Genomic DNA, 57,671 nt, shown 5'->3' with positions numbered 1-57,671 from the left:
TTCCTCATTTTCGGAAAAACAATATTTGGATTGCTTGATTTTGCTTCGGCCAACATCATGTTAACTTTTGGAGCCTTGTTAATTGTAATATTTGTCGGCTGGAAATTGGGCAAAATCAACTTCATGGACGAGATAAGCAACCAGGGCGAGTTGAAATCATCGCTTTATAAAGTTGTCTTTTTTATCATCCGGTACATTGCTCCGGTGGCCATAGGGATAATAGCCGTTGCTGCACTTTTTATAAAGGGAATAACCTAGAAACGATATTTGAATTTATGAAAGCCGGTAAACCCGGCTTTGTTTATGCGTTGCTTTACTCGTTCATTTTTAATAACTTGTAACGTGCTAATCTTCATCTCTATTTCCGAACACAATGAAGAAGTTTCTACAACGCATAAAACGTCAATACCTTGCCTATTTAAGGTCGGATCGAAATAGTATACTTATATTGGCGGGTCTTCTTTTGGTTTCTGTGCTCATAAACGGCCTGGTAGATTACTTGCCGCCAAAAGAGGGAACCGATTTTTCTGAGATAAAGAAACTAATGGAAGAGTGGGAAGCTGAAATGGAGATCCCGGACAATGAATCAAGGAGGCTTTTCTCATTTAATCCCAATAGTATTTCAGGCCCTCAACTTGATTCACTGGACATTCCGGAACCGGTAAAAAGAAATATAATATCGTATCGGAGAGCAGGAGGGAGGTTTAAAACGGCCAGTGATTTCCGTAAAATATATGGAATGACAGATTCTATTTATGAGGTGGTGGTGAAGTACCTGGTAATTCCTTTAGAGAAGCCAAGATCTTCAACTTCGAGAATAGATAAGCCCAAAGTAGAAGCTCTGGATTACTTCGATCCGAATACAGTTGCAGAAGAAGAGTTGAAGGCGATGGGCTTTACTAATTATCAGGCAAGCAACCTGGTAAATTACCGTTTAAGCGGTGGCGTATTTCGAAAAGCAGATGACATTCTCAAAATTTACGGAGTGGACTCTGTTCTGTTCGTCAAAGTAAAACCATATATAAAGCTTGATTCGATAAAGGAAGTGATGGTTCCATCTTTTGATGAGATTCCAATGGTTGAATTAAATAGTGCTGACTCTGCTTTGCTGACAAAATTGCCTGGAATTGGACCTGCCTATGCAAAAAGAATCATTCGTTACCGTGAATTGCTGGGAGGTTACTATTCCCCAAAACAACTGCTGGAGGTTTATAACTTCCCGGAGGATACTTTTTACGGGCTGGAAGACTATGTTTACGTGGACACTCTTGAGATCCGGAAAATGAGGATCAATTTCTTGGAGTTTGCCGAGTTGTTGCATCATCCGTATTTGTCGAAGGAGCAGGTAGCTCAGATCTTGGATAGAAAAAAAAAGCTGGGGGCGTTCAAAAGTATTGCAGAAGTTGCAGCATTACAGAGCTTTGATGACGTTACATTTGAGCGCGTCAGACCGTATCTTACCTGTCGTTAAAAATCCTAAAACTGAATTTAGCAGATAGGAATTATTATTTTTTTACTTTAAATTTGATATAGTATGAATAATTTCTAAATTTGCGCCTCAATTTAAAAAAGTAAAAACCGATAGATATGATTATTATTCCGGTAAAAGAGGGCGAAAATATTGAAAGAGCCTTAAAAAGGTTCAAAAGAAAATTCGAAAAGACAGGTGTAATCAAGGAATTACGCGAACGTCAGAAATTTACCAAACCTTCAGTAAAAAGAAGGGAAGAGTTGAAGAAAGCAGCTTACGTACAAGGTTTGCAGCAACAGGAAGACTAACTAGTTTAGTGGTTCCTGGTTTTTTGTAGAGATGGCCGATGAGTTATCAGGAATCGTTTATCAACTATTTGAAGTATGAGAAGAGGTACTCTCCTCATACGGTAGTGGCATATAAAAATGACCTCGATCAGTTTGTGGATTTTTACACAAAAGTGATCGGGGAATTTCATGTTAAAGAGGTTGTTTCCGGTTCGGTGAGAAGTTGGCTGCTCGAGCTTATGGAGCAAGGATTGACTCCAAGAAGTATTCATCGAAAAGTAACTTCGGTGAAGTCTTTTTATAATTATTTAATGTGCGAAGAGATTGTTGCTTCCAATCCGGCGGTAAATCTTACTTTACCAAAAGTGAGGAAGAAACTCCCCGCATTTGTAGATGAAAACAGTTTGAATCATCTACTGGATGACGGGTTGGTTTTTGACAGTACTTTTTCTGGCGTTAGGGATAAATTGATACTCTCGTTGTTTTACGGAACAGGAATGAGGTTGTCAGAACTGATCGGATTGCGTGACCGGGACATCGACTCAAAGGAATATTTGATCCGGGTTTTGGGAAAAAGGCAAAAAGAAAGAGTGATTCCTTATCCGCGAGAGATAAACGAGCTATTAAATGATTATATTGGAGCACGAGACAAAGAGTTTGGGCATAAGACCGAGTATTTACTGGTGACAGATAAGGGGGGGCAGGTTTACGAAAAACTTGTTTACCGATTGGTAAAGAGTAGTTTGGGAAAGGTAACCTCGCTGGAAAAGAGAAGTCCCCATGTTTTGCGCCATACTTATGCCTCACATTTATTGAACAGAGGTGCCGATTTAAATGCGGTAAAAGAGTTGTTAGGACATTCAAATTTAGCAGCGACCCAGGTATATACACATACAACCTTCGAGAAGCTGCGCGATAGTTATAAACAAGCCCACCCTCGTGGTGATAAAAACGATTAATTATGGAAGTAAAAATTAATTCAGTACATTTTAATGCCGATCAGAAATTGGTGGATTTCGTAAATAAAAAGGTAGGGAAACTGGATACTTTTTTTGATGGCATTATCAAGGCTGAGGTAACTTTAAAAGTTATTAAGCCTGAAACAGCAAATAATAAGGTTGCTGAGTTAGAGCTTTCAATTCCTGCACAAGACAATTTATTCGCGAAGAAACAGGCTGACTCTTTTGAGGAAGCTATTGATCTGGCGGCAGATGCACTCAAAAAGCAAATCGATAAATACAAAGAGAAGCTTAAAAACAAATAAAATTTAAAATTTGACGATCAAGTTTTAGGTTTTTAAAATATAATTTTTACATTTGCAAACCCTTTTAAGGGGCGTTCTTACAACAGCTGAATATATTGGGCTTTCGAGGAAATTAAGGCAAGATTTAGTTTGATGGTTTTGCTTGATTTTGACCGAAGTACAAGAAAAATTCATTGATTTTATCACATAGTGAATTTTTTGTTCGGTAGTTTGGAAAAAAGTTGTAATTTTGCACCGCATTTTTTGCGTGGAAAGTATAAGCGGGAATAGCTCAGTTGATAGAGCATTAGCCTTCCAAGCTAAGGGTCGCGGGTTTGAGTCCCGTTTCCCGCTCAATTTAGGGATCGGAATTTAGAGTAAAAAAAACTGCTCTTGATTCCCATCTCTTCTTGTGTATAAGGCCGGAGTAGCTCAGGGGTAGAGCGCATCCTTGGTAAGGATGAGGTCACGAGTTCAATTCTCGTCTTCGGCTCAGATGAATTAAAGATAAATAAATTAAAATTTTGCAATTATGGCTAAACAAACGTTTGTAAGGGATAAGGACCATGTTAACATTGGTACTATTGGCCACGTTGACCATGGTAAGACTACCCTGACTGCAGCTATTACTATGGTATTAGCTAAAAAAGGATGGTCAGAAGTTAAGGCATTTGACCAAATTGACAATGCTCCGGAAGAAAAAGAAAGGGGTATTACTATCAACACCGCACACGTAGAGTATCAAACAGCTACTCGTCACTATGCACACGTTGACTGTCCTGGTCACGCCGACTACGTTAAGAACATGGTAACTGGTGCTGCTCAGATGGACGGTGCTATTATTGTAGTTGCTGCAACTGACGGTCCGATGCCACAAACTCGTGAGCACATTCTTCTTGCTCGTCAGGTAAACGTACCTAAATTGGTCGTATTCATGAATAAAGTGGATATGGTTGATGACGAAGAATTATTGGAGCTTGTTGAAATGGAAATCCGTGAATTGCTCGATTTCTATGAATTCGACGGCGATAATACTCCAGTAATCAAAGGTTCTGCACTTGGTGCATTGAATGGTGAACCAGAATGGGAAGAAAAAGTATTGGAATTGATGGAAGCTTGTGATACTTGGATTCCGCTGCCTCCACGTGATATTGACAAACCATTCTTGATGCCGGTTGAAGACGTATTCTCGATCACTGGTCGTGGTACTGTAGCAACAGGTCGTATCGAAACTGGTGTTGTTCACACTGGGGATGAACTGCAGTTGATTGGTTTGGGTGCAGAAGGTCGTAAGACTGTATGTACAGGGGTGGAAATGTTCCGTAAGATTTTGGATGATGGACAAGCTGGTGACAACGTAGGTTTGTTGTTGCGTGGTGTTGACAAAAAAGAAATCAAACGTGGACAGATCTTGGCAAAACCAGGTTCAATCACTCCTCATAAAAGATTCAAAGCTGAGGTTTACGTATTGAAAAAAGAAGAAGGTGGACGTCACACTCCATTCCACAACAAATACCGTCCTCAGTTCTACCTGCGTACTTTAGACGTAACTGGTGAAATTCATCTGGAAGCTGGCCGCGAAATGGTTATGCCTGGTGATAACGTATCAATCGAAGTAGAATTGATCTACCCAGTGGCTCTGAACATTGGTCTTCGTTTCGCAATCCGCGAAGGTGGACGTACTGTAGGTGCTGGTCAGGTAACTGAAATTGTTGAATAATACATTTCAATAAGATATTAGTCCCGGGTTTCGGCCCGGGACTACTCACGAAAGAATCTCAGAAGGGAGTGGTTGTAAACAGTAAGTTCGAAGCTTACCTTTCGTACTAAAACAAAGAACCTTTAGAATGAAGCATGCATAAGTTTTTCTCTTAAGGAAAGAGAAGATTACGCAGGTTTCATTTGTTGCGTAGATAATAAAGTTATCACATGAAATTAAAAATTTACTTGCAAGAGGCGTACGACGAACTCGTACACAAAGTAACATGGCCTACTTGGAAAGAGCTACAAAGTAGCGCACTGGTAGTAATGATTGCTTCCTTTATTATATCATTAGTTATCTTCTTTATGGATCTGTCATTCAGAAACATAATGAGTTTTATTTATGGATTATTTTATTAATTCAAAACCTTTAAGTCGAGATGAGCGAAAATAGTAAAAAATGGTATGTTCTGCGTGCGATTGGAGGCAAGGAGAAGAAGGTAAAGGAATATATCGAAAACGAAATCGCAAACGGAGATCTAAAAGGTTTTGTTGATCAGGTTCTCATTCCTACGGAAAAAGTCTATCAAATCCGAAATGGTAAGAAAATCAGTAAGGAGCGAAACTTTTTTCCGGGATATGTTTTAATCGAAGCCGCTTTAGTGGGTGAAGTTGCACACACACTAAGGAATTTTCCAAACGTAATCGGATTTTTAGGCGACACCAAGGGTGGAGATCCGGTACCGATGCGGCAAAGCGAGGTAAACAGGATTTTAGGTCGTGTGGATGAATTAGCTGAAACCGACGAAGAAATCAATATCCCATATGTGGTAGGAGAAACTGTGAAAGTTATCGATGGACCATTCAACGGCTTTAACGGAACCATTGAGGAAATCAATGAAGAGAAGAAGAAGCTGCAAGTGATGGTGAAGATTTTTGGTCGTAAAACTCCTTTGGAACTTAGCTTTATGCAAGTCGAAAAGGAATAGTAACGCTTTAATTTATTGTTATGGCGAAAGAAGTTGCTGCATTAATTAAATTACAAATCAAAGGTGGTGCTGCTAACCCTTCACCACCGGTAGGACCAGCATTAGGAGCCAAGGGGGTAAACATTATGCAGTTCTGCAAGCAGTTCAACGGAAGAACACAGGACCAACCAGGGAAAGTGCTTCCGGTGATCATTACTGTTTATGCAGACAAGTCGTTTGACTTCATAATTAAACAACCTCCGGTAGCTATTCAGCTGTTGGAAGCTGCTAAAGTAAAAAGCGGTTCATCAGAACCTCACGTGAAAAAAGTGGGTTCAGTGAACTGGGATCAGGTAAAACAAATTGCCGAAGGCAAAATGTCGGACCTGAACTGCTTTACAGTGGAATCAGCAATGAGAATGGTAGCTGGAACTGCCAGAAGTATGGGAATTACCGTAAAAGGTACTTCACCATTCTAATAACTAAAAATATCTTTTACGATGGGCAGAATTACGAAAAATAAAAAAGCTTCTTTGGAAAAACTTGAGAAAGGAAAAGTTTACTCAATTGACGAAGCGGCACAACTGGTAAAAGAAGTTACTTTTACTAAGTTCGATGCTTCTGTTGACATTGATGTACGCTTGGGAGTTGATCCAAGAAAAGCTAACCAGATGGTTAGAGGCGTAGTTTCGTTACCCCATGGAACCGGAAAAGAGGTACGTGTTTTGGCATTGGTTACTCCTGACAAAGAACAGGAAGCTAAAGATGCCGGAGCTGACTATGTAGGTCTCGACGATTTCGTTGAGAAGATTAAAGGTGGCTGGACAGATATTGATGTAATCATCACTATGCCTCCGGTTATGGGAAAAGTAGGTGCGCTGGGGCGTATCCTTGGACCACGTGGTTTGATGCCAAACCCAAAAAGTGGAACCGTAACCATGGAAGTTGGTAAAGCAATATCGGAAGTTAAGCAAGGTAAGATTGATTTTAAAGTGGATAAATTTGGTATTGTTCACACATCTATCGGTAAAGTATCATTTACTCCCGAAAAGATCAAGGAAAATGCCGTTGAGTTTATCAACACGATCAACAAACTGAAGCCAACAGCTGCAAAAGGAACCTACATTAAGAGTATCTATTTATCCAGTACCATGAGCCCTGGTATTCAGGTAGAATCTAAGTCGTTTGCAGAATAAAAATAGGAATTATGAAGAGTTCAGAGAAACAAGTTATTATCAATAATTTACAAGAACAGATAGATTCATACGACCATTTTTATCTGACAGACACTAGTGGATTAAATGCTGCCGATACCAGTGATTTAAGGAGACTATGTTTTAAACAAGATGTAAAACTGGTTGTTGTTAAGAATACTCTTTTACGTAAAGCTCTTGAGAATTCGTCAAAGAATGCTGAAGAGATTTTCGATGCACTTAAAGGGAATACAACGGTAATGTTTACCTCAACAGGTAACGTTCCTGCAAAACTGATCAAAGAATTCAGCAAAACGAAAAAGAAGCCTGTTTTAAAGGCTGCATTTGTTGAAGAATCAGTTTACATGGGAGCAGAACAACTCGACGCGCTTGTTTCAGTTAAATCTAAAAACGAGCTTATCGCAGACGTTGTGGCCCTTTTACAATCACCGATCAAAACAGTTGTTGGTCAGCTGCAATCAGGTGGTACTATTATTCATGGTGTTCTTGAGACACTGAAAGAGAAAAAATAATTTTTTACGAAATAATTTAAAAAGTAATAAAAATGGCAGATTTAAAACAGCTTGCAGAAGAGTTGGTAAACTTGACTGTTAAAGAGGTTAACGAATTAGCTGGCATCCTTAAAGATGAATATGGTATTGAACCAGCTGCTGCTGCAGTTGCAGTTGCAGGCCCAGCCGCTGGCGGTGGCGAAGAAGCTGCTGCTGAACAGACTGAGTTTGACGTGATTCTGAAATCAGCAGGTGCCTCTAAACTTGCAGTTGTTAAACTCGTTAAAGAATTAACAGGTCTTGGCTTAAAAGAAGCAAAAGAAGTAGTTGACAGTGCTCCAAAAGCTTTGAAAGAAAAAGTTTCAAAGGAAGAAGCTGAAGCGCTGAAAGCTCAGTTGGAAGAAGCCGGAGCTGAAGTAGAATTGAAATAACGCATTGCTACCTATTTTCATAGGTAATATGGTTTAGAATCCTACGCAAGTTGGGTTCTAAACCTTTTTGTGTATTTATATTTTATATCATTAACCTGTATAAATACATGACAGTAAATACAACACAAGAGAGGATTAATTTTTCCTCAACACAAACCAGGTTTGATTACCCTGACTTCTTAGAAGTACAAGTTAAATCATTTAAAGATTTTTTTCAGTTAAGAACCACTCCCGATCACCGGAAGGATGAAGGTTTGTTCAAAGTTTTTGAAGAAAACTTCCCCATTTCAGATACCAGGAACAACTTTGTTCTTGAGTTTCTGGACTATCAGGTAGATCCTCCTCGATACAGCATCGAAGAATGTATCGAACGTGGTCTAACTTTTAGTGTACCATTAAAGGCAAAGTTAAAACTTTACTGTACCGATCCGGAACATGAAGATTTTGATACGGTAGTGCAGGACGTTTACCTTGGTACTGTCCCGTATATGACCGAAAAAGGTACTTTCATCATAAACGGAGCAGAAAGGGTTATCGTTTCTCAGCTACACCGTTCTCCCGGAGTATTCTTCGGACAGAGCATGCATGCCAACGGTACCAAACTTTATTCAGCACGTATTATTCCGTTTAAGGGCTCGTGGATCGAATTTGCCACCGACATCAACAGTGTGATGTTTGCCTACATTGACAGGAAAAAGAAATTACCTGTTACCACTCTTTTACGTGCCATCGGTTTTGAAAGCGATAAAGATATTCTTGAAATATTTGATCTGGCCGATGAGATTAAAGTTTCCAAAACAGGTTTAAAGAAATTAGTGGGTCGCAAACTGGCCGCCCGTGTGTTGAAATCGTGGGTTGAAGATTTCGTTGATGAAGATACAGGTGAAGTGGTATCAATTGAACGTAATGAGGTTATTATCGATCGTGAAACAGAGATCGAAGAAGACCACATTGAAGAAATCCTGGATTCTGGGGTGAAAACCATTCTTCTGCACAAAGAAGATCAGAATCAGCAGGATTTTGCCATTATTTACAATACCCTTCAGAAAGACCCGTGTAACTCTGAAAAAGAAGCAGTGTTGCACATTTACCGTCAGTTACGTAACGCAGAACCGCCGGATGAAGCGACTGCCCGCGACGTAATTGATAAGTTGTTCTTCTCTGACAAACGTTATGATTTGGGAGAAGTTGGTCGTTACCGGATCAATAAAAAGTTAGGTCTGGATGTTGACATGGAAAACAGAGTGTTAACCAAAGAGGATATCATTGAGATTATCAAGAACCTCATTCAGTTGGTGAACTCTAAGACCGATGTTGACGATATCGACCACCTTAGTAACCGTAGGGTACGTACCGTAGGCGAGCAAATGTTCAACCAGTTTGGTGTAGGTTTGGCTCGTATGGCCCGTACCATTCGCGAACGTATGAACGTACGCGATAATGAGGTGTTTACTCCGATCGACCTGATCAACTCAAAAACACTTTCGTCGGTTATCAACTCATTCTTTGGAACCAACGCACTGTCGCAGTTCATGGACCAAACGAACCCGCTGGCCGAGATGACGCACAAACGTCGTATGTCGGCACTGGGACCTGGTGGTCTTTCGCGTGAAAGAGCCGGTTTTGAGGTTCGTGACGTTCACTACACTCACTACGGACGTTTGTGTCCGATTGAAACACCGGAAGGTCCGAACATCGGTTTGATTTCTTCTTTGTGTGTGTTCGCCAAAATCAACGACCTTGGTTTTATTTCTACTCCGTACCGTAAAGTTGAAAACGGTAAAGTAGACCTTTCTCCTGAAGGTGCTGTTTATTTAACAGCCGAAGAAGAAGAAGGAAAAATCATTGCACAGGCAAACGCGCCGATCGACGAAGAAGGATACTTTGTTAATGAGCGTGTAAAAGCACGTTTGGATGGTGACTACCCGGTTGTTGAAAAGCAAGAGGTAGAATTGATGGACGTAGGTCCTAACCAGATTGCTTCTGTGGCAGCATCACTGATCTCTTTCCTTGAACACGACGATGCCAACCGTGCATTGATGGGATCGAACATGATGCGTCAGGCCGTACCGCTGCTTCGTCCAGAAGCGCCGATCGTTGGTACCGGTCTGGAAGGAAGAGCTGCCGCCGATTCAAACATAATGGTGAAAGCCGAAGCCGACGGTGTTATCGAATTTGTAGATGCTAAGCAAATTATAGTGCGTTACGACGTTTCAGAAGACGATCGCTTTGTAAGCTTCGATCCTGAAGTGGTAACCTATAATTTAATGAAATATACCAAAACCAACCAGGGAACCACAGTTGACCTGAAACCAATCGTTGAAAAAGGCCAGCGCATTAAGCAGGGTCAGATTCTGACGGAAGGTTACGCAACTGAAAACGGAGAACTGGCATTGGGAAGGAACCTGATGGTGGCATTTATGCCATGGCAGGGATATAACTACGAGGATGCGATCGTGATTTCGGAAAGAATCGTTCGTGAAGATGTTTTCACTTCGGTTCACGTAGACGAATACAGCCTCGAAGTTCGCGATACCAAGCGTGGTGTGGAAGAATTTACTTCCGATATTCCAAACGTTAGTGAGGAAGCAACACGCAACCTTGATGAGAATGGTTTGATCCGTATCGGTGCCAACGTAAAACCGGGAGATATCCTGATCGGAAAAATTACCCCAAAAGGTGAATCTGATCCTTCTCCGGAAGAAAAACTGTTACGGGCGATTTTTGGTGACAAAGCCGGTGATGTGAAAGATGCTTCATTGAAAGCTTCTCCTTCATTAACAGGTGTTGTGATCGATAAAAAATTGTTCTCGCGCGTTACCAAAGACAAAAAAGGTAAGGCTACCAAAACGCTGCTTGATCAGATCGATGAAAAACTGGATCGTGACATTGCAGCTTTAAGAGCAAAACTTGAAGACAAACTCTTCACTTTGGTAAGCGGAAAAACATCGCAAGGTGTTAAAGATTATTACGGAACTGAAGTAGTTGCCAAAGGAGTGAAATTCACTCTGAAACAACTTCAGGAGATCGATTATATGAACGTTAATCCTGCAAAATGGACAACGGACAAAGATAAAAACGATCTGATTTTCCGTGTGATCAACAACTTCATCATGAAGAGCAAAGAAGCCGAAGCGGTTTCTCGTCGCGAAAGATACAATGTTACTATTGGAGATGAACTACCCGCCGGTATCATTCAGTTGGCGAAGATTTACGTTGCTAAGAAACGTAAGCTTCAGATTGGGGATAAAATGGCAGGTCGCCACGGTAACAAAGGTATTGTATCGCGCGTTGTTCGTCGGGAAGATATGCCGTTCCTAAAAGACGGTACACCGGTTGACATTGTTTTGAACCCGCTGGGTGTACCTTCGAGGATGAACCTTGGACAGATTTACGAAACGGTTCTTGGATGGGCCGGAAAAGAGCTGGGGCTGAAATTTGCCACTCCTATTTTTGATGGTGCCAGTTTAGAGGAAGTTACAGAATATACTGACAAAGCTGGTATCCCAAGATTTGGCGAAACACGTTTGATCAACGGTGAAACCGGTGAACCTTTTGACCAGCCTGCAACCGTAGGGGTTATCTACATGTTGAAACTGGGCCACATGGTAGAAGACAAAATGCACGCACGTTCAATCGGTCCTTACTCACTTATTACACAGCAACCATTGGGTGGTAAAGCTCAGTTTGGTGGTCAACGTTTTGGTGAGATGGAGGTTTGGGCGCTTGAAGCTTTTGGTGCTTCTCATATCCTTCAGGAAATTCTGACCGTTAAGTCGGACGACGTAATGGGTAGGGCAAAAGCATACGAAACCATTGTAAAAGGTGAACCGATGCCGCAGCCTGGTATTCCGGAGTCGTTGAACGTACTGCTACACGAATTGCGTGGTCTTGGACTAAGCGTTCGCATGGAGTAGGATATTTTAAAGGTTCAGTTTAATTGAATTTAATTTGAATTATGGCATTCAGAAAAGATAATAAAGCAAAAACGAGTTTCTCAAAAGTTTCGATCAGTTTGGCTTCACCGGAAGAAATTCTGGAGAGATCATACGGCGAGGTTTTGAAACCGGAAACCATTAACTACAGAACCTACAAGCCTGAAAGAGACGGTTTATTCTGTGAGCGTATCTTCGGACCTGTTAAAGACTACGAATGCCATTGCGGAAAGTACAAGCGTATCCGTTACAAAGGGATCGTTTGCGACCGCTGTGGTGTGGAAGTAACAGAGAAAAAAGTTCGCCGCGAAAGAATGGGACACATCTCGCTGGTGGTGCCTGTAGCACATATTTGGTATTTCCGCTCGTTGCCAAACAAAATTGGTTACCTGCTGGGTTTGCCAACTAAAAAACTGGATTCGATCATTTACTACGAACGTTATGTTGTGATCAATTCAGGTATTAAGAGACAGGATGGCGTAAAGGATCTTGATTTTCTTACCGAGGAAGAGTACCTGGATATTCTGGATACGCTGCCAAAAGAAAACCAGTTCCTGGACGATGATGATCCAAACAAGTTTATTGCAAAAATGGGAGCAGAAGCTCTTTACGATATTTTGGCAAAGCTTGAACTGGATGAACTGTCGTACGACCTGAGACACAAAGCCAATACTGAAACATCTCAACAGCGTAAAAACGAAGCGCTGAAAAGATTGCAGGTAGTAGAAGCTTTCCGTGCCAGCAAAAACCTGAACCGTCCCGAATGGATGATCGTTCGCGTGGTTCCGGTAATTCCTCCGGATTTGCGTCCGTTGGTGCCGCTGGATGGTGGTCGTTTTGCTACATCCGACTTAAATGACTTGTATCGTCGTGTGATCATTCGTAACAACCGTTTGAAGCGATTGATCGAGATCAAAGCTCCTGAAGTAATCTTACGTAACGAAAAACGTATGTTGCAGGAAGCAGTTGACTCCTTGTTCGACAACTCAAGAAAAGTAAACGCTGTTAAAACTGAAAATAACCGTGCGCTTAAATCGCTTTCGGACAGTTTGAAAGGAAAACAGGGACGTTTCCGCCAAAACCTTTTAGGTAAACGTGTTGACTATTCAGCACGTTCGGTAATCGTTGTTGGTCCTAAACTACAGATCCACGAATGTGGTCTTCCGAAAGACATGGCTGCGGAACTTTACAAACCATTCGTAATTCGTAAGTTGATCGAAAGAGGTATTGTAAAAACAGTAAAATCAGCGAAAAAAATAGTTGACCGTAAAGACCCGGTTGTTTGGGAAATCCTTGAAAACGTATTGAAAGGACACCCGGTTATGCTGAACAGGGCGCCCACGCTGCACCGTTTGTCAATTCAGGCTTTCCAGCCGGTTTTGATCGAAGGTAAAGCGATTCAGTTGCACCCCTTGGTATGTACCGGTTTCAACGCCGACTTCGACGGCGACCAGATGGCTGTTCACCTTCCCCTGGGAAATGCTGCCATTCTGGAAGCTCAGTTGTTGATGCTTGCATCACACAACTTGTTGAACCCGGCGAACGGTGCGCCTATCCAGGTTCCTTCTCAGGACATGGTATTAGGTCTTTACTACATGACCAAACCGCGTAAAGGTGGAAGAGGTGAAGGTATGACATTCTATTCTCCGGAAGAAGTAATGATCGCCTACAACGAGAAATCCATCGACTTGCACGCAATCATCAAAGTAAAAGTAGAAGATGTGGATGAGAACGGTGAGTTCTTTAAACACATTCTCGAAACCACTGTTGGTCGTGTTATTTTCAACGAAGTTGTTCCTCGCGAGGCCGGTTACGTAAACCAGCTTCTGACCAAAAAATCGCTGAGAACCATTATTACCGATGTGTTCAACACAAGTGGTAATGCGGTTACCGTTAAATTCCTTGATGATATCAAACACCTTGGGTACACAATGGCTTACCGTGGCGGTTTGTCGTTCAACCTGGGCGACGTTATCATTCCTGAAGATAAGGAAGGAATTGTTAGCGAAGGTTACGAGGAAGTAGAAGAAGTGATCAGTAACTATAACATGGGTTTCATTACCAATAACGAACGTTACAACCAGGTTATTGATATTTGGACACATGCGAACGCCAAACTGACACAGTCGGTAATGAAAACTTTAAGTACCGACCGTCAGGGGTTCAACTCTATTTACATGATGCTTGACTCGGGGGCTCGTGGTTCGAAAGAACAGATTCGCCAGTTATGCGGAATGAGGGGATTGATGGCAAAACCACAAAAATCAGGTTCTACCGGTTCTCAGATTATCGAAAACCCGATTCTTGCGAACTTTAAAGAGGGACTTTCGGTACTTGAGTACTTTATCTCTACCCACGGTGCCCGTAAAGGTTTGGCGGATACCGCCCTTAAAACAGCGGACGCTGGTTACCTGACCCGTCGTTTGGTAGACGTTGCACAAGATGTTATCATCTCGGAAGACGACTGTGGAACACTGCGTGGTTTGGTAGCTGCCGATGTGAAGAGCAACGAAGAAGTAGTTGCTTCTCTTTTCGAAAGAATCATTGGTAGAACAACTGTTCACGATATTTATCACCCGTTAAATGGTAAACTGATCATTAAATCAGGTGATGAAATTACAGATGATATCGCAAAAGTAATTGAAGATTCTCCGATTGAAACCGTTGAGATTCGTTCGGTACTGACTTGTGAGTCCAAAGTAGGTGTTTGTGCCAAATGTTATGGCCGTAACCTTGCAACCGGGCTTAAAGTTCAGAAAGGGGAGGCTGTCGGCGTAATTGCTGCGCAGTCGATCGGTGAGCCTGGAACACAGCTTACACTGCGTACCTTCCACGTAGGGGGTATTGCTGGTAACATTTCGGCTCAGTCAACTATCGAATCGAAATACGATGGTTACTGTGAAATCGAAGAACTTCGTGCAGTACAACACAAGTCGGAAGATGGTAAGGAGATGGATATTGTGGTTAGTCGTTTGGCTGAACTCAAAATCATCGACAAGAATACCAACATTCCGTTGTCGACACACCCGATACCTTACGGTGCAAAACTTTACGTGAAAAACGGTCAGGAAATCCGCAAAGGTACCCTGATTTGTGAATGGGACCCGTTCAACGGTGTTATCATCACAGAGTTTGAAGGTAAAGTTGAATTTGATAACCTGATTGACGGTATTACATTCCGTGAAGAGTCGGATGAGCAGACTGGTTATAGCGAAAGAGTAATCATTGAAACGAAGGATAAAACGAAGAACCCGTCTCTGAAAATTATGGACGACGCGGGCGAAATGATTCGTTCTTATAACCTTCCGGTAGGTGGTCACATTTCAGTAACTCCAGGTCAGAAGGTAAAAGCAGGTACTATCTTGGTGAAAATTCCTCGTGCTGCTGGTAAAGCAGGCGATATCACCGGGGGTCTTCCGCGTGTTACCGAATTGTTCGAAGCACGTAACCCCTCTAACCCGGCAGTTGTTTCCGAGGTGGATGGTGAAGTTTCACTGGGTAAAATCAAAAGAGGTAACCGTGAGATTATTGTTACCGCTAAAAACGGTGATGTGAAGAAATACCTCGTACCACTGTCAAAACAGATTCTGGTACAGGAAAACGACTATATCCGCGCAGGTATCTCACTTTCTGACGGTGCTACCACTCCTTCAGATATTCTGGCTATCAAAGGCCCGACCGCTGTTCAGGAGTATATTCTGAACGAGGTACAGGACGTTTACCGCATGCAGGGTGTAAAAATTAACGATAAACACTTTGAGGTGATCATCCGTCAGATGATGCGTAAAGTAGAGATCGTTGACCCGGGAGATACCCGTTTCCTTGAAAAACAAGTGGTTGACAAGAACGAATTCTCTTCAGAAAACGACTGGATCTACAGCAAAAAAGTTGTAGTTGATCCGGGAGATGCAGAGGGAATGAAAGCTGGCCAGATTATTTCTGCCCGTCGTTTGAGAGACGAAAACTCTCAGCTTCGTAGGAAGGATAAGAAACTGGTGGAAGCCAGGGAAGCAATTCCTGCCACATCGAGTCAGGTTCTGCAAGGTATCACCAGGGCTGCACTTCAAACACGCAGCTGGTTGTCAGCAGCATCGTTCCAGGAAACTACCAAAGTACTGAACGAAGCAGCGATCAACGGTAAGGTAGACTACCTCGACGGATTGAAAGAGAACGTAATTTGCGGTCACCTGATTCCGGCCGGAACCGGTCTGAAAGAATACAAAAACCTGGTAGTAGGTTCGAAAGAAGAATACGACAGGTTGGTTGACGGAAGACATTCATAAAAGTTAAGCAGATATGGAAGACAACAAACAAAAGTCACAGCAGATCAATATTGAATTGAGTGAGGAAGTAGCTCAGGGGACTTATTCGAACCTGGCGGTTATTACGCACTCCAGTTCAGAGTTTGTGGTGGATTTTGTCCGGATTATGCCCGGTATTCCAAAAGCGAATGTCAAGTCGAGAGTAATTCTTACACCGGAACACGCAAAGCGTTTGTTATTGGCACTTCAGGATAATATTGCAAAATATGAAGCCATGCACGGGCCAATAAAGAACGTAAAACCGGGATCTGACCCCATGATGCCGCCAATGAATTTTGGTGGTCCTACTGCACAAGCGTAACAAAAAGCTTACACTAAATAGAAAGAGGAATCAGAAATGGTTCCTCTTTTATTTTGTACCTGTTGTAGAATGATCGCCTCCTGCAAACTAGCGCTACCACCTTGTTTTGTTCTCCGAATGTTAAATGTTGATTCATTATTTGTATTTTGGAAAATAAAATTGTGCGCAATATAATTGTGGGCTATATTTGTGCTCGCTTATGGAGGAAAAGTTACAGTTAAAGAGTCAGGTTTGTTTTCCGATATATTCATTATCAAGGGAAATCATTAACAGGTACCGTCCTTTTTTGGATGAGTTGGATATTACCTATCCGCAGTATCTGGTTTTAATGGTATTGTGGGAGAACGAAGTGCAAACCGTCAACCAGATAGGAGAGAAACTGAATCTGGATAGCGGAACACTTACACCACTGTTAAAAAGGCTGGAGGCGAAAGAATTAATTCACCGGTGCAGGAGACGTTCTGACGAGCGGGTAGTTGAAATTACACTCACCGAAAAAGCCAGCTCGTTGAAAAGCAAAGCTGTGCTGGTTCCGGAGAAAGTGGTGAACGATATCGGTTTAACAAGCGAAGACCTCGAAGATCTGAAACGAATTGTTACCAAGATCTTGAACAAGACTAAAAACCTGCCTTAACCGAAAAAGCAGATACCGCTTTTCTGAAACTTGCGAGGTAGCAAATCAATAAACTTATTTTCCTAATCTTATTTGACGATGTTTGGATATACTAATAATTGAGGAGACAGAAAATGTTATTGGAAAATTTAAATTGGCGTTACGCCACAAAAAAGTACGACCCTACCAAAAAAGTATCACAGGAAGATGTGGCAAAAATTGTGGAAGCTGCTCGTTTGGCACCAACTTCTTCGGGTTTGCAGCAGTTCAGGGTGATTGTTATTTCTAACCAGGAGTTAAAAGACAAGATTGTGCCGATAGCCTGGGGACAGCAAATCGTGGCCGATTGTTCGCATATCCTGGTGTTCGCAGCATGGGACCGGTATACCGAAGAAAGAATCGACCAGATTTATAATTACACCACTGACCAGCGCGACTTACCGCGGGGACGCTTTGATGCTTATACAAGCAAACTAAAGGATTTATACCTGCCCCAAACGGCGGAGGAGAACTTTAATCATACCGCCCGGCAAGCTTACATCGGATTTAGTTTGGCCATTACACAGGCGGCCGAGTTAAAGATTGACAGTACCCCGATGGAGGGTTTTAGCAGTGATGAGCTCGATGAATTACTAGGGCTGAAAAAAAAGGGGCTTAAAAGTGTTACCATGCTTCCTATCGGCTACAGAGACGCAGAAGGCGATTGGCTGGAAGGAATGAAGAAGGTGAGAAATCCTAAGAACGAATTCGTTTTGGAATACGCATAATTTCGTGTCAAACCAACATAAAGGCTTTCACAATAGTGGAGGCCTTTTTTTATGGACACCCGGGAAACACGCTTACTCATTGTCACCACTTTTTTCTGGTTCAGGGAAAAGAACCATTGGCAGATGCTTCTTCAGATGGCAAAAAATTGTTAGCTTGGTGCAATCTACCGGAAATCAAAAACGCGGGTATATTTGTACAAGCGTATCTTTTGCCGGTTCGCTAAAAACGAATAACAATGAAGTATCTGATTCTTTTTGCCATTTTGCTGATGGGTATTTCGGTAAATGCCCAGCAACCTTATAAATACGTATTAATTCCAACTCATTTTGACGATTTCGGTAATGATCTTAATCCATACGGCCTTAGCTCTGTTGTGCAGGCCGAGTTGGACAAGCAATCCATTAAAGGTGTTTTTGCCACCAACCAGATGCCGGAAGATTATTGCGAGACTTTAACAGTAGACTTGGTGAAAGCATCGAGTTTGCTGCGAAACAAAGTAAAGGTGGAATTAAAAGACTGTATGAGCAAAGTAATATGGTCGAACGAGGGAACCGGGCGTTCAAAAGACTACCGCGAAGGGTTTGGAGAAGCGGTGGTGGATGCATTAAAGGACCTAACTGAGTTGCCTGTCAACACAACCATAAGCGGACTGCCTCAGAAAGCGAACACAGCTCCTAAAGTTACCGCGATGGTAAAAACCGAAAAAGCGCCGGCGGTTACACAGACCCAGACCGAAAGAGAAGTGGACGAAAATTATAAACCGGTAAGTCCTTACTACAACGGTACTTATTTGGTGGATGTGGTAGATGCCGGTAACAGTAAAAAGGAACTACTGATCTTAAATGGTGAAGTGCTGGGGTATAAAAAGCAGCAAAGAATAGCAACACTTACACCTTCTGGTCTGGAAGATGTGTTTACAATAAGCTGGGTGAATCCCAACGGAGGGAGTGTTAACGGAGTCGCCAAATTAACGGCGGCCAAACTGGAAATCTCGCTGAGCAAAGACGGCCAGGAAGAGGTAATTGTATTGCAGAAATTATAGCGTTTAGAATCACCTACCTGTTTTGAAATGGCATCAGTGAAAAGTTGTAGACAGATGTAAAACCCTTGTATTTCATCGGTTTTAGTAAAAAGAAAAGCCGGCTCTTATAAACCGACTTATCATTTTAATTTGGTTAGATTTGGTTTGAAAACCCAAGGGTTGAATATACTAAATTATTCAGTACAGCAAATTCTTGATAACATAATTCGAAGCTATGTCATTCTGCCCGTAAGGGCGATTGTTGACGATGAAAAACCTGCCCGTGTGCAGGTACTTTTTTACCACTTTCGTTGCTTTCAGGAAAACTTTTGGCGCAGATGTACTTTGGGAGCTGTCTGTTCTCAATCGCGTATCAAAACGGATGTTTTTGGGCAAATGCTAACTTAAAATTGTTATAAATTAAGTGCCTCTTTCCTGCTGTTGATTTTTAGAATAATCTGGCTTATTATTCCGAAGCGTTGTCACACAAGAGTTTGAGCGTGTCGAAAACGAATCATTTTTCCTGTTGAACGGCAATCGCTTTTTTTGTGTTTCCGTTTGCATTTGGCGAGGCTTCTTCATCTTGATTTCTTTGGGCTGAATCTTTATATTTGCCTCTCTTCATGCTTTAAAAGAAAGAATTTGAAGGGATTTTGCCTCGTTCGCGAGGTGAAGGAAATAAGAGAATCGAACCTAAATTGGGCTGCATGAATGAGTATCAAAAAATTCTGATCAACACCCTTCTCAGCATACTGATTCATTTGCTACCCTTCCGGGTGGAATTCAAACTTCAGCAACAATAAACAAATTTTTATAGATGAAACGAGCATGTAACTTATGTTTTGGCACCTGGGGTGATGAAAGAATATGCGAGTTCCATCTTATACAATGGAAAAATAAACAACTTTAATAAGATGAAAGCTTACAACATTATTGTTTTGGCCAAGCAGGTTCCTGATACCAGGAATGTGGGCAAAGATGCAATGAAAGCTGACGGGACGATCAACAGGGCGGTCTTGCCGGCAATTTTTAATCCGGAGGACTTAAATGCCCTGGAACAGGCCCTTCGCATCAAAGATAAATTTCCGGGTAGCACCGTGAAGATCTTAACCATGGGCCCCGGAAGGGCTGCCGATATCATTCGTGAAGGTCTTTTCAGAGGTGCTGACGGTGGTATTTTGCTTACCGACCGAGCGTTTGCCGGTTCTGATACGCTGGCAACTTCTTATGCGCTGGGACAAGCCCTGAAGAAAATGGGTAACATCGACATCATCATTGCAGGACGTCAGGCCATCGATGGTGACACCGCACAGGTAGGACCACAGGTAGCCGAAAAACTCGGAATGCTTCAGATCACTTATGTGGAAGAAGTAATTGAGTTGAAAGACAAGAAGATTACCGTAAAACGCAGGCTCGAAAACGGTGTGGAAACAGTGCGGTGCCCGCTGCCGCTGGTAATGACAGTGAACGGAACAGCTCCCGACTGCCGTGCCCGTAACGCCAAACGACTGATGCAATACAAACACGCCAAAACGGTTACCGAATTGCAGAAAGAGAACGAAGATTACACGCATATGTACAACGATCGTCCGGACCTCAACATTCCGGAGTGGACAGTGAACGATATCGAAACGGATCCTTCTCAGCTCGGATTGACCGGTTCTCCTACAAAAGTGAAAACCGTAGAGAACGTGGTATTGCACGCGAAAGACTCGAAAGTGATTTCGGCCCTGGATGAAGAGATTGAAACAATGATGATCGAGCTGATCGAAAGTCATACAATTGGATAACGGACCCCTTAAAATCAGAATACTATGAATAGCGTATTTGTATATTGCGAGATAGAAGACGGCCATGTTGCTGAAGTAAGTCAGGAACTGCTGACCAAAGGAAGGTCGTTAGCCGATGAACTGAACTGTAAGCTGGAGGCGATTGCCATCGGTCATCAACTCGATGAAATCGGGAAACAGATCATTCCTTACGGTGTAGATACCCTTTATATTGCCGACGACAAACGGCTGAGCCCTTATCAGACCCTGCCACACACTTCGATTGTGGTGAACCTGTTTAAAGAAGAGCAGCCACAGATTGCCCTGATGGGAGCATCATCGGTTGGCCGCGATTTGGGACCACGTGTTTCTTCAGCTCTTCACAGCGGGTTGACTGCCGACTGCACCAGCCTGGTGATCGGCGATCATTTCGATAAAAAACAAGACAAGAATTACGAGAACCTCTTGTACCAGATCCGTCCGGCTTTTGGCGGAAACATCATTGCAACCATTATCAACCCCGACTGTCGCCCGCAGATGGCAACCGTTCGCGAGGGGGTAATGAAAAAAGAAATTCGCGATCCGAAATACAAAGGGAAAGAGGTAAAACTTGATATGGCAAAATATGTAAGCGACACCGATTTTGTGGTCGAGATCATCGAACGTCATGTTGAAAAAAGCAAGTTGAATATCAAAGGTGCGCCGATTGTGGTAGCCGGTGGTTACGGAATGGGCTCGAAAGAGAATTTCAACCTGTTGTATGAACTGGCCGATGTGCTGGGGGGTGAAGTCGGTGCTTCGCGCGCTGCGGTGGATGCCGGGTATACAGCTCACGAACGCCAGATCGGGCAAACCGGTGTTACTGTTCGTCCGAAACTGTACATTGCCTGCGGAATTTCGGGGCAGATTCAGCACCGTGCGGGGATGGAAGAATCGGCGCAGATCATCGCGATCAATACCGATCCGGAAGCTCCGATCAACGCCATTGCCGATTATGTGATTAACGGAGATGTGGCCGAGGTGATTCCTAAAATGATCAAGTATTACAAAAAGAACACCAAGTAATTCACCCTTTAAATTGCGGAAAAATGGCAAATTATTATAATGACAACAGCGAATTAAAATTTCATTTGAACCACCCTTTGATGGAAAAGATCGTTCGCTTAAAAGAACGGGAATATTCCTTCAAAAAAGAGTTTGATTTTGCCCCGATGGATTACGAGGATGCCATCGATAATTACGACCGTGTGCTGGAAGTAGTAGGCGAAATCTGTGGAAACATTGTGGCTGAAAATGCGGAAAGCATCGACGCCGAAGGTCCTCAGGTAGTTGACGGGCACGTAATTTATGCCCGCGGAACCCAGGAAAACATCGACGCCCTGAACCAGGCCGGTTTAATGGGAATGTCTTTACCTTACAAATACGACGGGCTGAACTTCCCGATCGTTCCCTACATTATGGCAGCCGACATTGTTTCGCGTGCCGATGCAGGTTTTGTAAACATCTGGGGCTTGCAGGACTGTGCCGAAACCATCAACGAGTTTGCTTCGGAAGAGCAAAAAGAAAAATACCTGCCGCGTGTATCGAATGGCGATACCATGGCCATGGACCTTACCGAACCTGATGCAGGTTCCGACCTTCAGGCTGTTCAGCTAAAAGCTACCTGGGACGAGAAGAAACACACCTGGTTGCTAAACGGTGTAAAACGTTTTATCACCAACGGCGACGGCGATATTTCGCTGGTACTGGCGCGTTCAGAACCGGGAACAAAAGACGGTCGCGGTCTTTCGATGTTTATCTACGACAAGCAGGACGGTGGTGTGACCGTTCGTCGTATCGAGCATAAAATGGGTATCATCGGATCACCCACCTGTGAGCTGGTTTTCAAAAACGCTCCGGGCGAACTGGTAGGTTCACGTAAAATGGGTTTGATCAAATACGTAATGGCCCTGATGAACGGTGCCCGTTTGGGAATCGCTGCGCAGTCGGTAGGGGTGAGCGAAGCTGCTTACCGCGAAGCATTGGCCTACGCCAAGGAAAGAATGCAGTTTGGGAAAGCCATTATCCGTTTCCCCGCTGTTTACGAAATGCTTTCGCTGATGAAAGCGAAACTGGATGCTTCGCGTACCTTGTTGTACGAAACAGCCCGTTTTGTTGACATGTACAAAACTTACATGCACATTGCCGAAGAGCGTTCGCTGGAAAAAGAAGAGCGCGAAGAAATGAAAAAATACCAGCGCCTGGCTGATATCTTTACTCCGCTTGTAAAAGGGATGTCGAGTGAATACAGCAACCAGCTGGCGTACGACGCCGTACAGATCCACGGTGGCTCTGGTTTTATGAAAGACTACCCGGTGGAACGTATTTACCGCGACGCCCGTATTACTTCCATTTACGAAGGTACTACGCAGTTGCAGGTGGTGGCCGCCATCCGTGGCGTAACAACCGGCTCTTACCTGGCTCAGATTCGTGAATACGAAGCCGAGCGTGTATCGCCCAAGTTGGAGTACCTGAAACGTTCGCTGATTATTTTAACCGACGATTACGAACGCGCCGTGAAAAAAGTAATGGCAGCCGACGATACCGAGTTTGTTGATTTCCACGCCCGTCGTTTGGTGGAAATGGCCGGCCACATTATCATGGGCTACCTGCTGGTGCTGGATAGCAACCGCGACGAGAGCTTCCTGAAATCGGCTCAGAACTACCTGAACTTTGCCAAAGGACAGGTAAAAGCACATGCTGAGTTTATCCGCTCATCAGAACTGGCTGATCTGGGTAACTACAAGTTCGAGATCTAAGACTTTAAGCCGCGAGCTTCAAGATATACAAGAGTCACTCATTTTTGGGTGGCTCTTTTTTGTTGAGGGACTGAGGGATTGAAGGACTGATGGATTGAGGGAGAGAATGCTTAAATGCTTTAATGAACAGCGAATCTGTGGCTTTTCCAGAAACATGATTACACTGAACTATGAGCTATTATCGGGCTTTTGCTGAAGTTCATTAACACAATGTTTTGAGTGCAAACTTTATTTTTCGGGCTTCGGAGTTCGGACGCTTATTCTGCTATTTTTGCGCCCAAATTAATACAGGAGAAACATCGTAAATGAACAATGCAAAATTAGGGAATCCTGCAGTGGTAGGACTGGCTGGGTTTGGTTTAACAACACTTTTACTTCAATTTCACAATTTAGAGTTAATTGGTTTGGGACCTGTTGTGGCCATGGGATTTATCTTTGGCGGATTGGCCCAGTTAATGGCAGGCTTGATGGAACAGAAAACCGGAAATAACTTTGGATTTGCCGTGTTTACCAGTTACGGAGCTTTCTGGATTGGGCTGGGAATCATCTGGATATTGAACCATTTGGGAGTTTACAGCTCTTCGGGTACCGATGTTGGATACTACCTGGTGGCCTGGACACTGCTGACAGCCATATTCTGGGTTGGATCACTGTTTATCCACACGGCTATGGTATTAACTTTTTCCACCTTACTGGCTGGCTTTATCTTTTTAGATTTGGGGCACTTCGGCTTTCCCGTATTTAACAAGGTGGCGGCAATCGTTTTAATTGTTTGTGCCTTGCTGGCCTGGTACATGATGGCAACCATTATTTTAAATGAATTGTCGGGCAGGGAAATGCTGAAATCAGGTAAAGCCTGGATTCGTAAGTAAACTCTGAGGGTTTTACCGTCCAAAGGCTAATAACCCGTTACGTAGTGCCGGGTTAAATGTTTTCGCGCTTAGCGGTTTCGAACCGCTTAGCGCTTGTTGCCTTAGCGCAGGTTTATCTGTGTGAGGGGAAGTAGGGAACCGTTCTTTTTTAGAGAGAACGGTTCCTTATTTTTTGGGATGGTTTCATTGTACGATAAGGATATCATGTTTCAAAAGGATGTCATTCCTGATTTACGTGCTTTATCTGTTTCAACCCGCTTAGGGCATCGTACAGATCAACGCTGTATGCGTTGGATTTTCATAGCTCCCAACGTATCCCGACCGCCGCAACTGCTCTGTCCCTCGTTTGCAACGAGGGGTAAGTTGCTCTGCATTTGCAATGCAATTTTAATCAGCATTTTTGCGATTTAATCTCCTACCGGAGGCCTTCATCCCGAGTCCTCGGGACGAAGCAGAAAAGTCAAGGCTGCGCCCGCTTCGCACGAAAAAACTACGTATTGCCGGCTAAGAGTTCAGAACTCCCCCGAGTTCTCGGGGTCAAACAGCCGAACTCTTTTAACGCCGTCTTCACTTGTTTTTCGGCTCACCGCCCGAGGCCGCGAGACGCGATTTGTAAATAATTTTCTGGTTTTACGACGCTGAAGGTGTCGGAGCTTAATAGCCCGGTACGGAGTGCCGGGTTAGGGATGAAAACCAAACCTCGTCCGGCGGGATGGGTGGATAAAAGCGCGTTTCGCAGTTCCGGACGAAATGTTGGGGCGATTATCTGGTGTTGAGGTTAGGCTCTTGTGGGGACTTAGGGAACCGTTCTTTTTTAGAGAGAACGGTTCCCTAAGAGGAGCCCTGCGTGGTATGGGGCTGCCCTGTAGGTCCGGGAGGCGTCCTGTAGGCTGTTGACCCTCCCTGTTACATTTTTACCCCTCCCTGTTAAACAGGACGGGGGAAAAAGCTACAGGATTGAGAAAAACTTCAACAGGGTGATAAAAAACCTTACAGGGCGGCCAAAAATTGTACAGGAAATAGAAAAATTGCCGCAGGGAGGCAAAAAAGTTAACAGGCCGGGCCGCTGGGTTACAGAAATGGTTAACTACTGATAGCCAGCAACGACAGTTTTAATTCCTCTTCCCCGCGTTGGAATCAAGGATGAGCTGTACCCTAAGGGGATCGCATAAAAATAGCTGTAGTGAGCAAAAGTATCAATTACTATCGACCTTCAAAATAGAAAGAGCAGCAAAGCGACTAAGCCTAATAGCTCCCAAGATTATGTAAAAGATAAAATCTGCTTTTGAAGGGTGGTAAAGGGTGGTTCTGTTTCTGTTGATTCTTTATTTTTAAGGCACTAACATTTTCAAACCGTAAACTATGCCAGTACCCGAAGATAATTTCGTGCATTACCGGAATCAATTCTACGAATTTATAAAAGCTACCAGCCCGGTTTCTGAGGTTTCGTGGGCAAAAATGTGCGACTTAATGTGTTTCCGCAGGGCGGAAAAAGGAACGAGGCTGTTGGATTACATGCACGTTGAACGGGTTGTGCGTTTTCTGGGAAAAGGGATTGTGAAATGTGAAGATCACTTTAACGGAAAATCCTTTGTTTATGATTTCCGGGTAGCGCCGATTATTCTGTGCGAGACGGTGTCGTTTTTTAACAGCAATCCTTCGCGCATTACTTTGGAAGCAGTAACCGACTGCGAATTTATCGAACTTCGGGGAGATCCTTTTATTTCACTGCTGTTCTCGAACCTGGATCTAGCCCGGTTTGCCACTACCGGTGTTGCCAATTACCTGGGGATGACCCACTATAAAATGGCGCTGCTGCGTACTATGTGTGCCGACAAAAGGTACAAGCACTTTTTACGCGAGTTTCCGGCTGTGGCAAAATACTGCGAGCTAAAAGATATCTCGTCCTATCTCAATATTACGCAGCAAAGTCTCAGCCGCATCCGGAAGAGCATTCGGTGGGCCGAAGATGAGAAAGAGCTGGAGGTGCTGAGCAATGAGCTGAATGTGGTGAGTAAGTACTATTCGCCTTCCGAAGTGTAGTTTTCGGAAAACCTACCCGCGTTACACATAGATCATCTTCGTGGTCATTCCTCCGTCGATCACAAAATTTTGCCCGGTTATAAAATCGTTTTCGGGCTGTAAAAGAAAAAGTACCATGTTGGCAATGTCGGAAGCTTTTCCCACCCGTCCGGCAGGGTGCTGCGAATGGTCTTCTTTGCTCAATATGCATTGCCGGGCAGTGGCTTTCTTTCGTACTGCTGAAACATCAATCCAGCCGGGGCTGATGCTGTTGACTTTTATTTGGGGCCCGAGACTGGCTGCCAGCGCGTGGGTAAGCGCCATAATTCCGCCTTTGCTGGCCGAGTAGGCTTCGGTGTCGGCTTCCGATTGCAGGGCGCGTGTGGATGCCATGTTAATGATCCGGCCATCTTTCATAAAAGGAACCACGTGTTTTGAACACAAAAATGCCCCGGTCAGGTTGGTTCCCATTACGCGGTTCCATTCTTCCAGGCTCAGGTCGGTGAGCGGCTTGTTGGCCGCAACGGCTGCGTTGTTGATCAATCCGTAAATGTTCCCATGTATTTCAGCCGACGATGAAATGGCGTCCTTTACCGAATTCTCATCCGAAACATCCACGCAAAACATACTCACGGTTTCTTCGGAGACCTCTTCTTTTAGTTCGTCGATTGCTTCTTCGTCAATTTCAAACACCGTAACGGCATATCCGTTTTTCAACAGGTTTACAACCATCGTTTTGCCAATGCCTTGCGCACCTCCGGTAACTATTATATTTTTCTTCATCTTAAATGGCCAGTTTAATATCGATCAGTTTTTTAATGTCGTTTATCAGGGATCCGTCGTGTATGTCGAGCCGCAGAACCCGGCCTTCCATGTATGCCTTGGAGGCCATCAGTTCTTCTTTAACCGATGGGTTGATCTGATCAGCCAGTATTTTATCGGTGGCTTTTTGCCCGAACACCATCACCAGTTTAAAATATCCCTGCCGGGGCGACAAATATACAATCGCTCTTTTCTTATCCTTTATCCGAAAGCTCCAGCCGTACTTTTTTACCGACACATGCCATTCTTCCATTGCCTGCGGGTATTGGCTGAAAACATAATCCCTGATCTCCATCCAGTGCCGAAAGTTGTTGCCAAGTGGTGTTTTCAGGTCTTCGGTGCAAGGCCGGAGGTTTAGGTCGGTAAAGATACTGGTGTCCATTGTTTTTGGTTTAAAGATGAGTGTCCGTTCAGAATAAAACCGACTCAACGTGATAAGTCGTGCCTGCAATTTACAAAATCAGGTGGAGGTAGCCGTTTGTTTTCTTTTGATGATTGCAGGAAAATACCCGGATTACCGAACGGAATGCGATCGGTTTTGATGAAAATGTCGTGATAATGAAATTTATTTTGACAAAATGAATGAATGAAAGATGTTTTTTTGAACTAATTGTTTGAATGGGTGCTTTTGGTGAATAAAATGATTTTTTAGAGGGTAGTCTTTCAAAATTCAAGGGGTATTGTTGAGGAAAGGTATTTTTTTTGGTTGAAGGGCTGTGTTGTGAAGGGGGTGTTTGGGGAAATAATGAATGTTAAAATGTTTCGTATTTTATGTTGTTTGAATCTATGTGTTTTGAATGTGTTAATTAGAAAAGAAAAATGTCATAAAATATTTTCATATTATAACAAAGTGATTATTTTTGACGAAGTTTTATGAACGATTATTAGCAATAAAAAGATATGTGTGGAATTGTAGGAGTATTCGATTTGAGGATCAATGCAGAGGAGCTGCGTCCTCAAGTGCTTAAAATGTCCCGGAAATTGCGTCACCGCGGACCGGACTGGTCGGGAATTTATTGTGGCGAAAAAGCCATTATTGCCCACGAACGTCTTTCGATTGTCGATCCTGAATCGGGCGGGCAGCCTTTGTTCAGTAAAGACCGGAAACTGATACTGGGAGTAAACGGCGAGATTTACAATCACCGCGAGATCAGGAAAAGATACGACGGAAGTTATGAATTTCTGACCGGGTCGGATTGCGAAGTGATCCTGGCTTTGTACCGTGACAAAAAGGAAAAGTTCCTGGATGATATGAATGGTATTTTCGCTTTTGCCCTCTACGATGAGGAAGAAGATGCCTATCTGATTGGCCGCGACCACATCGGTATTATTCCTTTGTACCAGGGCTGGGATAAATACGGCAATTACTATGTGGCTTCGGAACTAAAAGCGCTGGAACGTTATTGTTTCAAGATCGAAGAGTTCCCTCCCGGGCATTATTTCTACAGCAAAGATGGGGAGATGAAACGCTGGTATGTGCGCGACTGGACAGAATACGACAACGTGAAAGAGAACCCGGCGGATGTGGATGAACTTTCGGAAGCGCTCGAAAAAGCGGTGCACCGGCAGTTGATGTCGGATGTTCCTTACGGAGTTCTTTTATCGGGCGGACTTGATTCGTCGATCACATCGGCACTGGCCAAGAAATTCTCTTCAACCCGTGTGGAAGAGGACGACCAGAAAGCCGCCTGGTGGCCGCAGTTACACTCATTTGTAATTGGTTTGGAAGGTTCTCCCGATCTGGCAGCTGCCCGAAAGGTGGCCGATCACATCAACACCATTCACCATGAAATTCACTACACCATCCAGGAGGGCTTAGATGCGATCAAAGACGTTATCTACCACATTGAAACCTATGATGTAACCACTGTCCGAGCTTCCACGCCCATGTACATGTTGGCACGGGTGATAAAATCGATGGGAATTAAAATGGTACTGACCGGTGAGGGTGCCGACGAAATTTTTGGCGGTTACCTGTATTTTCACAAGGCGCCCAATGCCCAGGCTTTTCACGAAGAAAGTGTGCGTAAAGTGAGCCGCCTGAACATGTACGACTGTTTGCGGGCCAACAAGTCGCTGGCTGCATGGGGAGTTGAAGGCCGCGTGCCTTTCCTCGACAAGGAATTTGTGGATGTGGCCATGCGTTTTAACCCTGAAGCAAAAATGGCAAAGGATGGAAAAATGGAGAAACACTGTTTGCGCGAAGGGTTTGCGAAGTACCTGCCCGAAGAAGTAGCCTGGCGACAAAAAGAACAATTCTCTGACGGTGTGGGATATGGCTGGATAGATACGCTGAAAAAAATTGCGGCCGAAAAAGTGACCGACGAGATGATGGAGAATGCGAAGTATCGTTTTCCGGTTAATACGCCCATGAATAAAGAGGAGTACCTGTACCGCGAGATCTACAGCGAGCATTTCCCTTCGGATGCGGCAGCGAAATGTGTTCCGTCAGAAGCTTCGATTGCCTGCAGTACTGCGGCGGCGCTTGAGTGGGATGCTTCGTTCAGAAACAACGCCGACCCATCGGGAAGAGCTGTAAATATGGTTCATGCACAGGGTGCTACCTTTAGCGATGTAAAAAAATGATACGGTAAATAAATATGTGTTAATTCACAGTTTTGGGAGACCATCCGCACTTGGGCGGGTGGTCTTTGTTTTTATTCGTTTAACGGACACACAATGCTACGAAGTTTTTGATCATTTGCTGGTTGTAAAACTCAGGGTGAAACTGTGTGGTATAAAGCAATTTCTTTTTGTGTTTCATTACCTGGTTTTTGCAGGTTTCTGCGGTAGCCAGCAATGTGAAATCCCCGGGGAGTGTTACCGAGTCGTTGTGCATTTGTCGTACTTCGAAGGTTGGAGAAAGGCCGTTAAAAATAGGGTCCTCACAAAGTATTTTTACGATGAAATCTCCCGATTCGGGTTCTTCGCTGCGCAAAAGTGTTGAGCCGTATAAATAGCCTGTGATGTGGTGGCCGGCGCATATGCCAAATACCGGCTTTTCATAGGTTTTAATCCATTCAAAATAGGGACGATGATGTTCCACAATGTCATCGCCCTGCGGCGACCCCGTGAGAATAATTCCGTCAAATTCATCCAGTGCGGTGGTTAAGCAATCTTTGTACTCAATAAATTCGGCGTATGCTCCTGTTTCCTTCACCGTTTGTTCGATGGGAGCGGCAAATTCGCGGATACCCGGTTCCGCATTGTTTATAATTAGTATTCGTGTCATATCCGGTCCAGTACCTGGCGGGCTGCCAGTCTTCCTGTTTCAATTATTTCAGCTGCCTTGTAAAAGTCGTACGTTCCGCAGGTATCGCGCGAAATTTCTACCAAAATATCCGGGTTGCCGCTTGCAATGCTAAGTTGTGCCAGCCGTAACATTCCGGTGGTAAGCGTATTGTCGATAAGCGATAAAAATCCAAGGCTGTGTTCCTTTTCCTTTGAATTTCCCAAAAAATCGGTAAAACTGGCCAGCCACCTCTTGTGTGCGCTTTCTTTTTCTTTTATTTCTTTTTTACTCAAAGCCGGCTGAAGTACCGGAACATTGGCGCTTACATGCACCACCGCGAGCAGGTCGCCGTCGGTGCGTTTTACATTCGAAATAGGCACGTTGTTCATCACACCTCCATCAACCAGCACCATCCCGTCTTTTTTTACCGGGGTAAGAACCGTGGGAATGGCAATCGAAGCACGGATGGCATCGTACAACATTCCACTTCGGAAAACCACTTCTTGGTGCTTGATAATATCCACTGCCGTTGCAGAGTAGGGAATCGGAAGGTCTTCAATCCGGGTGTCAGGAATAAACTCCTTGATGGTGTTCAGCACCCTTTCCCCTTTTACCAGTCCGGCCGCACTAAACGTAAAATCCACCAGTTTAAATACCTCAAACTGATCGAGCGTGGTCATCCAGTCGCGAAATTCGGTGAGTTTTCCCTGGGCATAAACACCGCCAACCAGGGCTCCCATCGAGGTTCCGGCAATTGAGGTAATTTCGTAGTCCCTTTTCAGCAGCTCTTCGATAACCCCGATATGAGCCAGTCCGCGTGCGCCTCCGCCTGATAAAACTAAAGCAATTTTTTTGGTCATGGACATTTGTAATTGAACTCCTAATTTAAAAAGAATGTTGGTAGCTCCAATCTTTCGCTGCTAACGATTGACTAAAAGGGGAATACCAGCCGCCGTTTTCAGCCCATATTGAAGTATCTACCCAATTTTATATATGCATAGATATTTTTATGAAAGAATGAATAAGATGTTAATTGACTGCTGAATATTATAATTATCTTCGAATCTTAAAATTCGACATTCTAAAGAGAACATTTTAACGAGAATCTCTTCTTCTTTGTAAGAAGTTTCTAAAACACCTGAATAAAACAATCAATTTAAATTAAAACTGAGGAAGAGTTTCCATTGAATTTTAAAATATAAACGCATGAAAAAGTATTTCGCACTATTTGCTGGTATTGTATTGTTTGCCTGTTCCAAGCCAAGTGGCTTTAAGATTGATGTAAACCTGGAAGGAGCAGACGGACAAATCGTTCTTGAAGAAAGAAAAGAAGGCGCTTTTGTTGGTATCGACACGGCCGATGTTGTGGACGGAGTTGCTGTGTTGGAAGGAGCCGTTGAGAATCCAAGTATGTACTACATTTCGGTTTTGGGCCAACGCGCAAAAGCCCTGATCTTTGTTGAAAACGCTAATATGAAGGTTACCGGAAAGGCTGATTCAATCAACTTTATCAAGATTGAAGGTTCTGCCACACAGGATGAGTATGCTACATTGGACGGACAACTGAAAGCCATTCAAAAAGAATACATGGACCTGTACCAGGAGTCGGTTGCGGCTAAACAGGCCGGCGACACTGCCAAAGCCAGTGAGTTGATGGCGAAAGTGGAAGAAATTTACGAAGGCGCCAGCGAGCGGATGAATACGATTCAGGAAGATTTTGTGAAAGGTCATCCGGCTTCGTATGTAACGCCGGTTATCCTGAACCAGCTTCAATATGGCAAGCAGCCGGAAGAACTCGATTCAATGATCAATGCACTGGACCCAAAAATTCAGCAGGTGCAGTTGATTGTGGATATGAAAACGCAGATCGAAAAGATGAAAAAAGTATCCATCGGTCAGATTGCTCCTGATTTTACGCAGAACGACCCGGATGGAAACCCGATAAAATTCTCGGATATTTATTCGCAGAATGAATTGACATTGCTTGATTTCTGGGCATCGTGGTGTGGTCCGTGCCGCAGGGAAAACCCCAATGTGGTGGCCGTTTTCAACGATTTTAAAGATCAGGGGTTTACCGTTTTCGGTGTTTCGCTCGACCGCGATAAAGATGCATGGTTGAAAGGAATTGCTGATGACGGCCTTACCTGGACACACGTTTCGGATCTGGCTTACTGGAACAATGCGGCCGCACAGGAGTATGCGATACGCAGTATCCCGAGCAGCCTGCTGGTTGATAAAACCGGAAAGATTGTGGAGAAAAACAAACGGGAAGACGAGCTCAGAGCTTTTGTGGAAGGCTACTTTGCCAAGTAATTTCCATTGGATTCAATGATATTTTGTAAGAGCCATTCTTTCCGGTGAGGAAGAGTGGTTCTTTTTTTAGATTGAAAGCTTACAGGATTAATAAGTAAACCGATTGCTTTATGCAAAATCATTTTGGAGAAATAGCAGGTGTGCTAACCGCGGTGTTCTGGACTGTCACTGCATTGGCATTTGAGTCGGCGGGAAAAAAAGTAGGTTCGCTGGCGGTGAATCTGATCCGTTTGGTAATTGCCTTTTTTCTGATTGGTGCTTACAGCTGGCTGGCGCGTGGTTTTTTCTTTCCCACCGACGCTACGTTTTACAGCTGGAAATGGCTGGCGCTCTCCGGTGTGGTGGGTTTTGTAATCGGCGATTTGCTACTTTTTGAATCCTATCTTTTTATCGGAGCCCGGGTGGCCATGCTCGTTATGGCGCTGGCACCGCCTTTTGCAGCCTTGATTGGCTGGCTGATGCTTGATGAGGTATTGTCGCCTAAAAACTGGATCGGGATGCTTATTACCATGAGCGGAATTGTACTGGTAATCCTGAAACGCGAGAAGAAGGAAGAAAACGGTGCGATTGTTAAGAAACTAACATCCAGCTATTCCATCCCGGGGCTTTTGCTGGCATTGGGTGGTGCACTGGGGCAGGCAGCCGGCCTGGTGTTAAGCAAAAAAGGCATGGGCGACTACGACGCTTTTTCTTCCACGCAAATCAGGGTACTTACCGGTATCATTGGTTTTTCCATTCTTTTTGTATTTATGAAACGCTGGCCGCGGGTGTGGGCGGCCTTAAAAAATGGCCCGGCCATGAAAAGAATCTCGCTGGGTGCTTTCTTCGGCCCTTTTCTGGGGGTGTCGTTTTCGCTGTTGGCCATTCAGCATACAAAAACAGGTATCGCTGCTACCTTAATGGCCATTGTTCCGGTATTGATCATAGCTCCATCTATTCTTCTTTTCAAGGAAAAAGTGAACTGGAAAGAAATTGTGGGAGCAATAATTACGGTAAGTGGCGTGGCGCTGTTTTTCCTGTAACTATTCGATATTGACTTTCATTTGCAACCATTCTTCCAGGGTTTGCTTTACCCGTTTTTTCTTTGCTTCGGGAAGGTTGTTGATCCGGGCAGAATGACTCCCGCCTTCCTTCACAACCCGAAGCAGGTTGTCTTTTTGAGGTACTTCAAAACCGCTGGCAAACCAGGGATCCCATCCTCCGTATATAAACAGGATTTCAGCATCGGTAGTATCAATAAATTTCTTTACCTGTTTGGCAATCTTTTTATCGTAAGTGATTTTTAAATCATCCGGCAGAAAGATCTTTGGCAAGTAGTTCTTAGCCGATTTGATGGAAAGATAGCGTTTAAAAGGTCGGGTATCGTACCCATAGTAACCCAGTTCGCGCGCGGCCTGTACAAAAAACGACTGGATTCCTTCCATGCCTTCGATGGCAAAATAAGAAGGATTGGAAACGATCATCAGGTGTTCAAACAGGGAGTCAGCATCCTGGTCAGCAGCGGGAACCTGGTTGACAAGATTTCCCCATTGCCAGAGTGCAAACGGATATTCAAGCACACAATAGTCGAGTACTTCATCCATGCTGATCTGGAAAGTGAACTTCTCCTGCTCGCAAAAGGCTTTTAGTTTAGGTAGATAAACCGTACGGTTTTTTAGTATTTCCGTTTGAAATTCCAGTATCTTTTTGCGTTGTTCTGCAGTGCCCGGAATGTTGGCAATAAATGGTTCGTGGCGGCCGTCTTCCACTCCAAAATTCAGCGGGGCCACATAGGGTATTGAAACATCCACATCATCGGGGTATAGCCAGCGGTGGTACACCACGGTTTGTCCTCCTTTGCTGATACCGGTGTTCACCCATTTGCCGGTGTAATATTTTTTCATGATTTGCACAATGCGATGATGGTCGGCAGCTGCGTTTTTAACGGTCAGGTAATCCCAGTTGAGTGGCTCGGGCCACGAATCTCCAAAATAACGATGTTCGACACAAATCTGGCTGGCACCGAGCATGGGGCTTAGCTCGTTTACGTAACGCGGACTACCGGCATAGGCTGCTCCATAGCCTTCGGTAATAAAAACCACCGGGCCTTCGTGGGTTTTATCGGAAACAAAAACGCGTTGCAGGAAAGTGCCTTTTTCGGGGTGTTCATGATCAAGTGGCTGTTCTACCATAATTTTGTAGGTAGACGTAAAAAAGTCGTTCCCCTCAATTTTTTCGACGCTTTTAATTGCAGGTTGTGCTTTTAAAAAGGCGTCAATAGCAGTTTCCTGTGCAAATGATAGCGAGTAGGCCAGTAGTAAGGCAACAAAAAGTACCAGTTGTTTCATTCTTGAAAAGATTTTGTGGATAGAATTATTCTTCTTGTATGAAAGAAGACCAACCATCGGTTTTCTTACTTTTGAAAGCAAGTAAGGAATAATATTCAGTTTAAAAAATGAGAAATACAATACTCTTTATCTGGTGCGTATTTATGTTCTGTGGAAACGGAAACGCCCAGCAACTTCCAAAGGTGGAAATAAGAACCAAGCTTGGAGTGATTACTGCCGAACTGGATACCATTCGTGCGCCGCTTACGGCCAAAAACTTTCTGATACATGTGGAGAAAGGAACGTATACAGATGCTGTCTTTTACAGGACGGTGCGTTTGGACAATCAACCCAATAACGATGTAAAAATAGAAGTGATACAAGGAGGCCTTTTTGACGATGAACGGATTGAAGGAATTCCGCCGATAGCACATGAAACTACCGAAATGACAGGAATAAAACACAAAGACGGTACTTTATCGATGGCCAGAAATGCCCCGGGAACAGCTTCTACGGAATTCTTTATTTGCGTGGGCGATCAGCCCGAACTGGATTTTGGCGGAAAGCGAAACCCTGATGGACAGGGATTTGCCGCTTTTGGGCGTGTTGTAAGCGGAATGGATGTGGTCAGAAGAATTCAAAAAGAGAAGGACACTACGCAGTATTTGGTTGAGCCGGTGGGAATTGAGTTGATGAAGATAACCCAATAGAAAAGGGTACCCAAACCGGGTACCCTTTTCTATTTTATACAGAAGAATCAATGTTCATCCTCTGTAAAGCCTGTTTTTCGCGTTCCTACCGCTTGGTAAACCACGCCCGGCTCGTTGCTGAAAGAAATCTCGAAAGAGATTTTGTCAGTTATATTTCCGGCCGTTGACAACCCTGCATCTTTTTCAATTTTGCCATTGGCAACTGTAACGGAAACATCCGAGTTTATATCGTCAAGATTACTTCCTCCGAATGTTAGTGCAGAAACATTAACCGGACACTTAAACTGAATGTCTTTCCAGTTTCCGTCGTCAGAAATCCACATTTCGGTGGCAATATCGTCAGCCGTATTAAATGTAAGTACTTTCAGGTACCCGGTTTGGTAATCGGTTTTCGAGAACTTAATCCACCACTCACCGGCAGCATCCACTACCTGGGAGTTTATTGGTTCGTAGTCTTCTTTTTCATCGCAGGATGTAAGAATTATACTTACGAACGCCAGCATATATATCAAATATTTCTTCATAATTGCTTTATTGTAAGGTTAATTGTACATCGAAACTAAACCCGTCTTCGAAAACTGCGGTATAGGTTAAAACATTGTTTGCATCATCAAATACAAAGCCTGTTCCCGATACGGCTTCTCCAAAGCCAGGAGCATAACCGAGTTCTGTTCTAACAGTACCGTCTTCCTCTATAACCAGAATGGCAGGAGCCGCAGTTGAGGGGCCGTATCCGACATACTGATCGTAGTACCCGGCCAGCAGATCGCTGATTTGGTAAACTCCGGCAGCTAGTTTGTTAATCTGAACGACACCTCCTGCATTTCTGTTTACGCGGATTCCATCGTAAGTGCCTGAAGGAATCTCAAATACATCGTAACCGGTGAAGCTTACAATACTTACATTCCTCGAAATATAGAAATCATAACCTTCCGAGTTCGTTACCTTGTATTGTAGCCTATACGTTCCCGTGATATCGACATTTACTTCGTTCAATATTTCGTATTCAAGTTCCGTAGTATCGCCATTGGCTATTTCTACTGCGTAGATCCCGGGATCAACATAAGGTGTCCCTTTGAATAAAACCATTGGGTTACTACCGTATAGTTCCATAACCGGAGCCGGAGTTTCCGAAAGGTAACTTTCGTATTCTTTCTCGCAGGATGCGAGCATGAAAACGGCAGCGGTTAAAATGATTAAATATTTTAATGATTTCATTTTAAACTGTTTTAATTTTTCCACCATACTTTTTGTAAAATCACATCAGCATCCACCAGTGCTTTGTATTCTGCGGCATTTGAGTTAAAGTTGAGCTCGCTGTCAGGATAAGGGAAACGTCTTGGTAAAATTCCGCTTGTAGTTCCTTTCTTGCTGTAAATCAGTGTTCCCGGAATGTAATTGCCCGGTACCGTGTAGCCTTCGTCAATTTGGTCGCTGATGGTTGATTCTTCCGGATATCCGGTTCTTACACGTTCAATGTGCGATTCTATTCCGCGACCACCTTCGGCGGCGTCTATCCATTTTTGTACAATGATTGCTTTTAGCTGATCGTTAAAACCTGTTGCAGGAAATGCATATGCGCCGGTTAACAAATCACCTGCGTCGGCTTCCATGCGGTCGAATGATTCGCTTACTCCACTTTCATAATAAGCCTGTGCCATTTCTGTGTTTCCAAGTCGTAAATAGGCCTCCGCAATCAGCAGTTCCGATTCTGCATAAGTCATCCAGTACACGGGCATTGTAGCTTCGATTACCGGAGATGCGATGAGCTTGGGTGCTTCGAACTCGGTAGAAGGGACATTGTAGGACCCCGGAACCATTCCAAGGTATTTTCCGTCAATGGGTGTAAACAATACTTCAAGGCGTGGATCGCTGTTTGCTTCGAGATAAGAGGTAAAGGTTACACATGCCTTAATGTTATTGGTTGTATTTAACTGCCGTTGATCGCTTTCATACAATGGGTTGGATTTACTGTCGGCATCTTCAAAGTTGGTAACTGCCACATCTCTGTCCAACAGGTAAATGTGTTCAGCTTCCATATCGGCAATTAATTTGGCGATCTCGGTATTGGCAAACGATGAATTTGCATCATACTGACGCAACAAAATTCTCAATCGTAACGAATTGGCAAAGGCTTGCCAGGCTTCCAGGTCTCCTTCGAAAATGATGTCATTGGCTTCGTAGAGTTCCGGAACAAAAGATGAGAAATCTTTGTCCAAAGCGTCAACCAGCAAAGCGTAAATATCGGCATAGATATTTTCTCCCTTGTCAATGACGGGGTTTAATTTCTCTGATCCGAGAAATGCTTCGGTGTAAGGTACATTTCCATATAAGTCAACTAAATACTGGAAACCGTAAGCTTTTATTACAGCCCCCATGAGATAGGCTCCCCAGTTTTCGCTTTCCGCTACTTTTTTAAGGAAGATTTCATTGTCGCTCAAGCCGTCTACAAACATGGCGCGGTAAGAGCGTTCGATAACATTGGTGTTACTGCTAATCGCGTATGTTTCGTAAATTTTGTATTGCGAAGAGGTATTGTTCTGGGCCCAATGCTGCGACCAGAAGGAACCAATTAAACCCCAATCGGCGCAGTAAACGTTGGTAACGGCAGCCTGCGCAGACGTAAGTAGTAATTCATCCGAAACATCGGTTGGGAAGTTGGGATTTTCGTTAATATCCAGAAAATCATTGCAAGATGATAGAAACAGGACAATACTTATTATTGTGATTAACTTTTTCATATGAATACTATTTAAAAGGTTAAGTCTAATTTCAGTCCATAGGTCCTAACAGAAGGAGCTCCGTTAAACTCACCAAATAATCCTTGAATGTCGTTATCCCAGGTAGTTGTTTCCGGGTCTACATAGCTGTTGTCTTTAGGTGTCCACAAAAACAGGTTTCTGCCAAACAGGGAAACATTTGCCGACGACAGGAATGTTTTGTTGAGTAAGGACCCGCTAAATCTGTAGGAAAGAGAAACCTCGCGTAACTTGATAAAGGTTCTTGAAATAAGCCTCGAACTTTCAAACGGTTTGTTGGTGTTCGATGAGTAATAGTCGTGCCAGTTATCAACTACAGGTGTTGTATTTTCAGTATAGCCTGTAACGTTTCCTTCAGCATCTTTAATTTCGGTAACAGTATTCGGTATAATCCATGGCCGACGGTCGTTGGTAGTAGACTGTTCGTTATTTCCCGACCAGTAAGTAGCATTGGCAGTGTTCGAATACATTAAGCCTCCTTTTTGGTAGTCGATCAGGAATGAAAATCTGAATCCTTTGTACGACAAATTATTGGTAAACGACATCATAAAGTCTGGAACCGAAGAGCCTACCAGTTTTTTGTCTCCTTCAACCGGAAGACCGTTGTCTCCAACAATTATTTTTCCATCCGGAGAATATTTGTAATCCGGAATGCGGTACATACCCAATTGTTCGCCAGGAATAGCAACAAATTCTGTTTCGTAAGCATCGTTTATCAGGTATTCTGAAACCCCCAGTTCTTCCGATAATTCATCGAGTACCATATTGGCTTTGTTGAACAGGTAGGTAAAATCCCAGGTGAAGTTAGTGGTTTTTACCGGGGTGATATTTATGGCCAACTCGATACCGTCGTTGGTAATTTGCCCCAAATTGGAAGTTATTTCCCTGTAGCCGGTTGATGCTGCAATGTTGGCAAGCATAATCAAATCGGTAGTCGTTTTCTTGTAATAGGCAAAGTCGACTCCAATACGATTCGACAAGAACCTTAGGTCGGTACCAATTTCAAGTTCTTTCGAGATTTCAGGCTTTAAGTTCGGGTTGCCTAAACGCTGATGCTTTTCGTAAGCAGGAATTCCGCCAACAGGGTAGTTGGTAAAACCAAAACCACCGGCACGTAAAATGGAAGGCCTGTAAATTTCGGAAGTCATAAACGGAGCCGCATCGTTACCCGCAAGTGCGTAACTCAACCGGAGTTTTCCGTACGAAAAGTTTTTATTATCAGGCAGTAAATCGGTAAAAATGAATCCGAGTGTAGCCCCGGGGTAAAAGAACGAGTTATTTCCGATTGGAAGAGTGGATGACCAGTCGTTACGGGCCTGAAGGTTTATAAACAGGTAATCGTTAAATTCAAGTCCCAGTTGCCCGAAAACACCCACCAGTCTGCGTTTGTACTCTGATGTATAAACTTCGGCAGACCCACTGATGTTTCCAACGTTGTAATATCCCGGAACAACCAATCCTTTCGATATAATATTATCGCGTTTGAAAGAGCGTTGGTTTATGTTGTTTCCGAAAAGTACATTGTATCGCAGGTTTCCTCCGAAGATTTCCACTTCGTTGTTGTAATTAATTACTAGGTCGCTGTTTAATTGAGTCAGGTATCTTGCTTCCTCTTTTACGGCACCGGCAACATCGTTAATGGTGCCCGAGTTATTGGAGCCGGGGGTTACTTTTGCTACCGCCCCGTGAACTTTTGAGAACTGCGAATAGGTATCAGCTCCGCCGGTAAACGAGATGCTGAGTCCTTTCAGTAACTCTTGCGTTATATTCAGATTGGCAATTATCCTGTTCTGATCAGCTGTTGCACCCGTTTCGTTTAAGGTGAAATACGGGTTTTGTGCATAACCATTGTAATAATTGTCCAGGTTGTTAAATACATATTTATAATTGCGATAATCAGGCAGGTAATGATTTATTGGCTGATACAAAATATCAGAATAGATTACTGCGCCTGTCCCTGCATCGTCTCCCTGTCCGGTTGGGATTGTCTTTTGCGCACGATTAATGTACGTCATCCCAAAGTTGAGTTTGGTTTTATCCGTTCCTCCGTTGGCTTTGAAGGTGAGCGTGTTTCTGTCTAAAACATCTACATCACCGGGAAGAACTCCGTCGTTTGTTGAATTGGTTGCCGAAGCATACCAGCCCATAAAATCATTTCCCCCGGAAAGCGCAATCGTGTTGTTCAGCGAATAACCATATTCATACACATCACGGATACCGTTCTTTTTGTACGTAAAAGGAGCTACCTGTTGTACGTTGTCTACAACGTAACCGGTAAGTCTGTCCTTTCCGTCTAGAACCGGGCCCCAGCTACCGTTTTCCTTGCTGTCATAGGTTCCGCTCCATCCCTGTCCGAATCTTGTTTGAAAATAAGGGAGTCGTCCAACCTCAGTAAAAGCAGATGAACTAGAAAAGTTGACCTGTAACTTGTTGTTTTTGGAGCCTTTTTTAGTCGTAATCATTATTACCCCGTTGGCAGCTCTTGAACCGTAAAGGTTGGATGCTGCAGCACCTTTCAAAACCGAAATGGTTTCAATGTCAGCCGGGTTAATGTCAGCCGCTGAATTACCAAAGTCTACTTTGGCATTTACATTCATTGAATTTTCTGTCGCATTACCGCTTGCAAAAGAGTTGTTGATTGGAACACCATCAACTACATACAAGGGTTGGTTACTTCCGGTTATGGACGAAAGCCCCCGAACAATAACCCTGGTTGCCGCCCCCGGGGCTCCTGAACCCGCGGAAATGGAAACCCCGGCAACTTTACCCTGAAGTGCTTTTGTTGCATCGTCGTTTCCAACGTTTCCAAAGTCATCGGCACTGAACTCGCTAACAGAATACCCCAGCGCTTTTTTCTCTCTTCGGATTCCCATTGCGGTAACAACAACTTCGCCAACACCAATTGATTCGGTTTCAAGTACAACGTTGTAAACCGTGGCACTGGTTATTGGCACTTCTTTGGGTTTCATTCCCACGAATGAGAAAACAAGTGTTTCATTTTCGGGGACCATGAATGTGAATTCACCATCGAAATTGGTTGTGGTTCCATTGGTTGTACCTTTTACAACCACTGACACCCCGGGAATTGGCGTACCATCCTCTGCGGAGGTCACCTTCCCTGAGATTTGCTTTGTTTGGGCGAAAATTGTACTCACTCCAAAAAACAAAGCCACCATTAGTAGAAGTGTTTTCTTCATAGAATAGGATTTATGTTAATACTAAAGCTTCTTATACTCTTTGTTTGTAGGACTTCCAAATAAAAAACTCCCGCCGGGGAAACGGGAGTCAGAATATCTGCCAGCCGGCCAGATATACACTTTCTACATTTTTAACGCTGTTTAATTCTGTTTCTATGTAAAAAAGTGGAGTGCCTTTTAATGATTTCCCCGGGCTCCCCGTAATACGTTTTTCGGCTGAAAATCAAGAAATGCAGTTTTCGATTTTCAGGCTTTTTATCAAACTTATAGAATGAATTTCAGTGAAAGAGTTGGTAGTCAGTCAACAACGGGATTTATCGATAAAATACCCGATTTGGGGGTAGAAAGCTTTTTTTAGGAAGAATGGTGATGTTTGTGGGCAAAAAATGAACTTTGGCAGACCATTTTGGGCAATTGGTACAAAAAAAGGCGGGAATTACCCCGCCCGTTTATCTTTAAGCCGCGATGTCGGCGAATGCTTCCGCCAGTACATCGGGATACAGATCGTTAAAATTTTCATAACACCAGCGGTAAAGTTCCATCCGCTGATCGGGTTCTACCCAGTTAATACATTTGTTTAATTCCTTTCTGAACAGATCCTTGCTAAAACTTACTTTAGGAAGGATCACTTTAGCATACTCCATCATGGTCTTTTGTTTTTGAACTTGTTGCCTTTAAGATAACATCGAAAAGCCGAATTGAGTATGCTGTAGAATATGGTTTAACACTTATTAAGTTAAAATAATCAACCGCCTCCGGTTAATGAATTGTTGTTTAATTGATTACAGTAGAGTGTTAAATTCCTGTTTCAAAACATGCTTTTTGCGTGAACATTGAGGAAGTATTTTACCTCCCCGGATCGATGCTTTTTACAAACGTTGCAATGTCTTTCTCCAGATTAACGGAGTCTTTAATGGCGGTTACAAAGGCACTTCCGATGATGGCTCCCTGTGCATATTTACAGGCATTTACAAAGGTGGGCTGGTCTGAAATTCCAAAACCGATGAGCCGTGGATTTTTCAGGTTCATGTTCTGTACGCGTTCAAAATAATCCTGGTGAAAGTCTTCCACTTTTTTACCGGCTCCGGTGGTTGATGAGGACGAAACCATGTAAATAAGACCGGCTGATGCTTCGTCGATCTGGCGGATTCTTTTCTCGGAAGTTTGTGGCGTGATCAGCAAAACATTGTGCAGGTTGGCGGCTTCATAATATTTCCGGTATTCAGCATCAAATTCATCCAGCGGAAGATCGGGGAGAATGGTTCCATCGATCCCTACCTCGGCACATTTTTGGCAAAAGGCTTCCATGCCGTATTGGTACACCGGGTTCAGGTAGCCCATCAAAATCAGCGGAATGTTCACCGATTGGCGAATGTCTTTCAGCTGCTCAAACAAAAGCTTGAGGCTCATTCCGTTTTTCAGTGCCACTTCGCTGCTGCGCTGAATGGTGGGGCCGTCGGCAGTAGGGTCCGAGAAAGGCATGCCGATTTCGATCAGATCCACGCCGTTCTTTTCCAGTTCCTGAATGATTTTCACTGTGTCACCCAGTCTGGGAAATCCGGCAGTGAAATAGACAGAAAATATATTTTCCTTTTTTGATTCAAAAAGTTGATTGATCCTGTTGTTCATGATAATATCTTTTAATCGAACTCAGATGACACTGATTTTGCAAGTATTCATTGATTCAGATCTGCGGAAATCAATTCAAATCTGAGTTGTCAGCGTTCGGTTTTTAGTATCCAAAGTAATTCAAATAAGTTTCCATATCCTTGTTTCCACTCCCTGAAAGGTTGACTACATTCACATCGTCCGGATTCATTTTTATCTTGTCGAGTGCAGCCAGAGCATGCGCAGATTCCAGGGCGGGAATGATACCTTCCTTTTGGGTAAGGAGTAGTACAGACTGAAGAACTTCTTCGTCGGTGGCCGCCAGAAATTTTGCCCGGCCGGTTTTATGCAGGTGTGCATGCAGCGGCCCAATTCCCGGGTAGTCGAGTCCTGCCGAGATGGAATAAGGTTCAATAATTTGTCCGTCTTCGGTTTGCATCAGCATGGTTCGCGCTGAATGTAAAACTCCTGGAGAACCAACGGTGAGAGTGGCGGCTGTTTCATTGGTATCCACGCCTTTCCCGGCAGCTTCCACGCCAATCAGTTCCACCTGTTCGTCATCCAGAAAATGGTAGAAAGCCCCGGCTGCATTGCTCCCTCCTCCCACACAAGCCAACACGCGGGTGGGCAGTTCAGAACCGGTTTGCTCAAGCAACTGGCTTTTCATTTCTTTGCTGATCACCGACTGAAAACGGGCAACCATATCGGGGTAGGGGTGCGGCCCCACTACCGAGCCAATGATGTAATGCGTATCTTCCGGATTGTTGATCCAGTCGCGCATGGCTTCGTTGGTAGCGTCTTTTAAAGTTTTGTTGCCACTGTGTACTGGTACAACTTCGGCGCCCAGCATTTTCATCTTTTTTACGTTGGGTGCCTGACGCGAAACATCGAGAGCTCCCATGTACACCACGCATTTTATCCCTTTCAGCGCACAAACCGTAGCTGTTGCCACACCGTGCTGTCCGGCTCCGGTTTCAGCAATGATTCTTGTTTTTCCCAGTTTTTGCGCCAGCAGAATCTGCCCAATCGTATTGTTTAGTTTGTGCGAGCCGGTGTGATTCAGGTCCTCTCGCTTCAGGTAGATGTTGGAGCCGTAATGTTCCGAAAGGCGGCCCGCATAATAAAGGGGCGATGGTCTGCCCACATAGTCTTTCATGAGTTTATCAAACTCATTTCTGAACTCTTCTGATTCAATGATGCCGAGGTACCTGGTTTTTAATTCTTCGATGTTGGTGTACATCATTTCCGGAATCCAGGCACCGCCAAACTCTCCGTAATATCCTTTTTCGTTAACTGTATATTTCATTTTGTTCTTCTTTCATCGTTACGTCATTCCCGCTTTCGCGGGAATCTGCTGAGTTTCCTGCTTTCGCAGGAAAGACAAGCGTCTGTTATTTTAATGCTTCAATAAACCGTTTCAGTTTTTCAATGTTTTTTAATCCCGGTTCGTCTTCAAAACCGCTGTTTAAGTCGACCCCCGTAAGTTTCGGATGATCGAGCTTTTTTATATCCACTGCGTCGTCGGGTCCAATACCTCCGCTTAAAAAGAAAGGCTTGTATCCCTTGTATCTATTAAGTATTTCCCAGTTGAATTTTTTCCCTGAGCCACCATGCTGCGGGGTTTTCGTATCGAACAGGAAATAATCCACTTCTTTTTCGTAGGCTTTTGTTGTGTCAAACCTGAAGGATTCATCTACCGAAAAAGCTTTAATGACCGTTAATCCCTGTTTTCTGAGTAAAGCACAGGTTTTGGGATTCTCCTTTCCGTGAAGCTGTACAAACTCAAAATTGAAGTTTTTGGCCAGCGCCAGTATCTCAAAAGCATTTTCATCGACAAACACGGCAACCTTTGGTTTTGATGCCTCAAAAAGTGCAGCTTCGGGATGTTCTCCCACAAAACGACTTGATGGTTCATAAAAAATGTAACCCAGCATATTGACTTCAAGCTTTTCCACTTCCTCGCGGTTTTCTGTGAATTTCATTCCACAGACTTTTATCTTTAGTTTTCTTTCCACTTCTTTTTTGTTGGTGTCATTTTCAGGAAGTATACGCGGAAAATCTGTTTTCCTATGGAATGATTTCCCTCCTTCTTCAGATGACCGTTACAGTTGTTGAATAAACTTCTTACAGGCCTTTCCGGGATCCTGCGTTTTCATAAATGTTTCGCCGATGAGGAACCCTTTGAAACCGTGTTGGCGCAGGTAGTGAATCTCTTTTACACCGGCCAGCCCGCTTTCCGAGATCTTTACAAACTTTTCGGGGATCAGTTTCGACAGCTCCACCGATGTTTCTACACTCACATCAAAGGTTTTCAGGTTGCGGTTGTTTACTCCCACCATATCAACGAAATCGTTTACAATCTCGAGTTCTTCTGCATTGTGAATTTCCATCAAAACCTCCAGCCCCAGTTCTTTGGCATCTTCCGCCAGTTCCAGCGCCAGTTCTTTCGAAAGACAGGCCGCAATCAGCAGAATTACATCGGCTCCGTATGCTTTGGCTTCCACCAGTTGGTAGGGATCGATCATAAAATCTTTCCGCAGGATCGGAATATCGGGGTTGATTTCGCGTGCTTTTATGAGGTTGGCCTGCGAACCTCCAAAAAAGTTTTTCTCGGTAAGCACCGATAACCCGGCAGCACCTGCATCGGCATAAGCCTTGGTAACATCTTCCACCCTCGCCGACAGATTGATGTCGCCTTTAGAGGGAGAACGTTGCTTGAATTCGGCAATTATTCCCGATGAACCGGCTTTTAGCAAGTTCTCTTTCAGTGAATTGCAATCCCTGAAGAAATCAGGTATGTCTTGTAATACCTCAATGTCAACCACTTGTTTTTGGTGAGCGACCTCTTCCTTTTTGGCTTCAATGATTTTGTCGAGAATTGTCATTTTTGTATGTTTTTTTCGTTTTGCTTTTCCGTTTTTAGAGGAGCTTTTTCTGATTTTATCTCCTGTTGAAACAGAATAACAGGTTAATTGATCACGGCCTTTAGTTTTTGCAGGGCTTTTCCGCTTTCCAGCGATTCGCGTGCCATTGCCACACAATCGGTTAGTGCCTTGTCGGGATAAACCAAATGCAGCCCAAGTGCGGCATTGGCCAGAACTGCATTGGCTTGCTCCGCGGTGCCGGTCCCATTCAGAACATCCATAAAGATCTTTGCCGCATCTTCCACCGATTCTCCTCCGTACAGTTTCTCCGGCTCAATTCTGTTCATCCCAAAATCGGAGGGAGCCAGTTGCCTGTCGTTTCCGCGTGTTGCAACGCGTGCTTCCGATGTCAGTGAAATTTCGTCGTAACCGTCATTACTGTTCACGATTGCAAAGTTAATATCCAGTGTTTCATAAACCTTCTGATAATGACCAAAATTTTCAGGGTTATTCACCCCCAGTAACTGGTATTTCGGAGCGGACGGATTGATCATCGGTCCCAATATGTTGAAGAAAGTGGGAACTTTCAGCGCTCTTCTTACAGGGGCGATGTGTTTCATGGCCGGGTGGAAGAGGGGAGCGTGCAGAAAGCAAAATCCGCCTTTGTCAAGATCGGTTTTTAGTTTCTCAATGTCGTTGCTGAATTGATAGCCCAGGTATTCCAGCAGGTTGGAAGATCCACTGTTGGAACTAACGGCATAATTTCCGTGTTTGGTAACATTTACACCAGCTCCGGCAATCACAAAACAAGCCAGGGTAGAAATGTTAAAGGTATTTTTTCCGTCGCCGCCGGTTCCCACAACATCTATCCCGTTGTATGCCGACAAATCTACTTTCGAGCACAGTTCAAACATGGCATCGCGAAAACCGGCGAGTTCTTCCGACTCAAGCGGACGCATTTTAAAAACCGTCAGAAAAGAAGCAAATTCAGCCTCGGAGTGCAGTCCTTTTCCAACCCCGATCAAGCTGTTTCTGGCCTCTTCGCGTGTCAGTTTGTTTCCTTTAAAAAGGTATTGTAAGGTGTCTTTCATAATTCGATTTTAAAAAATAAGTGTTTTTAACTGATCTGATCACTTTGACTGAAAACTGTGCACTAAGATTTCAACCAGTTCTCGATCATTTTTTCACCCAGCGGCGTTAATACCGATTCGGGGTGAAACTGCACGCCTTGTAAATCGTAATCGCGGTGCTTCATTGACATGATTTGTCCATCGGCGTCGTAGCTGGTAACTTCGAAGCATTCGGGAAGTTGTTCTTCCTGAACGATCCACGAATGATAACGTCCCACGTCAAATGTTTCGGGCAAGCCTTCAAATAATACAGATTTGCTGGTTGTGAGTTTAACAGGAGTGGCCACACCGTGCAACACCCGGTTCATGTTTAGAAGTTTGCCCCCAAATGCCTCACCAATTGCCTGGTGTCCCAGACAAACGCCCAGCATGCTTTTTCTGGAACCGTACTCTTTTATAATATCCAGTAACAAGCCCGATTCTTCGGGTAGTCCCGGCCCGGGAGAGAGAACGATCTTGTCGTACTTTTCCAGGTCTTCCAATGTAACTTCGTCGTTGCGGAACACATCGACCGGCAACCCGGAGATTTTTTTGATTGCATGCACCAGGTTGTAGGTGAATGAATCGTAATTGTCGATTACTACTATCTTCATGATTTTCTTTTCTAAAGCTTGTTATTAATTGATCTCTTTGGCCATTTCGATGGCTTTTTTTAAGGCAGCCAGTTTGTTGTTCACTTCCTGCAGTTCGCTTTCTTCTTTCGAGTCGGCCACAATGCCTGCCCCGGCCTGGTAGAAAAGCTGGTTGTTTTTACTCAGGAAGGAGCGGATCATGATGGCGTGGTTTACGGTGCGGTCGAAACCCAGGTAACCGATGCAGCCACCGTAATATCCGCGATTCTGGTTTTCGTAACGATCGATCAGTTCCATGGCCTTGTATTTAGGTGCCCCCGACAAGGTTCCGGCCGGAAAGGTTTCTCCCAAAACTTTGATCAGGTTGGTATCGTTTGAGATTTTTCCGGACACCTGCGACACCAAATGAATAACATGCGAAAAGAACTGTACTTCGCGGTAGGTTTCCACAATCACATGGTCGGCATTTCTGCTCAGGTCGTTTCGTGCCAGGTCGACCAGCATTACGTGTTCTGCATTTTCTTTGGGGTCTTTGCTGAGTTGTTCGGCCAGTTCTCGGTCCTGGTCGTCGTTGCCGGTGCGCTTAAATGTTCCGGCAATGGGGTGGATGTACGCCTTGTTGTTCATGATGCGTATCTCCGCTTCGGGACTGGAGCCAAAGATGCGGTAGCTGCCATAGTCGAAATAAAATAAATAAGGCGACGGATTTATGGACCGCAAAGAACGGTATACATTAAAATCGTCGCCTTTAAATTCCTGCGAAAACTGCCGGCTGAGTACGATCTGGAAAACATCGCCGCGGTAACAGTGTTCCTTTCCTTTTGTAACCATGTGCTTGTACTCATCGTCGGTAATGTTCGATTTTTCTTCACCGGTTGCTTCGAATTTGGCTGTCGCAAAATTCAGGTTGATCAGCAGGTGGTGAATGTAATCGATTTGCGACTGTTCGCCTTCCATCAGGTTTTCCACCATGTGAATCTGGTTTTTATGATGATCGATCGCCACTACGTATTTGTAAAAGCAATACCTCACTTCGGGAATCTGGTAGTCTTCTTTTTTATCCGAACTAAAATGAATGTTTTCGAAATGCTGAACGGCATCGAAACCCAGGTAGCCAAACAATCCGTTTGCGGGAAGTTCGATGTCCTTGCTTTCTACGTTGAATGTTTGAAAGAAATTATCCAGTTCGTCGTGCAGTTTTCTTTCTTCCGAGAGACTGAAAATTTCCTTTTCCCTTCCGGGAAGTTCTTTTACTACTTCGCCGCTGTTGACCGTAAAGCGTGCCAAAGGACTGAAGGCGATAAAAGAGTAGGCATTTTCATTTCCGTGATAATCGGAGCTTTCCAGCAGAATCGATTTCGGGTACAAAGTTCGCAACCGAAGGTAGATACTTACCGGGGTAACCGTATCGGCCAGTATTTTCCGGACTACCGGTTTGAATGTCAATTTTTCCATGAGTGTATGTGTTATAATTTGTTGTTACTGTTTTGTTTTTCTTTGAAATTGAGCCAAAAAAAAGCGGCTCATCGTGAATTCGATGAGCCGCTTCCTTTATATCAATGGCAGTACCTCTTTTCACGAATATTGTAAAAAGTTGTTGCGCCACCACCAAATGTTATTATTAATTCTCATTGTTGCTTTTTGTGTACAAAAAAACCTGCTCTTTGGTAGGAGCAGGCCTTCTTTGAATATCTTTAAAAAATACCAATATGGCTCTTTAACTCCTAACTTACGTAAGAAGACCCCACCACGGAAGCCATATTGTATTTATTTTTCTCATTGTTGTCAATTAATGAATGCAAGAAAGACGATTTTTTCCAAAAATCAAAATAAAATCCTGACAAGCTTTCAAAACTTTTTTCATCGTAAGGTTTCCTTAACATCTAATTGGCCAGTGTAAAGCGGAAACTAACACCAAAATTGGCATTGGTTGTACGGTACGCAAGCGATGTAAACGGATTGTTTAAGATCCGGTCGTAGAACACGCGCATTTCAAACTTATCGCTTAAGCGATAATCCGCATAAGTTTTTATCGTGAAATTCCCTTGTCCTGACGTAATCTGGTTGTCGTCCGAATCAAGCTGGCGCAATATGGTTTTGTTTCTCCGGTACGAAATATCGGCCCGAATATTCAGGTCGTTGGAATAGGCCTGTTGCGAATTTTTGGTTTTGATGATCAAATCCATGCGCGTGAAACGGTATCCCATTCCAATGATGTATTCGTTGCTTAGCACCTCGGTCAGCTGATTGTTGGCAAACGACAGGTTGAGGTTGCGTGTACGTTTGATCTCGCCTCGCGTTGTAAAATCGCTTTGCCACATTACATCCACGTTGATCAAGGGGTTAAATGCTTCGATGATGCTAACCGAGTTGAAATCGTATGCCGGAACAAAATTGTCGGCGAGGTCGCGAATGTAGCTGAAACCATCACCCGTTTCCAGGTATTTCAGGTTGGTATTGAACGATCCTACATTGTAAGTGGAACGGTAAGCATGCTGGAAGTTGAGTGAACGCATAACCTTGTTCAGTCCCGGAATGCGCGACACCATTCCCTCGTAACGGATGCTCCAGTTCGGACGAATGTATTTCAGTGATGGGAACAGGCTGAGTGAAACCTTCTCGGGGTCCTTTCCCTGGTATGCTGCCAGGAAAGCAGGCACTAGTACTTCTACCGAGTTTGGGCCGTAGCCGTCAGGATAGTTTTCGTACTGAGAGTGCGGAGCGTTCGGGTTGTAGTTGGCACTGCTACCTCTTTGCTTTGCCAGGCGGTTGGCAATAGTAACGCGGTATTCTTTTAGCTTTTCAAAAGCTTCCGAGCTCTTTACTTCTTCTTTTCCGCCAATGGCAAAGAACGCTGTTCCCCATGTTAGGGTCGACATGCTGAAGTTACCGGTTTCGGTAAAACTGTTGGCATTGAAGCGTCCGCTGGCGTTATCGTAATCGTAGAACTCGGTAATGTTTTTCGAGATCGAACGGTCACCTGTCAGATCGATACGTAAATCGGGTAGGGGCTCCAGCATTACGCGTAGGTTGATACGTTCATTCTGACGGAACATAAACGGCTGATTCAGTGTTGAGTCAATGGTCAGCCATCCGTGCTCGGCAGCTTTTACGGCAAAGTCGCGGTCCTGCCATCCGAAAAGGAAAGGAAGACCCGGGGCCATGCTGGATTGGATGTTCGGAATACCCCATTCACTGTCACCCGAGAAACGGCCTGCCCCAAACAATGAAGGTTCAGGTAAATAGCCAGGTAGAATGGTGCTTCCGTTTTTGCTGTAGTTTACTGACAAGGTACGTACCCCAATCGCGATACGGGTGGTAAAGTCGAGTACGTCTTTCATAAACGACTGATCGCCTCTTTTCCCGGAAACCGTTAACATGGCCTGGTTGGCATTTGCCATAGGCGTAAATTCAATGGTATTCGGGTCCAGGATATTCACCTTGCCTGGAACCACTTTGCCTTCGGTATCGGTTACCAGTACTTTTATTTTCTTGGTGTTGAGTTTATGAGTGATTTTCTGTGCCTTGTCGGCCACCAATTTTACATTGCTGCTGAAAGTCTCCTCTTCTTTGCGCTGCAGGGGTTGGTTATCCTGCTGACGCCCTCCGCTGGAGTTGCGGTTCAGGCTACCTCTGCTTCTACCTGTTCTCCGGAACTTCTGGTCTACCTCCCTGAAATAAGGTACCTTATTAAACAGGGTTTGCATATTGGCATTGCCGGTGATGGTCATGTTCCGCGAGTTGGAGATTGTATTTCCGAGGTTGATGTCTTCGTTGGTCATTGGTCCGGCTATCCAGTCATAGGTTCCGGCATAACGTATGTTGGACGAAAGGAAACTAAGCGCTTTGATAGAGCGCAATGGTACCTGGTAATTAACATTGAAATTGTGGTTATACAAAGTGGGGCGTCCCAGGTCCCAAAGATTGGTCAGGATCGAGTCGCGTTTCCATTCGTAATCGTCGTCACGTTTGTTGATTCTTCCTTCCGGCTCATCAATTCGTGAGGTTCCGCGTGATGAAAAATCAAATTTCAGCGAACGGGTTACATCGTAGCGAATATCGAGATAGCGGTTCCAAAGGAAGTCTTTCTCGAACGTAGCCGGCAAAATCAGGTTCGGGTTGGTAATGTTTCTAGTTTGCGTTTCGTGGTAGCGCCTGTACAAATCGGTCCGGTACGAGATCTGCGTTGGCAGCGGATAGAAATTAAAGTCGCCAATCAATTTCAGCGGGCCCTTTTGCAAGAGTTTCACGTTGCGGAAAGGCTCAATCAGTTTCGACCGGCTGCTGTAATTGTACGAGAACATGAAACGATGCGTTTTGTCCACATTGTATTCTGTGGTTACATTGTGTTTCGAGATTTCGTTGTACGAATAGGTTACCGCAAAGTTTTCCACATCCCACAAATGCGTTTTCTCTTTTTGCTTTTGTGGTTCTACCTTCACGTTGGTGAAGTTGATACTTTTTCGTTCCACTACATCCTGAACCAGGTTTTTGAGCGAATCCTTGGCGCTTCTGTTTTCCAGCCGTGCCATTGACTCGTCCAGCTCAATATCAGGTTCCAGCGGGTTGTATTTGGGATTTACAGTACTTTTTGAATATCCGTAATACATAGGAAGTCTAACGCCAGCTTTTTCGGGGAAGAAACGTCCCCAGTCGATGGAGGCCGAAACATCAATATCGTTTTGGTCTTCGAGCGAGCGGCTGTTTACGTTTTGATCAATGCTTCCAAATCCGGATGTGCGTTTTCTTCCGGCCACTGTTACGCTTCCGAGGTCGGCAAGCCGGGCCGAAACACGTGCATTGGCTGCCCATCCGCCTTCGTCGTCAAAATCGGTCAGGCGTAATTCGTTGGCCCATACTTCCACCGATTTTGGGCCTGTGTTGATTTGCCCGCGGCGGTTGCGTATCCCCATCATAAATACTTCCACATTTCCCAGGTTGGGGCTACCTTTCACTTTCACCCGGTTTCTACCACCGTTCCGATCAGGATCCGATTTCTCGTAGATGTCAGTAATTTTTATCGGTGAATTGACCACTCGCATCGCATCGTTACGATCGAGTTTCAGGTTGGTGAAAAGATCCAGCGGAATGTAAATGCGGTTTTGTTCGGGCCATACAGCTAAGCGGTCGATTTCCCGGTCATTGTTGTACCTGCCCTCCGGAGTCAGTTTTAGTGGGATTTCGTATTCGTAGTAGTTGTAGTTGTAGTCTGATCCCATTCGGATAAAGAAATAAAGCTCGCCATCTTTCAGGGATGAGCCCTCTATTTCTTCGGCGTGTACATCCAGTTTAAGGGTTTTGTAACGGCGGAAATCCATGTACAATGATTTGTAGGCCGCTCTTGAATCTCCCTGTTCCAGCTCTTCGGCTTTCAATACAATGGATTGCTCATTTAGCTGACGAAGTTGCGGATTAGCGGGGTCGATTACCCGCGAAATTCCGGGAGGAAGAACATAGTTTACCGGCTCGCGGCTTCCGTTTTCTTCAATGCTTACAGCCGATACTTCAAAATCAGTAGTCATCGAAGGCGCTGCCAGTTCGTCGGTTAAATCACCGGTGTATCTTCTCCATTCTGCCCGAACCAGGTCAAGGGTGGCAAAACGCATGACGGTGGAGTCGCGGAAACCATGCATGAACATACGCATAAAACGGATGGACTTGAAGTCGCTGATGTTTCCAACAACTTTATCAGGGGTGTTTACCGGAATCTTAAACTGGTACCAGCTCACTTCTTCCACTTTACCGTTCTTTAATTCCACCGGCCTGCTTCGTTTGTCGGCAATGTAATTCTGCCCAACCACCATGTCTTTTTTGCGGATACTTACCTTGTATTGGTAGTAGCGCTCGTATTCGTTTAAGGTATTGTCGTTGTTAATGTCTTCAATGTCTGGCAGGGTAGTGGCCGAAGTCGGGTAGCTTTCCTGCGACATCTCAGCGGTGGGGGAGTTGCCATCGGGGCCATTGTAGTTTTTGTAACGTGCCAATATGGGGAGTTCCTGTTCGTCGTAATCGCTTCCTCTGTAATAATGGAAGTTATCGCTCGAAGGGTCGCTCATCGCTTTTACATAAACATCGTCGTTCACCTTTAACTTTAGTTCTTCCAGGTATTGAGCAAAAAAGCTGCGCTCGTCGTCGTCACTTAATCCATCAAAACCAATGTCCTGGTATTGCCGCGAATTCGGGTTATTATCAAATGCGTTTACCAGCGATTGCAAAGTTGAAACCCGTCCCCAGATCGTCGTGTCCACATTGTTTATCAATTGCGAAGTTGGGAGCCCTTGTTCAAACCCTTTTCGGGAGTCTTTAAGGAAGTCTTCCGAAATATCACCCAGGTTAAAATACAGGTCACCACCCGGTTTTACATCGAAAGTATCATATACAAAGGGGTCCATCAACCAGAATTCGATGTACTCGATATTGGCAGTTTCAAAGTCGCTGGTTTGAATGGCCCGCATAATACCACCCCAGCGTGTTTCCGGGTTTTTCAAACTACCGTCGGGATTTACCCCGGCTGCAACATTACTGTTTCCCGTATCGTAGTTGTAAGGTCCTCGTTCTGAAGGATAGAAGGCCAGATCCATTACGGGAATGTTGGTGGGCTCACCGGTAACAAATTCTTTTTCAGGGAAAAGTTCCTGCTCAAAAACTTCACGGACAAAGTGGTTAGACTGTTGGTCGTGGTCGTTTTTGATGTGGTTGGGTGTGAGCGAGTTGTTACGCAGGAAAAGCGGATCAATATTGTAAAACGCCAGCTTGGCACGGTTCATCCCGTATTCCAGCGATTCGATGGTTTTGCCTTCCGGGAACAGATCTTCCTGAAATTGCGGAGTACTGGCCAGCATCCACGCTTGTCTTGCTTTCAGACTGATGGGTGTTTTGGTGGCTTCAAAATCGTCGATGTAGGCCGCGCCTTTGATGGACTTGCTGCTTCCCGGAACCAGTTTGGCAAATTCACCCTCAAAATCGATTGACGACTTTGTGTTGGTGCTGTAAAACGGGAGCGCATCCAGCGCCTTGGTGATGAACATGCTTTCCGTATTGTAGCGGGCATCAAAACCATACATCAGGTTTGAGATGGGGTCTTCGCCGTAGTTTACCTTTTCGGTAAGCGGCCGTTCCTGCATGTACAATAAAGTGGCTCCAACATTGAAATTGTCAGAGAATGCGTAGTTGGCGTAGGTTCCCATCAGGGTTTTACGCTGCATGGTAAACAGGTCTTCGCTTTCGGTCGACACTTGGATGGGTGTTCCGGCTTCGAGCAATGCCTGGTTGATGATTTTTACTCGTCCCAATGTATAATCAACGGTGTAGTCAACATTTTCGGTAAGCACTTGCCCGCCAGCGGTGACTTTAACAGAACCCTGGGCCAGGTTAATGGAGCCCAGCGATATATCGGAACTGGAAGATCCCTTGTAACTCCCCACCAGTTTGAATTTATTGTGCTCGGCATCCTGTTCGGCTTTCACCCTTGTTGAATCGTACAGACTTTGAAAGGCAAAGCGTTCGATGTCGGCGGGGTTCTGAAGAGAATCGGCCAGGTGTTTGCCAAAAGGCTGCACAACCGGGAAAATAATACGTCCGTTGTTGGAGTCAACCGTAATACCTTCCACATAGTCGAAAATACCGTCTTTGGTTGCGTCGAGTTGCTTGTTCAGCATGTCGAGCCGCATTACCTCGAGCAGGATGTGCCCTTCGAGCCGGCTGGCAGGCAGGTAATTGATGTAAGTACCGGTAGAATCGTTCTGGTACATTACGTTCAATTCAAAATCTTCGCTGGTCAGCTGGTAAGCATTCAGGTTGTATATGTTTTTCATCATCAACTCCCAGGTTGGTTTTCCGGGAGAAAGATTGGTTCCTTTCAGCAATTTCAGGAACAATGTTTTGGGAGCGTCTATCCCGTCGGTTGAGAACTCACCAATCTGAAAAGTTTGCCCGTTGGAGGTGAAGTTGAATGCTACTGCCAGCACCTCATCGGCATTTAACGAAGAGTTCAGCGAGATATATCCCAGTCTTTCGTTTACCGAGTATTCTGATTCACTGAGTTTTCGGGCATGTTCAATTTTTTCAAAATCGGTTCCGCCTACAAAATCATCTCCAAACTGAGCCATTGTACTGGTAATTCTTTCAACCTGCCGCACATCGGAGTAGGTGGTCGACATTTCGCTGTAAAGTCCGTTTGCGCCGTTGTCGGGATAAATACTCAGTGGGTAGGGTAAACCTAAGTTTTCCCCAAATTGGGTGAGTTCGTTGTAAATGTATGGCTCGTGTTCTCCCAGGTCCTGAAGGGCGAGGATATGCCTGGAGTCAGTGAAATCGCTTGATTTGTTGGTCACCCACACCTCAATTTTGTTGATGGTGATCGGAGAGCGGGGAACAGCCGTGTTCTTCAACCACTCGTCGTAGTGCTCGCGAAAATAATGCGCCAGGAAAAAGTGGCGGTTGGCATCGTAGTTAGAGGCTGAAATTTCGAACGTTGCTACCTGCGCACCACCTTCGGTTTGAACTGTTTTTGATTCTCCCTTGTGTTGCGAGAAAATAGTGGTCAGGTTAAGTTTCCCGAACTGCATCTCTGTTTTTACCCCAAACAGGTTGGAGGCACCGGTGATCAGCGATCCGTTCAAGGGCAGCGAAACGTTACCGGCTTCCACTCGTTTTATGATTTCATCTTCGTCGCCGGTATATTCGATGTTCATTTTGTTTTCGTAGTCGAACGTTGCTTCGGTGTTGTAATTCACCCGCATGTTCATTTTTGTACCGATCTGACCGGTGACGTTCATCTGGATTTTCTGGTCGAAATCAAAGGTCGGTACTCTTTTTAGTCTTTCCGGAATGGAGGGGTTGTCGGTGGTATTTACTTGATAACCAAAGCTTACTTCCACATATCCCTGGGGCTGAATGTTGATGGTGTTTCCGCCAAAAATACGGTTAAAGGCCTCGCTACCAACAGTAAGTTTTGGAAGCAGCCCGCCTCTTTGATCCTGGTCTTCCAGTGCTGCCCGGTTTTTCCAGTAGGCTCGTACCGATTGGTCAAAATCATAGTTAATGTAGTCTTGCAACGACATACTTTGCGGAAGACGGTAGTTCAGGCTACCCACTTTTTCATAAAAAACATATTGCCCCAGTACCGGATCGTATTCAATCTGGTACTTGAGGTTACTCGGTTTGTTCAGAAAAAGCTTTTGAGAATCCTGTTTGGTGTAGCCAAATGCGGGTTGGTCTTTAAACGGATAGGGTAACTGACCTGTTGTGTCGATTGCAGGTACATCCTGTGCGGTTCCTGAAAACGGAAGTGCAAGGGCAAAAATTAAGAATAAGCAGAAGTATATTTTTCGTAAACTTCGGTTCAGTTTCATACAAATATTATTACTACGTAAAAGGCAGCCTGTTTTCAGGAGATCACCTTTGATAGTGATAAAAAATTCCTGTGTTTTTTCCTGGTTAGAGCCTTTTCAATGCTTGTTTAATCACACTCTCTACGGTTGCATCCGGTTGTTCCTGAAGGATTTTCGAAACTACTTTCTCGGCATCCTTTTTCACAAAGCCCAGCATGACTAAAGCAGATAACGATTCATTTCGTATAGTATTGTCTGTTGCAAGGAAAATTTGACCACTTTCAGCTATTTTTCCGAGCTTGTCTTTCAGATCGATAATGATTCTTTGGGCGGTTTTTGCCCCGATGCCTTTAACGGCTTTTAAAACCGCTACATTTTCAGTGGCTACAGCCGATCTGATTTCATCGGGAGTCAAGGACGACAACATCATGATGGCGGTGCTGGCTCCCACGCCATTTACCGAGATGAGGTTTCTGAATAATTCGCGTTCACTCAGGTCGGCAAAGCCGTATAAAATGTGGGCATCTTCGCGTACAATCTGGTGGAGAAAGAGTTTTGTGTCTTTCTTCCCGCTCAGCTGACTGTAGGAGTTCAATGAA

The 57,671-nt window shown here is 44.3% G+C and carries 46 protein-coding genes and 2 tRNA genes (2 of these 48 cut by a window edge); 29 read left to right on the top strand and 19 right to left on the bottom strand.

Going from position 1 to position 57,671, the window contains the following annotated elements:
- From INQ51_RS02405 to INQ51_RS02285, 25 genes are all read left to right on the top strand, one after another.
- A protein-coding gene (locus INQ51_RS02405) for a sodium-dependent transporter (protein WP_233376298.1) crosses the window boundary here: on the top strand, nt 1-258 show its final stretch. It extends 1,116 nt beyond the left edge of the window; 258 of the gene's 1,374 nt are visible here — the last part of the coding sequence; its start codon lies beyond the left edge, outside the window; it ends in the stop codon at nt 256-258.
- Between the two features lie 115 nt (nt 259-373).
- Complete coding sequence (locus tag INQ51_RS02400) at nt 374-1,471, top strand: helix-hairpin-helix domain-containing protein (RefSeq protein ID WP_233376297.1); 1,098 nt, start codon at nt 374-376, stop codon at nt 1,469-1,471.
- 116 nt (nt 1,472-1,587) lie between these two features.
- Nucleotides 1,588-1,779 carry a 30S ribosomal protein S21 gene (gene rpsU, locus INQ51_RS02395; protein ID WP_119438680.1) on the top strand — a complete coding sequence of 64 codons (192 nt, stop codon included), beginning with the start codon at nt 1,588-1,590 and terminating at the stop codon, nt 1,777-1,779.
- A 38-nt stretch (nt 1,780-1,817) separates the two neighbouring features.
- Nucleotides 1,818-2,717 carry a tyrosine-type recombinase/integrase gene (locus tag INQ51_RS02390; RefSeq protein WP_233376296.1) on the top strand — a complete coding sequence of 300 codons (900 nt, stop codon included), beginning with the start codon at nt 1,818-1,820 and terminating at the stop codon, nt 2,715-2,717.
- 2 nt (nt 2,718-2,719) lie between these two features.
- Complete coding sequence (gene hpf, locus INQ51_RS02385) at nt 2,720-3,022, top strand: ribosome hibernation-promoting factor, HPF/YfiA family (RefSeq protein ID WP_233376295.1); 303 nt, start codon at nt 2,720-2,722, stop codon at nt 3,020-3,022.
- Nucleotides 3,023-3,282: 260 nt separating this feature from the next.
- A tRNA-Gly gene (locus INQ51_RS02380) sits at nt 3,283-3,355 on the top strand.
- A 67-nt stretch (nt 3,356-3,422) separates the two neighbouring features.
- A tRNA-Thr gene (locus INQ51_RS02375) sits at nt 3,423-3,494 on the top strand.
- Nucleotides 3,495-3,533: 39 nt separating this feature from the next.
- On the top strand, nt 3,534-4,721 hold the full coding sequence (tuf, locus tag INQ51_RS02370) for an elongation factor Tu (RefSeq protein ID WP_119438677.1): 1,188 nt from the start codon (nt 3,534-3,536) through the stop codon (nt 4,719-4,721).
- 209 nt (nt 4,722-4,930) lie between these two features.
- Nucleotides 4,931-5,122 carry a preprotein translocase subunit SecE gene (gene secE / locus INQ51_RS02365; RefSeq protein WP_119438676.1) on the top strand — a complete coding sequence of 64 codons (192 nt, stop codon included), beginning with the start codon at nt 4,931-4,933 and terminating at the stop codon, nt 5,120-5,122.
- A gap of 20 nt (nt 5,123-5,142) precedes the next feature.
- Nucleotides 5,143-5,691, top strand: a complete 549-nt coding sequence (nusG, locus tag INQ51_RS02360; RefSeq protein WP_119438675.1) for a transcription termination/antitermination protein NusG — start codon at nt 5,143-5,145, stop codon at nt 5,689-5,691.
- Nucleotides 5,692-5,711: 20 nt separating this feature from the next.
- Nucleotides 5,712-6,149 (top strand): 50S ribosomal protein L11, encoded by a 438-nt coding sequence (gene rplK, locus INQ51_RS02355; protein ID WP_233376294.1) that lies wholly within the window; start codon nt 5,712-5,714, stop codon nt 6,147-6,149.
- Between the two features lie 21 nt (nt 6,150-6,170).
- Nucleotides 6,171-6,866, top strand: a complete 696-nt coding sequence (rplA, locus tag INQ51_RS02350) for a 50S ribosomal protein L1 (RefSeq protein ID WP_233376293.1) — start codon at nt 6,171-6,173, stop codon at nt 6,864-6,866.
- 11 nt (nt 6,867-6,877) lie between these two features.
- Nucleotides 6,878-7,396: a 50S ribosomal protein L10 gene (gene rplJ / locus INQ51_RS02345; protein WP_119438672.1), complete on the top strand. Its 519-nt coding sequence runs from the start codon at nt 6,878-6,880 to the stop codon at nt 7,394-7,396.
- A 32-nt stretch (nt 7,397-7,428) separates the two neighbouring features.
- On the top strand, nt 7,429-7,806 hold the full coding sequence (rplL, locus tag INQ51_RS02340; protein WP_233376292.1) for a 50S ribosomal protein L7/L12: 378 nt from the start codon (nt 7,429-7,431) through the stop codon (nt 7,804-7,806).
- A gap of 107 nt (nt 7,807-7,913) precedes the next feature.
- Nucleotides 7,914-11,723, top strand: coding sequence for a DNA-directed RNA polymerase subunit beta (rpoB, locus tag INQ51_RS02335; protein ID WP_233376291.1), 3,810 nt, complete (start codon nt 7,914-7,916; stop codon nt 11,721-11,723).
- A 41-nt stretch (nt 11,724-11,764) separates the two neighbouring features.
- Nucleotides 11,765-16,024, top strand: coding sequence for a DNA-directed RNA polymerase subunit beta' (gene rpoC, locus INQ51_RS02330; RefSeq protein ID WP_233376290.1), 4,260 nt, complete (start codon nt 11,765-11,767; stop codon nt 16,022-16,024).
- 13 nt (nt 16,025-16,037) lie between these two features.
- Complete coding sequence (locus tag INQ51_RS02325) at nt 16,038-16,364, top strand: DUF3467 domain-containing protein (RefSeq protein ID WP_119438668.1); 327 nt, start codon at nt 16,038-16,040, stop codon at nt 16,362-16,364.
- 199 nt (nt 16,365-16,563) lie between these two features.
- Nucleotides 16,564-16,998, top strand: coding sequence for a MarR family winged helix-turn-helix transcriptional regulator (locus INQ51_RS02320; RefSeq protein ID WP_233376289.1), 435 nt, complete (start codon nt 16,564-16,566; stop codon nt 16,996-16,998).
- 113 nt (nt 16,999-17,111) lie between these two features.
- Nucleotides 17,112-17,744 carry an NAD(P)H-dependent oxidoreductase gene (locus tag INQ51_RS02315; protein ID WP_410796065.1) on the top strand — a complete coding sequence of 211 codons (633 nt, stop codon included), beginning with the start codon at nt 17,112-17,114 and terminating at the stop codon, nt 17,742-17,744.
- A gap of 236 nt (nt 17,745-17,980) precedes the next feature.
- Nucleotides 17,981-18,787 carry a hypothetical protein gene (locus INQ51_RS02310; RefSeq protein ID WP_233376287.1) on the top strand — a complete coding sequence of 269 codons (807 nt, stop codon included), beginning with the start codon at nt 17,981-17,983 and terminating at the stop codon, nt 18,785-18,787.
- Nucleotides 18,788-19,680: 893 nt separating this feature from the next.
- Nucleotides 19,681-20,556 carry an electron transfer flavoprotein subunit beta/FixA family protein gene (locus INQ51_RS02305; protein ID WP_119439778.1) on the top strand — a complete coding sequence of 292 codons (876 nt, stop codon included), beginning with the start codon at nt 19,681-19,683 and terminating at the stop codon, nt 20,554-20,556.
- Between the two features lie 24 nt (nt 20,557-20,580).
- Nucleotides 20,581-21,600, top strand: a complete 1,020-nt coding sequence (locus tag INQ51_RS02300; RefSeq protein WP_233376286.1) for an electron transfer flavoprotein subunit alpha/FixB family protein — start codon at nt 20,581-20,583, stop codon at nt 21,598-21,600.
- 23 nt (nt 21,601-21,623) lie between these two features.
- A complete protein-coding gene (locus INQ51_RS02295) occupies nt 21,624-23,333 on the top strand; it encodes an acyl-CoA dehydrogenase family protein (RefSeq protein ID WP_233376285.1) in 1,710 nt (569 codons plus the stop codon).
- A gap of 305 nt (nt 23,334-23,638) precedes the next feature.
- The gene (locus INQ51_RS02290) at nt 23,639-24,205 is read left to right on the top strand and encodes an acetate uptake transporter (RefSeq protein WP_233376284.1); all 567 of its coding nucleotides are present in this window, start codon (nt 23,639-23,641) and stop codon (nt 24,203-24,205) included.
- A 1,362-nt stretch (nt 24,206-25,567) separates the two neighbouring features.
- On the top strand, nt 25,568-26,248 hold the full coding sequence (locus INQ51_RS02285; RefSeq protein WP_233376283.1) for a Crp/Fnr family transcriptional regulator: 681 nt from the start codon (nt 25,568-25,570) through the stop codon (nt 26,246-26,248).
- 21 nt (nt 26,249-26,269) lie between these two features.
- Here INQ51_RS02285 and INQ51_RS02280 read toward each other — a convergent pair whose 3' ends face one another.
- Both INQ51_RS02280 and INQ51_RS02275 read right to left on the bottom strand, forming a co-directional pair.
- The gene (locus INQ51_RS02280) at nt 26,270-27,010 is read right to left on the bottom strand and encodes an SDR family oxidoreductase (protein WP_233376282.1); all 741 of its coding nucleotides are present in this window, start codon (nt 27,008-27,010) and stop codon (nt 26,270-26,272) included.
- A 1-nt stretch (nt 27,011) separates the two neighbouring features.
- The gene (locus INQ51_RS02275) at nt 27,012-27,431 is read right to left on the bottom strand and encodes a DUF3788 domain-containing protein (protein WP_233376281.1); all 420 of its coding nucleotides are present in this window, start codon (nt 27,429-27,431) and stop codon (nt 27,012-27,014) included.
- A 518-nt stretch (nt 27,432-27,949) separates the two neighbouring features.
- Here INQ51_RS02275 and asnB point away from each other — a divergent pair.
- Nucleotides 27,950-29,635 carry an asparagine synthase B gene (gene asnB / locus INQ51_RS02270; protein WP_233376280.1) on the top strand — a complete coding sequence of 562 codons (1,686 nt, stop codon included), beginning with the start codon at nt 27,950-27,952 and terminating at the stop codon, nt 29,633-29,635.
- 79 nt (nt 29,636-29,714) lie between these two features.
- Here the strand turns inward: asnB and INQ51_RS02265 are convergent, their stop codons facing one another.
- Both INQ51_RS02265 and INQ51_RS02260 read right to left on the bottom strand, forming a co-directional pair.
- Nucleotides 29,715-30,281 carry a type 1 glutamine amidotransferase gene (locus INQ51_RS02265; RefSeq protein ID WP_233376279.1) on the bottom strand — a complete coding sequence of 189 codons (567 nt, stop codon included), beginning with the start codon at nt 30,279-30,281 and terminating at the stop codon, nt 29,715-29,717.
- Nucleotides 30,278-31,141 (bottom strand): patatin-like phospholipase family protein, encoded by an 864-nt coding sequence (locus INQ51_RS02260; protein WP_233376278.1) that lies wholly within the window; start codon nt 31,139-31,141, stop codon nt 30,278-30,280. Before INQ51_RS02260 ends, INQ51_RS02265 begins: the two co-directional genes overlap by 4 nt.
- Nucleotides 31,142-31,487: 346 nt before the next feature.
- On the opposite strand from INQ51_RS02260, the gene INQ51_RS02255 reads away from it, so the two are divergent.
- Together INQ51_RS02255 and INQ51_RS02250 are read left to right on the top strand one after the other, a co-directional pair.
- Nucleotides 31,488-32,594, top strand: a complete 1,107-nt coding sequence (locus INQ51_RS02255; protein WP_233376277.1) for a TlpA disulfide reductase family protein — start codon at nt 31,488-31,490, stop codon at nt 32,592-32,594.
- 110 nt (nt 32,595-32,704) lie between these two features.
- A complete protein-coding gene (locus tag INQ51_RS02250) occupies nt 32,705-33,616 on the top strand; it encodes a DMT family transporter (protein WP_233376276.1) in 912 nt (303 codons plus the stop codon).
- On the opposite strand, the gene INQ51_RS02245 is transcribed toward INQ51_RS02250, so the two are convergent.
- Nucleotides 33,617-34,921, bottom strand: coding sequence for a S28 family serine protease (locus INQ51_RS02245; protein ID WP_233376275.1), 1,305 nt, complete (start codon nt 34,919-34,921; stop codon nt 33,617-33,619).
- A 107-nt stretch (nt 34,922-35,028) separates the two neighbouring features.
- Between INQ51_RS02245 and INQ51_RS02240 the strand changes: the two genes are divergently transcribed.
- A complete protein-coding gene (locus tag INQ51_RS02240; protein ID WP_233376274.1) occupies nt 35,029-35,610 on the top strand; it encodes a peptidylprolyl isomerase in 582 nt (193 codons plus the stop codon).
- Nucleotides 35,611-35,657: 47 nt separating this feature from the next.
- On the opposite strand, the gene INQ51_RS02235 is transcribed toward INQ51_RS02240, so the two are convergent.
- From INQ51_RS02235 to ruvA, 14 genes are all read right to left on the bottom strand, one after another.
- On the bottom strand, nt 35,658-36,134 hold the full coding sequence (locus INQ51_RS02235) for a lipid-binding protein (RefSeq protein WP_233376273.1): 477 nt from the start codon (nt 36,132-36,134) through the stop codon (nt 35,658-35,660).
- Between the two features lie 7 nt (nt 36,135-36,141).
- A complete protein-coding gene (locus tag INQ51_RS02230; RefSeq protein ID WP_233376272.1) occupies nt 36,142-36,828 on the bottom strand; it encodes a BT_2262 family domain-containing protein in 687 nt (228 codons plus the stop codon).
- An 11-nt stretch (nt 36,829-36,839) separates the two neighbouring features.
- Nucleotides 36,840-38,351 (bottom strand): SusD/RagB family nutrient-binding outer membrane lipoprotein, encoded by a 1,512-nt coding sequence (locus tag INQ51_RS02225; protein WP_233376271.1) that lies wholly within the window; start codon nt 38,349-38,351, stop codon nt 36,840-36,842.
- An 11-nt stretch (nt 38,352-38,362) separates the two neighbouring features.
- A complete protein-coding gene (locus tag INQ51_RS02220) occupies nt 38,363-41,566 on the bottom strand; it encodes a SusC/RagA family TonB-linked outer membrane protein (RefSeq protein WP_233376270.1) in 3,204 nt (1,067 codons plus the stop codon).
- A 455-nt stretch (nt 41,567-42,021) separates the two neighbouring features.
- The gene (locus tag INQ51_RS02215; protein WP_119438135.1) at nt 42,022-42,213 is read right to left on the bottom strand and encodes a hypothetical protein; all 192 of its coding nucleotides are present in this window, start codon (nt 42,211-42,213) and stop codon (nt 42,022-42,024) included.
- A gap of 199 nt (nt 42,214-42,412) precedes the next feature.
- Complete coding sequence (gene trpA / locus INQ51_RS02210; RefSeq protein ID WP_233376269.1) at nt 42,413-43,195, bottom strand: tryptophan synthase subunit alpha; 783 nt, start codon at nt 43,193-43,195, stop codon at nt 42,413-42,415.
- Between the two features lie 103 nt (nt 43,196-43,298).
- A complete protein-coding gene (trpB, locus tag INQ51_RS02205; protein WP_233376268.1) occupies nt 43,299-44,480 on the bottom strand; it encodes a tryptophan synthase subunit beta in 1,182 nt (393 codons plus the stop codon).
- Nucleotides 44,481-44,565: 85 nt separating this feature from the next.
- Entirely contained in the window at nt 44,566-45,156 is a 591-nt protein-coding gene (locus tag INQ51_RS02200) for a phosphoribosylanthranilate isomerase (RefSeq protein ID WP_233376267.1), read from the bottom strand.
- A gap of 120 nt (nt 45,157-45,276) precedes the next feature.
- Nucleotides 45,277-46,059: an indole-3-glycerol phosphate synthase TrpC gene (gene trpC / locus INQ51_RS02195; protein WP_233376266.1), complete on the bottom strand. Its 783-nt coding sequence runs from the start codon at nt 46,057-46,059 to the stop codon at nt 45,277-45,279.
- Between the two features lie 83 nt (nt 46,060-46,142).
- Complete coding sequence (gene trpD / locus INQ51_RS02190; protein ID WP_233376265.1) at nt 46,143-47,129, bottom strand: anthranilate phosphoribosyltransferase; 987 nt, start codon at nt 47,127-47,129, stop codon at nt 46,143-46,145.
- Between the two features lie 62 nt (nt 47,130-47,191).
- Nucleotides 47,192-47,761, bottom strand: a complete 570-nt coding sequence (locus tag INQ51_RS02185) for an anthranilate synthase component II (RefSeq protein ID WP_233376264.1) — start codon at nt 47,759-47,761, stop codon at nt 47,192-47,194.
- A 24-nt stretch (nt 47,762-47,785) separates the two neighbouring features.
- Entirely contained in the window at nt 47,786-49,195 is a 1,410-nt protein-coding gene (locus tag INQ51_RS02180; protein WP_233376263.1) for an anthranilate synthase component I family protein, read from the bottom strand.
- A gap of 428 nt (nt 49,196-49,623) precedes the next feature.
- Nucleotides 49,624-57,093: a cell surface protein SprA gene (gene sprA, locus INQ51_RS02175; RefSeq protein WP_233376262.1), complete on the bottom strand. Its 7,470-nt coding sequence runs from the start codon at nt 57,091-57,093 to the stop codon at nt 49,624-49,626.
- Nucleotides 57,094-57,178: 85 nt separating this feature from the next.
- Nucleotides 57,179-57,671: the 3' portion of a Holliday junction branch migration protein RuvA gene (gene ruvA, locus INQ51_RS02170; RefSeq protein ID WP_119438126.1), read on the bottom strand. Its footprint extends 89 nt past the window's final position; 493 of the gene's 582 nt are visible here — the last part of the coding sequence; its start codon lies off the right edge, out of view — the gene reads right to left on this strand; it ends in the stop codon at nt 57,179-57,181.

Origin of the sequence: Maribellus sp. CM-23 (genome assembly GCF_021354595.1) — a bacterium.
Taxonomy (GTDB): Bacteria; Bacteroidota; Bacteroidia; order Bacteroidales; family Prolixibacteraceae; genus Draconibacterium.
Note: the sequence above shows the minus strand (reverse complement) of the source record. Positions and strands in the feature narration are given on the sequence as shown.

Coding starts and splice junctions, on each gene's coding strand:
- INQ51_RS02400 (WP_233376297.1), top strand. CDS start 374: ATGAAGAAGTTTCTACAACGCATAAAACGTCAATACCTTGCCTATTTA.
- rpsU (WP_119438680.1), top strand. CDS start 1,588: ATGATTATTATTCCGGTAAAAGAGGGCGAAAATATTGAAAGAGCCTTA.
- INQ51_RS02390 (WP_233376296.1), top strand. CDS start 1,818: ATGAGTTATCAGGAATCGTTTATCAACTATTTGAAGTATGAGAAGAGG.
- hpf (WP_233376295.1), top strand. CDS start 2,720: ATGGAAGTAAAAATTAATTCAGTACATTTTAATGCCGATCAGAAATTG.
- tuf (WP_119438677.1), top strand. CDS start 3,534: ATGGCTAAACAAACGTTTGTAAGGGATAAGGACCATGTTAACATTGGT.
- secE (WP_119438676.1), top strand. CDS start 4,931: ATGAAATTAAAAATTTACTTGCAAGAGGCGTACGACGAACTCGTACAC.
- nusG (WP_119438675.1), top strand. CDS start 5,143: ATGAGCGAAAATAGTAAAAAATGGTATGTTCTGCGTGCGATTGGAGGC.
- rplK (WP_233376294.1), top strand. CDS start 5,712: ATGGCGAAAGAAGTTGCTGCATTAATTAAATTACAAATCAAAGGTGGT.
- rplA (WP_233376293.1), top strand. CDS start 6,171: ATGGGCAGAATTACGAAAAATAAAAAAGCTTCTTTGGAAAAACTTGAG.
- rplJ (WP_119438672.1), top strand. CDS start 6,878: ATGAAGAGTTCAGAGAAACAAGTTATTATCAATAATTTACAAGAACAG.
- rplL (WP_233376292.1), top strand. CDS start 7,429: ATGGCAGATTTAAAACAGCTTGCAGAAGAGTTGGTAAACTTGACTGTT.
- rpoB (WP_233376291.1), top strand. CDS start 7,914: ATGACAGTAAATACAACACAAGAGAGGATTAATTTTTCCTCAACACAA.
- rpoC (WP_233376290.1), top strand. CDS start 11,765: ATGGCATTCAGAAAAGATAATAAAGCAAAAACGAGTTTCTCAAAAGTT.
- INQ51_RS02325 (WP_119438668.1), top strand. CDS start 16,038: ATGGAAGACAACAAACAAAAGTCACAGCAGATCAATATTGAATTGAGT.
- INQ51_RS02320 (WP_233376289.1), top strand. CDS start 16,564: ATGGAGGAAAAGTTACAGTTAAAGAGTCAGGTTTGTTTTCCGATATAT.
- INQ51_RS02315 (WP_410796065.1), top strand. CDS start 17,112: ATGTTATTGGAAAATTTAAATTGGCGTTACGCCACAAAAAAGTACGAC.
- INQ51_RS02310 (WP_233376287.1), top strand. CDS start 17,981: ATGAAGTATCTGATTCTTTTTGCCATTTTGCTGATGGGTATTTCGGTA.
- INQ51_RS02305 (WP_119439778.1), top strand. CDS start 19,681: ATGAAAGCTTACAACATTATTGTTTTGGCCAAGCAGGTTCCTGATACC.
- INQ51_RS02300 (WP_233376286.1), top strand. CDS start 20,581: ATGAATAGCGTATTTGTATATTGCGAGATAGAAGACGGCCATGTTGCT.
- INQ51_RS02295 (WP_233376285.1), top strand. CDS start 21,624: ATGGCAAATTATTATAATGACAACAGCGAATTAAAATTTCATTTGAAC.
- INQ51_RS02290 (WP_233376284.1), top strand. CDS start 23,639: ATGAACAATGCAAAATTAGGGAATCCTGCAGTGGTAGGACTGGCTGGG.
- INQ51_RS02285 (WP_233376283.1), top strand. CDS start 25,568: ATGCCAGTACCCGAAGATAATTTCGTGCATTACCGGAATCAATTCTAC.
- INQ51_RS02280 (WP_233376282.1), bottom strand. CDS start 27,010: ATGAAGAAAAATATAATAGTTACCGGAGGTGCGCAAGGCATTGGCAAA.
- INQ51_RS02275 (WP_233376281.1), bottom strand. CDS start 27,431: ATGGACACCAGTATCTTTACCGACCTAAACCTCCGGCCTTGCACCGAA.
- asnB (WP_233376280.1), top strand. CDS start 27,950: ATGTGTGGAATTGTAGGAGTATTCGATTTGAGGATCAATGCAGAGGAG.
- INQ51_RS02265 (WP_233376279.1), bottom strand. CDS start 30,281: ATGACACGAATACTAATTATAAACAATGCGGAACCGGGTATCCGCGAA.
- INQ51_RS02260 (WP_233376278.1), bottom strand. CDS start 31,141: ATGACCAAAAAAATTGCTTTAGTTTTATCAGGCGGAGGCGCACGCGGA.
- INQ51_RS02255 (WP_233376277.1), top strand. CDS start 31,488: ATGAAAAAGTATTTCGCACTATTTGCTGGTATTGTATTGTTTGCCTGT.
- INQ51_RS02250 (WP_233376276.1), top strand. CDS start 32,705: ATGCAAAATCATTTTGGAGAAATAGCAGGTGTGCTAACCGCGGTGTTC.
- INQ51_RS02245 (WP_233376275.1), bottom strand. CDS start 34,921: ATGAAACAACTGGTACTTTTTGTTGCCTTACTACTGGCCTACTCGCTA.
- INQ51_RS02240 (WP_233376274.1), top strand. CDS start 35,029: ATGAGAAATACAATACTCTTTATCTGGTGCGTATTTATGTTCTGTGGA.
- INQ51_RS02235 (WP_233376273.1), bottom strand. CDS start 36,134: ATGAAGAAATATTTGATATATATGCTGGCGTTCGTAAGTATAATTCTT.
- INQ51_RS02230 (WP_233376272.1), bottom strand. CDS start 36,828: ATGAAATCATTAAAATATTTAATCATTTTAACCGCTGCCGTTTTCATG.
- INQ51_RS02225 (WP_233376271.1), bottom strand. CDS start 38,351: ATGAAAAAGTTAATCACAATAATAAGTATTGTCCTGTTTCTATCATCT.
- INQ51_RS02220 (WP_233376270.1), bottom strand. CDS start 41,566: ATGAAGAAAACACTTCTACTAATGGTGGCTTTGTTTTTTGGAGTGAGT.
- INQ51_RS02215 (WP_119438135.1), bottom strand. CDS start 42,213: ATGATGGAGTATGCTAAAGTGATCCTTCCTAAAGTAAGTTTTAGCAAG.
- trpA (WP_233376269.1), bottom strand. CDS start 43,195: ATGAACAACAGGATCAATCAACTTTTTGAATCAAAAAAGGAAAATATA.
- trpB (WP_233376268.1), bottom strand. CDS start 44,480: ATGAAATATACAGTTAACGAAAAAGGATATTACGGAGAGTTTGGCGGT.
- INQ51_RS02200 (WP_233376267.1), bottom strand. CDS start 45,156: ATGAAATTCACAGAAAACCGCGAGGAAGTGGAAAAGCTTGAAGTCAAT.
- trpC (WP_233376266.1), bottom strand. CDS start 46,059: ATGACAATTCTCGACAAAATCATTGAAGCCAAAAAGGAAGAGGTCGCT.
- trpD (WP_233376265.1), bottom strand. CDS start 47,129: ATGAAAGACACCTTACAATACCTTTTTAAAGGAAACAAACTGACACGC.
- INQ51_RS02185 (WP_233376264.1), bottom strand. CDS start 47,761: ATGAAGATAGTAGTAATCGACAATTACGATTCATTCACCTACAACCTG.
- INQ51_RS02180 (WP_233376263.1), bottom strand. CDS start 49,195: ATGGAAAAATTGACATTCAAACCGGTAGTCCGGAAAATACTGGCCGAT.
- sprA (WP_233376262.1), bottom strand. CDS start 57,093: ATGAAACTGAACCGAAGTTTACGAAAAATATACTTCTGCTTATTCTTA.